Annotated in this window: 59 protein-coding genes and 2 tRNA genes; 33 read left to right on the top strand and 28 right to left on the bottom strand. The window is 64.2% G+C overall.

Going from position 1 to position 55,748, the window contains the following annotated elements; all coding sequences use genetic code 11:
• Positions 1-39 precede the first annotated feature (39 nt).
• The 5 genes from QGG57_03245 to QGG57_03225 form a co-directional block, all read right to left on the bottom strand.
• The gene (locus QGG57_03245; protein ID MDP7007187.1) at positions 40-843 is read right to left on the bottom strand and encodes an acyl-CoA dehydratase activase; all 804 of its coding nucleotides are present in this window, start codon (positions 841-843) and stop codon (positions 40-42) included.
• Entirely contained in the window at positions 840-1,646 is an 807-nt protein-coding gene (locus QGG57_03240) for an acyl-CoA dehydratase activase (GenBank protein ID MDP7007186.1), read from the bottom strand. The genes QGG57_03245 and QGG57_03240 overlap by 4 nt, the downstream gene beginning before the upstream one ends.
• Position 1,647: 1 nt before the next feature.
• Positions 1,648-2,955, bottom strand: a complete 1,308-nt coding sequence (locus QGG57_03235; GenBank protein ID MDP7007185.1) for a 2-hydroxyacyl-CoA dehydratase family protein — start codon at positions 2,953-2,955, stop codon at positions 1,648-1,650.
• 1 nt (position 2,956) lies between these two features.
• The gene (locus QGG57_03230; protein ID MDP7007184.1) at positions 2,957-4,126 is read right to left on the bottom strand and encodes a 2-hydroxyacyl-CoA dehydratase; all 1,170 of its coding nucleotides are present in this window, start codon (positions 4,124-4,126) and stop codon (positions 2,957-2,959) included.
• A 503-nt stretch (positions 4,127-4,629) separates the two neighbouring features.
• Positions 4,630-4,705: transfer RNA gene (locus tag QGG57_03225), tRNA-Gln, on the bottom strand.
• A gap of 66 nt (positions 4,706-4,771) precedes the next feature.
• Here QGG57_03225 and QGG57_03220 point away from each other — a divergent pair.
• Complete coding sequence (locus QGG57_03220) at positions 4,772-5,071, top strand: hypothetical protein (GenBank protein ID MDP7007183.1); 300 nt, start codon at positions 4,772-4,774, stop codon at positions 5,069-5,071.
• Between the two features lie 18 nt (positions 5,072-5,089).
• On the opposite strand, the gene QGG57_03215 is transcribed toward QGG57_03220, so the two are convergent.
• Genes QGG57_03215 through ileS form a run of 4 tightly spaced genes read right to left on the bottom strand, consistent with a single transcriptional unit; the run spans position 5,090 to position 10,403 of the window.
• Positions 5,090-5,716, bottom strand: coding sequence for a 2,3-diphosphoglycerate-dependent phosphoglycerate mutase (locus tag QGG57_03215; protein ID MDP7007182.1), 627 nt, complete (start codon positions 5,714-5,716; stop codon positions 5,090-5,092).
• Between the two features lie 20 nt (positions 5,717-5,736).
• Positions 5,737-6,729 (bottom strand): MBL fold metallo-hydrolase, encoded by a 993-nt coding sequence (locus tag QGG57_03210; protein ID MDP7007181.1) that lies wholly within the window; start codon positions 6,727-6,729, stop codon positions 5,737-5,739.
• Positions 6,729-7,250: a hypothetical protein gene (locus QGG57_03205; protein ID MDP7007180.1), complete on the bottom strand. Its 522-nt coding sequence runs from the start codon at positions 7,248-7,250 to the stop codon at positions 6,729-6,731. The genes QGG57_03210 and QGG57_03205 overlap by 1 nt, the downstream gene beginning before the upstream one ends.
• 24 nt (positions 7,251-7,274) lie before the next feature.
• On the bottom strand, positions 7,275-10,403 hold the full coding sequence (gene ileS, locus QGG57_03200; GenBank protein MDP7007179.1) for an isoleucine--tRNA ligase: 3,129 nt from the start codon (positions 10,401-10,403) through the stop codon (positions 7,275-7,277).
• An 81-nt stretch (positions 10,404-10,484) separates the two neighbouring features.
• Here ileS and QGG57_03195 point away from each other — a divergent pair.
• Positions 10,485-10,560: transfer RNA gene (locus QGG57_03195), tRNA-Met, on the top strand.
• Here the strand turns inward: QGG57_03195 and guaA are convergent.
• Positions 10,561-11,514, bottom strand: a complete 954-nt coding sequence (gene guaA / locus QGG57_03190; GenBank protein ID MDP7007178.1) for a glutamine-hydrolyzing GMP synthase — start codon at positions 11,512-11,514, stop codon at positions 10,561-10,563.
• Positions 11,515-11,638: 124 nt separating this feature from the next.
• Here guaA and QGG57_03185 point away from each other — a divergent pair, with 124 nt between their 5' ends.
• Genes QGG57_03185 through QGG57_03175 form a run of 3 tightly spaced genes read left to right on the top strand, consistent with a single transcriptional unit; the run spans position 11,639 to position 13,907 of the window.
• Positions 11,639-12,178 (top strand): hypothetical protein, encoded by a 540-nt coding sequence (locus QGG57_03185; GenBank protein ID MDP7007177.1) that lies wholly within the window; start codon positions 11,639-11,641, stop codon positions 12,176-12,178.
• Positions 12,179-12,180: 2 nt separating this feature from the next.
• Complete coding sequence (locus QGG57_03180; GenBank protein ID MDP7007176.1) at positions 12,181-13,776, top strand: hypothetical protein; 1,596 nt, start codon at positions 12,181-12,183, stop codon at positions 13,774-13,776.
• Entirely contained in the window at positions 13,773-13,907 is a 135-nt protein-coding gene (locus tag QGG57_03175; protein ID MDP7007175.1) for a hypothetical protein, read from the top strand. The genes QGG57_03180 and QGG57_03175 overlap by 4 nt, the downstream gene beginning before the upstream one ends.
• Positions 13,908-13,954: 47 nt before the next feature.
• Here QGG57_03175 and QGG57_03170 read toward each other — a convergent pair whose 3' ends face one another.
• The gene (locus QGG57_03170) at positions 13,955-14,587 is read right to left on the bottom strand and encodes a hypothetical protein (protein MDP7007174.1); all 633 of its coding nucleotides are present in this window, start codon (positions 14,585-14,587) and stop codon (positions 13,955-13,957) included.
• A 30-nt stretch (positions 14,588-14,617) separates the two neighbouring features.
• Complete coding sequence (locus tag QGG57_03165; protein MDP7007173.1) at positions 14,618-17,125, bottom strand: MMPL family transporter; 2,508 nt, start codon at positions 17,123-17,125, stop codon at positions 14,618-14,620.
• Positions 17,126-17,232: 107 nt separating this feature from the next.
• Here QGG57_03165 and QGG57_03160 point away from each other — a divergent pair, with 107 nt between their 5' ends.
• Genes QGG57_03160 through QGG57_03150 form a run of 3 tightly spaced genes read left to right on the top strand, consistent with a single transcriptional unit; the run spans position 17,233 to position 19,609 of the window.
• Positions 17,233-18,036 carry a ZIP family metal transporter gene (locus QGG57_03160; protein ID MDP7007172.1) on the top strand — a complete coding sequence of 268 codons (804 nt, stop codon included), beginning with the start codon at positions 17,233-17,235 and terminating at the stop codon, positions 18,034-18,036.
• 17 nt (positions 18,037-18,053) lie between these two features.
• On the top strand, positions 18,054-18,608 hold the full coding sequence (gene orn / locus QGG57_03155) for an oligoribonuclease (GenBank protein ID MDP7007171.1): 555 nt from the start codon (positions 18,054-18,056) through the stop codon (positions 18,606-18,608).
• Entirely contained in the window at positions 18,605-19,609 is a 1,005-nt protein-coding gene (locus QGG57_03150) for an NAD-dependent epimerase/dehydratase family protein (protein ID MDP7007170.1), read from the top strand. The genes orn and QGG57_03150 overlap by 4 nt, the downstream gene beginning before the upstream one ends.
• 168 nt (positions 19,610-19,777) lie before the next feature.
• On the opposite strand, the gene QGG57_03145 is transcribed toward QGG57_03150, so the two are convergent.
• Positions 19,778-19,978, bottom strand: a complete 201-nt coding sequence (locus QGG57_03145) for a hypothetical protein (protein MDP7007169.1) — start codon at positions 19,976-19,978, stop codon at positions 19,778-19,780.
• The gene (locus QGG57_03140) at positions 19,978-20,628 is read right to left on the bottom strand and encodes a metal-dependent transcriptional regulator (protein ID MDP7007168.1); all 651 of its coding nucleotides are present in this window, start codon (positions 20,626-20,628) and stop codon (positions 19,978-19,980) included. The genes QGG57_03145 and QGG57_03140 overlap by 1 nt, the downstream gene beginning before the upstream one ends.
• Before the next feature lie 64 nt (positions 20,629-20,692).
• Here QGG57_03140 and QGG57_03135 point away from each other — a divergent pair, with 64 nt between their 5' ends.
• Positions 20,693-22,162, top strand: a complete 1,470-nt coding sequence (locus tag QGG57_03135; GenBank protein MDP7007167.1) for a M28 family peptidase — start codon at positions 20,693-20,695, stop codon at positions 22,160-22,162.
• Here QGG57_03135 and QGG57_03130 read toward each other — a convergent pair.
• Both QGG57_03130 and QGG57_03125 read right to left on the bottom strand, forming a co-directional pair.
• The gene (locus tag QGG57_03130; GenBank protein ID MDP7007166.1) at positions 22,159-22,770 is read right to left on the bottom strand and encodes a methyltransferase domain-containing protein; all 612 of its coding nucleotides are present in this window, start codon (positions 22,768-22,770) and stop codon (positions 22,159-22,161) included. The genes QGG57_03135 and QGG57_03130 overlap by 4 nt on opposite strands.
• Positions 22,771-22,792: 22 nt before the next feature.
• The gene (locus QGG57_03125; GenBank protein MDP7007165.1) at positions 22,793-23,356 is read right to left on the bottom strand and encodes a YbaN family protein; all 564 of its coding nucleotides are present in this window, start codon (positions 23,354-23,356) and stop codon (positions 22,793-22,795) included.
• A gap of 77 nt (positions 23,357-23,433) precedes the next feature.
• Here QGG57_03125 and QGG57_03120 point away from each other — a divergent pair, with 77 nt between their 5' ends.
• The 3 genes from QGG57_03120 to pyrI are packed head-to-tail and all read left to right on the top strand — an operon-like array spanning position 23,434 to position 25,196.
• Positions 23,434-23,802 carry an aspartate 1-decarboxylase gene (locus QGG57_03120; protein MDP7007164.1) on the top strand — a complete coding sequence of 123 codons (369 nt, stop codon included), beginning with the start codon at positions 23,434-23,436 and terminating at the stop codon, positions 23,800-23,802.
• Between the two features lie 30 nt (positions 23,803-23,832).
• On the top strand, positions 23,833-24,738 hold the full coding sequence (pyrB, locus tag QGG57_03115; GenBank protein ID MDP7007163.1) for an aspartate carbamoyltransferase: 906 nt from the start codon (positions 23,833-23,835) through the stop codon (positions 24,736-24,738).
• Positions 24,738-25,196 carry an aspartate carbamoyltransferase regulatory subunit gene (pyrI, locus tag QGG57_03110; protein ID MDP7007162.1) on the top strand — a complete coding sequence of 153 codons (459 nt, stop codon included), beginning with the start codon at positions 24,738-24,740 and terminating at the stop codon, positions 25,194-25,196. The genes pyrB and pyrI overlap by 1 nt, the downstream gene beginning before the upstream one ends.
• Here the strand turns inward: pyrI and QGG57_03105 are convergent.
• Genes QGG57_03105 through ftsZ form a run of 5 tightly spaced genes read right to left on the bottom strand, consistent with a single transcriptional unit; the run spans position 25,193 to position 28,501 of the window.
• Positions 25,193-26,101: a carbamate kinase gene (locus QGG57_03105; protein ID MDP7007161.1), complete on the bottom strand. Its 909-nt coding sequence runs from the start codon at positions 26,099-26,101 to the stop codon at positions 25,193-25,195. The two genes, pyrI and QGG57_03105, sit on opposite strands and share 4 nt — an antisense overlap.
• The gene (locus tag QGG57_03100; GenBank protein MDP7007160.1) at positions 26,102-26,572 is read right to left on the bottom strand and encodes a 50S ribosomal protein L11; all 471 of its coding nucleotides are present in this window, start codon (positions 26,570-26,572) and stop codon (positions 26,102-26,104) included.
• The gene (locus tag QGG57_03095) at positions 26,572-27,111 is read right to left on the bottom strand and encodes a transcription elongation factor Spt5 (GenBank protein MDP7007159.1); all 540 of its coding nucleotides are present in this window, start codon (positions 27,109-27,111) and stop codon (positions 26,572-26,574) included. The genes QGG57_03100 and QGG57_03095 overlap by 1 nt, the downstream gene beginning before the upstream one ends.
• Positions 27,112-27,119: 8 nt before the next feature.
• Positions 27,120-27,359: a protein translocase SEC61 complex subunit gamma gene (locus tag QGG57_03090; protein MDP7007158.1), complete on the bottom strand. Its 240-nt coding sequence runs from the start codon at positions 27,357-27,359 to the stop codon at positions 27,120-27,122.
• Complete coding sequence (gene ftsZ / locus QGG57_03085) at positions 27,356-28,501, bottom strand: cell division protein FtsZ (GenBank protein MDP7007157.1); 1,146 nt, start codon at positions 28,499-28,501, stop codon at positions 27,356-27,358. The genes QGG57_03090 and ftsZ overlap by 4 nt, the downstream gene beginning before the upstream one ends.
• An 82-nt stretch (positions 28,502-28,583) precedes the next feature.
• On the opposite strand from ftsZ, the gene QGG57_03080 reads away from it, so the two are divergent.
• The 9 genes from QGG57_03080 (at position 28,584) to QGG57_03040 (ending at position 40,475) form a co-directional block, all read left to right on the top strand.
• A complete protein-coding gene (locus tag QGG57_03080; GenBank protein ID MDP7007156.1) occupies positions 28,584-33,917 on the top strand; it encodes a hypothetical protein in 5,334 nt (1,777 codons plus the stop codon).
• A 38-nt stretch (positions 33,918-33,955) separates the two neighbouring features.
• Entirely contained in the window at positions 33,956-34,357 is a 402-nt protein-coding gene (locus QGG57_03075) for a hypothetical protein (protein ID MDP7007155.1), read from the top strand.
• Positions 34,358-34,419: 62 nt separating this feature from the next.
• On the top strand, positions 34,420-35,262 hold the full coding sequence (locus tag QGG57_03070; GenBank protein MDP7007154.1) for a Dna2/Cas4 domain-containing protein: 843 nt from the start codon (positions 34,420-34,422) through the stop codon (positions 35,260-35,262).
• Between the two features lie 28 nt (positions 35,263-35,290).
• Positions 35,291-35,851, top strand: a complete 561-nt coding sequence (locus tag QGG57_03065) for a nucleoside-triphosphatase (GenBank protein ID MDP7007153.1) — start codon at positions 35,291-35,293, stop codon at positions 35,849-35,851.
• Complete coding sequence (locus QGG57_03060) at positions 35,848-36,900, top strand: hypothetical protein (protein MDP7007152.1); 1,053 nt, start codon at positions 35,848-35,850, stop codon at positions 36,898-36,900. Before QGG57_03065 ends, QGG57_03060 begins: the two co-directional genes overlap by 4 nt.
• 50 nt (positions 36,901-36,950) lie before the next feature.
• Positions 36,951-37,223, top strand: coding sequence for a DNA-directed RNA polymerase subunit L (locus QGG57_03055; protein MDP7007151.1), 273 nt, complete (start codon positions 36,951-36,953; stop codon positions 37,221-37,223).
• Positions 37,220-38,506 carry a tRNA pseudouridine(13) synthase TruD gene (gene truD, locus QGG57_03050; GenBank protein ID MDP7007150.1) on the top strand — a complete coding sequence of 429 codons (1,287 nt, stop codon included), beginning with the start codon at positions 37,220-37,222 and terminating at the stop codon, positions 38,504-38,506. Before QGG57_03055 ends, truD begins: the two co-directional genes overlap by 4 nt.
• Before the next feature lie 26 nt (positions 38,507-38,532).
• Positions 38,533-39,864: a pentapeptide repeat-containing protein gene (locus QGG57_03045; protein ID MDP7007149.1), complete on the top strand. Its 1,332-nt coding sequence runs from the start codon at positions 38,533-38,535 to the stop codon at positions 39,862-39,864.
• Positions 39,861-40,475: a hypothetical protein gene (locus QGG57_03040; protein MDP7007148.1), complete on the top strand. Its 615-nt coding sequence runs from the start codon at positions 39,861-39,863 to the stop codon at positions 40,473-40,475. Before QGG57_03045 ends, QGG57_03040 begins: the two co-directional genes overlap by 4 nt.
• A 20-nt stretch (positions 40,476-40,495) precedes the next feature.
• Here the strand turns inward: QGG57_03040 and trxA are convergent, their stop codons facing one another.
• Entirely contained in the window at positions 40,496-40,816 is a 321-nt protein-coding gene (gene trxA / locus QGG57_03035) for a thioredoxin (GenBank protein MDP7007147.1), read from the bottom strand.
• 100 nt (positions 40,817-40,916) lie between these two features.
• Positions 40,917-41,288: a DsrE family protein gene (locus QGG57_03030; GenBank protein MDP7007146.1), complete on the bottom strand. Its 372-nt coding sequence runs from the start codon at positions 41,286-41,288 to the stop codon at positions 40,917-40,919.
• Positions 41,289-41,391: 103 nt separating this feature from the next.
• On the opposite strand from QGG57_03030, the gene QGG57_03025 reads away from it, so the two are divergent.
• Positions 41,392-42,162 (top strand): FTR1 family protein, encoded by a 771-nt coding sequence (locus QGG57_03025; GenBank protein ID MDP7007145.1) that lies wholly within the window; start codon positions 41,392-41,394, stop codon positions 42,160-42,162.
• Between the two features lie 44 nt (positions 42,163-42,206).
• Complete coding sequence (gene mutL / locus QGG57_03020) at positions 42,207-43,934, top strand: DNA mismatch repair endonuclease MutL (GenBank protein ID MDP7007144.1); 1,728 nt, start codon at positions 42,207-42,209, stop codon at positions 43,932-43,934.
• 1 nt (position 43,935) lies between these two features.
• On the opposite strand, the gene QGG57_03015 is transcribed toward mutL, so the two are convergent.
• Complete coding sequence (locus tag QGG57_03015; GenBank protein MDP7007143.1) at positions 43,936-45,354, bottom strand: DUF531 family protein; 1,419 nt, start codon at positions 45,352-45,354, stop codon at positions 43,936-43,938.
• A 70-nt stretch (positions 45,355-45,424) separates the two neighbouring features.
• Here QGG57_03015 and QGG57_03010 point away from each other — a divergent pair, with 70 nt between their 5' ends.
• Positions 45,425-46,786, top strand: coding sequence for a TIGR01777 family oxidoreductase (locus QGG57_03010; protein MDP7007142.1), 1,362 nt, complete (start codon positions 45,425-45,427; stop codon positions 46,784-46,786).
• A complete protein-coding gene (locus QGG57_03005) occupies positions 46,783-47,454 on the top strand; it encodes a heparan-alpha-glucosaminide N-acetyltransferase (protein MDP7007141.1) in 672 nt (223 codons plus the stop codon). Before QGG57_03010 ends, QGG57_03005 begins: the two co-directional genes overlap by 4 nt.
• Positions 47,455-47,540: 86 nt before the next feature.
• Here the strand turns inward: QGG57_03005 and QGG57_03000 are convergent, their stop codons facing one another.
• A complete protein-coding gene (locus QGG57_03000; GenBank protein ID MDP7007140.1) occupies positions 47,541-48,131 on the bottom strand; it encodes a hypothetical protein in 591 nt (196 codons plus the stop codon).
• Between the two features lie 140 nt (positions 48,132-48,271).
• On the opposite strand from QGG57_03000, the gene QGG57_02995 reads away from it, so the two are divergent.
• The gene (locus QGG57_02995) at positions 48,272-48,463 is read left to right on the top strand and encodes a hypothetical protein (protein ID MDP7007139.1); all 192 of its coding nucleotides are present in this window, start codon (positions 48,272-48,274) and stop codon (positions 48,461-48,463) included.
• On the opposite strand, the gene QGG57_02990 is transcribed toward QGG57_02995, so the two are convergent.
• Positions 48,460-48,840 (bottom strand): cupin domain-containing protein, encoded by a 381-nt coding sequence (locus QGG57_02990; GenBank protein MDP7007138.1) that lies wholly within the window; start codon positions 48,838-48,840, stop codon positions 48,460-48,462. The two genes, QGG57_02995 and QGG57_02990, sit on opposite strands and share 4 nt — an antisense overlap.
• A gap of 50 nt (positions 48,841-48,890) precedes the next feature.
• Here QGG57_02990 and QGG57_02985 point away from each other — a divergent pair, with 50 nt between their 5' ends.
• From QGG57_02985 to QGG57_02965, 5 genes are read left to right on the top strand one after another with little or no spacing between them, the layout of a single operon-like run.
• Positions 48,891-49,529, top strand: a complete 639-nt coding sequence (locus tag QGG57_02985) for a phosphatase PAP2 family protein (protein MDP7007137.1) — start codon at positions 48,891-48,893, stop codon at positions 49,527-49,529.
• 19 nt (positions 49,530-49,548) lie between these two features.
• Positions 49,549-51,252, top strand: a complete 1,704-nt coding sequence (locus QGG57_02980; GenBank protein ID MDP7007136.1) for a M3 family oligoendopeptidase — start codon at positions 49,549-49,551, stop codon at positions 51,250-51,252.
• 29 nt (positions 51,253-51,281) lie between these two features.
• Positions 51,282-51,821, top strand: coding sequence for a hypothetical protein (locus tag QGG57_02975; GenBank protein MDP7007135.1), 540 nt, complete (start codon positions 51,282-51,284; stop codon positions 51,819-51,821).
• A gap of 2 nt (positions 51,822-51,823) precedes the next feature.
• On the top strand, positions 51,824-52,288 hold the full coding sequence (locus QGG57_02970) for a PaaI family thioesterase (GenBank protein ID MDP7007134.1): 465 nt from the start codon (positions 51,824-51,826) through the stop codon (positions 52,286-52,288).
• Positions 52,285-52,653 (top strand): DUF309 domain-containing protein, encoded by a 369-nt coding sequence (locus QGG57_02965; GenBank protein ID MDP7007133.1) that lies wholly within the window; start codon positions 52,285-52,287, stop codon positions 52,651-52,653. Before QGG57_02970 ends, QGG57_02965 begins: the two co-directional genes overlap by 4 nt.
• Here QGG57_02965 and QGG57_02960 read toward each other — a convergent pair.
• Positions 52,630-53,655, bottom strand: coding sequence for a tyrosine--tRNA ligase (locus tag QGG57_02960; GenBank protein ID MDP7007132.1), 1,026 nt, complete (start codon positions 53,653-53,655; stop codon positions 52,630-52,632). The two genes, QGG57_02965 and QGG57_02960, sit on opposite strands and share 24 nt — an antisense overlap.
• A gap of 228 nt (positions 53,656-53,883) precedes the next feature.
• On the opposite strand from QGG57_02960, the gene QGG57_02955 reads away from it, so the two are divergent.
• On the top strand, positions 53,884-54,240 hold the full coding sequence (locus QGG57_02955) for a hypothetical protein (GenBank protein ID MDP7007131.1): 357 nt from the start codon (positions 53,884-53,886) through the stop codon (positions 54,238-54,240).
• Entirely contained in the window at positions 54,237-54,992 is a 756-nt protein-coding gene (locus tag QGG57_02950; protein MDP7007130.1) for a PAC2 family protein, read from the top strand. The genes QGG57_02955 and QGG57_02950 overlap by 4 nt, the downstream gene beginning before the upstream one ends.
• A gap of 126 nt (positions 54,993-55,118) precedes the next feature.
• Here QGG57_02950 and QGG57_02945 read toward each other — a convergent pair.
• Positions 55,119-55,748 (bottom strand): PKD domain-containing protein (locus tag QGG57_02945; GenBank protein ID MDP7007129.1); only part of this gene is annotated, 630 nt, incomplete at its 5' end.

Raw genomic sequence — 55,748 nt, 5'->3', positions numbered from 1 at the left:
TCTCGTCTCGCGGAGAATCTGCCATGCCGCAAAGTTCGCTCATGCAGATGCCCCCACTTTCTCTAGGCGTTGTAGGGCCAGTGTTGCAGCACCGAGCGCGGTCGTGAACTGAACCATGTCTCCGTCAGGTACATTGATTTTTTCATCTACGTTTTCTGTTAGTACATTCACCATCGTCCCAAATCGCATAATACCACCAGTAAGTGTGACCTGTGATTCCATTTTGACTCGTTTCAATAACTGTATTGCACGTTTTACCAATGAGGTCATTGCTCCAAACATGATATCTGAGGGTGCTGAGCCCAAAGACAATTGATTAATTACTTCAGACTCCGCGAACACGGCACAAACTCCAGATATGGGAACTTGCTCCTTTGATGTATCAACGAGGGGGCCGATTTCCTCTGTTCCATATCCCATATATCGGGCTGTTTTTTCGAGAAACGCTCCCGTTCCGGCTGCACATTTGTCATTAAGGCGGAAAGACCTGACTTTTACTTTTTCATCTAGGCGACTGGCCTTCATAGTCTGCCCGCCGATATCTAGTACAGTCCGGGTTTCAGGGAAGAAAAAATTTGTGCCCCGCGCTGTAGCTGTTAAGTCAGTGACTGTAATGTCTCGATAAGGTACCATATGTCGGCCGTATCCCGTTGAAATGGCATATCCGATCTTTTCTTTGGCCAGACCCGATTCTTTCAGAACTTGATCGAATACCTTTTCGGCTGCCTTATCCAATTTGAAACCAGTTTGTACCATCGCTTTTCCAATCACCTTTTTTTCAGGGGAAAGAATCACAGCCTTGGTGTATGTAGAACCCACATCTACTCCAATGACATGTTTCATGTTTCACCTACAGGTATTCGGCTTTCCATAATGTGATCCATAGCGAATAGTGCAGCTCCCAGAGCTCCCATGTAATGTGATTCATCACTCACGTTCATTTTCATCCCAAGGCCTGCAGTCAAGACTTCAACCATACCAATATTTTTCGCCACGCCACCTGTAAAAGTAATTTCATCGTTAAATCCGACCCGTCTTAATAAAGCAAGTGAACGAGAGGATATCGATTGGTGGACACCTAACAGGATGTCCTCAATTTTCTTGCCTTTGCCAAGCCAGGACAACACTTCCGATTCCGCAAACACAGTACATGTAGTGCTAATCTTAACTGGTTTTTTTGATTTCAAGGCTGTGGGGCCTAGTTCATTCAGGGGAATATCTAGAGCCATGGAAGCTGCTCCCAAGAAACGGCCAGTACCAGCAGCACATTTGTCATTCATACAAAAATCTACAATTTCGCCGATTTCACTAACACTGATTGCTTTAGTATCCTGTCCACCCATATCTAGAACCGTCCTTGTTTCTGGGTACATATGCACGGCACCTCGGCCATGGCAACTGATTTCCGTAACCTGCGTATTCCCAAATGTTACTTTATACCGCCCATAACCAGTTCCAATGACATAGGCAACTTCTTCTTCCCGACGTTTGCTCTCATTCAGTGCTTTGAAGTATGCCTTCTCGGCAGCTTGTACCACGTTAGCACCCGTATCAATCAATGCCCTGCCGATGATTTTCAGGTCCTCATTGATAATAACAGCTTTTGTTTGTGTAGAACCCACATCCACTCCAGCAGCTAATGCCATATTATCCTCCTCCCTCTACTGTAGCCCTTGCCTTCCGTGACGCCAATCCCTCAAAAAAAGCATCAATACGGTTTTTCATCTGGGCTTCTCCGACAACTCTTGAATCCATCATGTCTGATTCAATAAATAGACTCGGCAAATTACTTTTTTCCATTAACATGCGACGATTGTCTGCCATACCTGTCGAAGTCGTTCTACAACTTTTTATGGGGTGGTACACCACGCCATCGACATTGAACTCATCAGATTGTGCAAGAACCGTAAGTTCGGGGTGAAACATAGAATCCATGGCGTCACGAACACTAATCAACACACCTTCCGCCAGCGAATCAAAAGGGTCGTCCAAATCATACTGTACGCCTATATTCGTCCCACCTGAAGCGAACCAGAGATAGGATGACATGACAAACGACCCACCCCATTTCGTGAACATTTCATTGAAACGTCTGAAGATTGGATAACAAGGAACACCAATGAAACTCAATCTATATTTCTCATCGGTAAGGGTTCCTATGCCATTTGCAGCCATATACTCCATTTCTTCTACCAGCCTTTCAAAAAACCGGGCTCCTTCGGGAGTCCCTCGAAACACATTGGACATCCCTAGATATACAGTTCCATCAGTAAGGGCATTGAACAAAGAAGGGCTGCTCTGATTCAGTTCTAGTACTCGTTTCCAACAGCGACTCATTGTGTTAGCGTGTCCTAGAACTTCCCTGAGACGATCGACATCGAATTTCTTTCCTGTTATCTCCTCACACGTTTCTATCAGTTCTTCAAGTTGAACTTTTACATATTTCTTTTCTCGCTCAAATTGTTCATCTCCCGGCCAGGTCCTCGTTCCCGCTTCACGCGTTGCTGGCACATCTATTGAAACCATGGGAATGTCATAAATCCGCTCCCAGATTTCAGCCCATTTGAAATATGTATTACAGGCATTGGTCAGTACGGCAATTCCTGGCTTGGGTATGCGTCCCATGGGGTGATTCCCATTCTGCATTTGCATTGCAAAATCCGCTTTAACGTATCCGCAAATATCTGGAGAATACCCATAATCCTCTGCTGTATTCAGAAAGTCGTCTGCTACATGGCGAACAGCAGTCTGTAGAGAATTAATTTCTGGAAACACCATAGGCATATCAAATACACGGAGTATTTCTGCAATGCTGCCCATGACAAAAACATAGGCTGCAGTCTCGTCATCTTCGGCCTTCTGCGTCAAATCCTGAAACCAGTCTCTAAAAAGAGCAGCCCCTTCCCGGGTACCACGACCTACTATATCTTTTTTAGTTACATTATTCATTTTCACCTCAATCAAACATCAGGTTCTCTACGAACGTTTCTAGCTGAATCTCCAAATGGTCAAAACTGGACATATTTTCCTCAAATTCGCTCACAAAATAGGGGGTGTCATCCTTTTCGAGCTCCTGAGTATAAGTGACCTGTTCCTCTAGACCAGGTTCGCACATTTTTGCTGCAGTTATAATCACAGCTTCTGCATCCGTATTTTCAAACCTTTCTCTCAACATCTTTTCTTTCGGTTTACGCAAATCATGTTGCACGGGGCTGTAGGATGAGTTATTGATATAGGCTTCAGCCATCGCCTCTAACGGATTATCACCAGCATCAATATCTTCGAGTATGTATCGCATTCCAATTAACAGGTCATCATCAACTACGTAACATGACCTGCCGATAGTCCTCAACATGTCCAGTGGTGGCTGTTCACAGAAACCACCTTCAAAAACAACCCGAATGCGATCCTGTTCACGGGCATCTCTCTTCTCAATTAGAGGAATTACTGCTTCGAGTAATTCATTATGTTCTTCCCGTGGAATCAAGCCACCTAAAGCCACTAAGACGTATGCTTCATTGATAGTAATGAGCCAAGGCCTTTCCCTTTTTATCGCATATAACTTTCGGAGTAAGGCTCGGTTTTTGTTAAAAACAGCAATAGAATTTCGCAAGTCATCCTTTGTTATTTTCCTGCCCGCAACTCCTTCGATTACACCCTGGATTCTTTCATACTCTTCTTTCAGATATTGAACGGAATGACTAGAGTTCGGGTTCTGGGGAAGATAAAGAATTTGGCAAGGGTAATCAAAATTCCGCCCCCAAATTGGGGCCAGATTTCGGGCGGCATCACAAATAGGATGTGTGACGAACATATCTATTTCCACCCTGCCGGAAAGGACCTGTTCCAGATTTGTTTTCAAAATCGAACATAAAAAGGATCCAAATCTGCTATCTGCTTCACGGGGTTCCACAGAAGCTCCAAACATCTTCATAGGCAGCATGCCAGCAGCATGGGCTATTTCTTCTGGGAAATATACCTGGAAGTGGCCCAGTACTTTTCCGCCCGCTTCCCGCCAGCGTTTAACCGTTGTTACTTCGATATCTTCTATGGTTTCCTGACAGAGCCACAGAATTTCTTCCAGTGGCTGATTTCCCCATCCTTCGAGCGTTTTTGGTCTATCCATACCTTTCCTGCAATGTATCGCAATATATATAATAGACCTACCGCCCTAAATCGGGTAGCGTTACCGCACCCAGCACCGCCTCTCCCCGTCACTCTATGACATAGTCAAAGTCCATTCGGGGCGATGCAAAATGTATCTACGATTGTCTATATATAAACTGCCAATATCCACAGTGCCCCAACCTATTTTAACCCTAGGTCGGCGCCCGTCAGGTCTGCACCCTCCATGTAGGCCCCCTCTCTTCGATAGAGTCTCCAAATAAAGAACCCATAATTGAATCATTCCATCACTGTCTTACCTGTTCAAGTGCATCATATTTCGGAACGATATCCTTGTACTTCGACCGGAATTCTCTCAATGATTTGGCATGAGCCCGCACTTCTTTCCTTGAAATGACCGTAGAGGGCGAAGGCGGTCCGGGAGCACCATCCTTCACGAAGGAGACGCTCCTAGATTTGGAATGTTTGCAACCATCTTAAGTTGTTTGTGGGTCAGACTTAAAGTGGTAGCCCCGCCCGGATTCGAACCTGGGTCACAGGCTCCAAAGGCCTGCATGCTGGACCGCTACACCACGGGGCTGCCTGCCGTCGAGCAGGCGCTGGTTATAGAAGTGCTCCCGCGCAAGCGTTAAAACTTGCACTCTGCGTGCGCACAGCAGTCAACATGGGCGAAGCAGCATCGAAGAGCTCGGTCAGGAAATTCATGGATGCGATTTCCAGCCATTACGAGGGGCTGGGCTATCCACTGGTCTGGAGCGAGGAGGAGGACGAGGGCGAGATGCTGGAAATCCAGTTCAAGTCCGAGTCGGGTTACTTTGTCTCGGCGCGCTTCGTTCCGCGCGAAGACTACATAATCCTGAAGGACGAATGGGGCCGTGAGTTGAAGCTGCGTCCGACGCGTGGTAACCTGAAGCAGGTCAAGGGCTGGTCCAAATCGCGCGAGTGAGTCGCGCCCGTACGTAGTCTATTGCGGCAGCCGGCTCATGCTTTCGATGCCGGGGCGCGGGATGACCTGCAGGTCCACCGCGGAGCCGTCGTCACCGAAGCTGAAGACCCACGGCTCGCACCAGCCGATTTCGGTCTGCAGGATTTGTGCCGGGCTGTAGTCGAGAAGATGCATCACGATGGCGCGAATCGAGTTGCCGTGCGCGCTCACCAGCACGTTGCGCCCCGCCATGATTTCGGGCAGGATGCGGTCGCGCAGGTAGGGAATCGCACGGTCGGCCGTCTCCTTCAGCGACTCGCCGCCCGGTGGCGCGATGTCGAAGCTGCGGCGCCACTGGTGCACCTGCTCCGTTCCGAAGCGTTCCGCGGCTTCGGCCTTGTTCTGCCCGATGAGGTCGCCGTAGTTGCGTTCGTTGAGCGCCAGGTCGCGCTCGACCGGAATGCCTTCCTGCCCGAGACCGGCGAGCAGGACGTCGAGCGTATGCTGCGCGCGCACCAGCACCGACGTGAAGGCGATGCCGAACTCCATCCCGCGCAGTAGCGGCGCCGCCTGCTCTGCCTCCGCAATGCCCTGCGCGTTGAGCGGCACGTCCTTCCAGCCGGTGAACCGGTTCTGGTCGTTGTAGGTTGAGAGCCCGTGACGCACCAGTACAAGTTTTCCTGGAGTCACGTAAATTCCTCCAGCGTCGTTTCCCCCCGGTCGGGGAGTGCTTGTGCAGGTATTCCCAGCCGTTTACGGATTTCGCGCGCCAGCTCGCTCTGCGCGCCATGGACTGTGTAGACCTGCTGCGGCGCGCACGCCTCGACGAAGTTGAGCAGCCCGGTGAAGTCGGCGTGGTCGCTCATCGGGAACCCCGCGTCGACACCGCGCAGCGCCCACGGCGCGAAGGCGCACCAGCCGGAGACGCGCGCGGTGTGCGCGCCGCGCTGCCGCAGCTCCAGCACCACCGCGTCGGGGCGGCGGCCGCTGGTCGCGGTCGTCGATGTCACGAGCATCCCCGGCGCGGCACGCTGCTCAGGCGAGAGCGCCGCGAAGCGGTCGTACTCCAGCGGTACGTCGTGCTGCACGTAGATGTCGCACACCTCGCCCACCTCGTCGGAAACCGCCGGCCGCAGCCCGACGGCGTTGGCGGCCGCGACGACCTCCTGCGCCTTGCCGAGCGTGTACGCCCCCACGATGCCGCCGCCGTTCGCGGCGACCGCCAGCATCCACCCCTGCAGGTCGCGCAGCACGCGGTGGCGCGGCGGGAGCACCTGCTCCGGCCGGCCGTAGGTCGCTTCGATGACCAGCGTTTCGCATCGCTGCGGCTCGGCGCGGCCGGCAGTGATGGTGCCGTAGGGGTTGAAGTCGCCGGTGTAGAGTACGCGTCCGCCGTCGACCGCGACCATCGCGCTGCCGATGACGTGGCCAGCGTCGTAGAATTCGACCTCGATGCCGCGCACCGCGAACGGCTCGCGGTAGCCGTGCAGTTGCGCCTTGCGGCTGCCGGTGCGCGCGTGCATCACCTCGGCCGTCGCGGGAGTCATGTGCGTCCGCGGCCGCAGGTGGTCGGAGTGCGCATGCGTCACCACTCCATCGGCGCGCCCGCGCGACGGGTCAAGGTAGACTGCCCCTTCCCCGTTGGAGACGCAGATGCCGTCATGCGCGAAGACCTGCATCACGCCTCCCGCAGCGAGAAGCCGTAGCGCGCCGGCTCGCGCCAGCGATGCCCCGTCGTGTAGCGGCAGAGCGGGCAGCGGAAGCCGATGGCGACGCGGCCGCCCGAGAGCGTCGCGTTGTGCACCTTCGCCAGCGGCTCGCGGCAGACCGGGCACGGGACTCCGGGCGCGGCGAATTCGCCGCGGTGGTGGTGGTGCCCCGACAGGTCATCCCTTTCGCGAATGCGGCGCCAGCGCTTCACGACCGGGTCGTAGCGCATGCCCATCCGCCGCAGGTCCGCTTCGTCGGGCTCGGGCGCCGCGCCGACCGAGCGGGTGCGGATGTCGAGCCTGACGCGGCCGGAGTGCACCAGCACGCGCCGCATCCGTTCGGCGCCGAGCCGGAATTCGCCGTCCTCTTCGTGGAGCCGCGCCAGCACCAGCCGCTGCATTTCGCCCTGCGTCCCGACGTGGCCCGAGGCCTCGAGCGTCGCGACCGCGGCGGCGACGATTTCGCTGTCGGTTGCCTTGCGGTACTCCATCGTGCCCGCAGGCTGCGCCGCTGCTTAAGCGTGGCGGGCGCTGAACCCGAAGCCAACCCCGTCGACCTCGAAGCGCTCCGCCCGCTTCGGCACCGCCCTGCGGTGCAGTTTCGCGTCAGTGGTGCGGGTCTCCGCCTGCACCCACTCCCAGTCGGCAGCCGCCAGTTCGGGCGTCCCGTCGGGCAGCCACACCTCGAGCGTGATGCGGTCCTCAATCGCCAAGTCGAGCGCCTTGCGCTGCGCCTGCACGCGGCGGGTGATTTCGCGCGCCAGCCCCTTCGAGAGCAGCGCGTCGTCGACCGCCATGTCGAGCACCAGCGAAACGCCTGAATCGAGCGTCGCGGCGGCGAAGCCCTCCTTCTGGACGCGCAGCAGCTCGATATCTTCGGGGGCGATGGCGTGGCCGGCCAGCTCGAGCTGGCCGGCCTCGAGCGCCGCGGCGCCCTCCTCGGGGTCGAGCGCTTCGAGCGCTGTCTTGACGGCGGGCAGGTCGCCCTTGACTTTCGCGCCCAGCGTGCCGAAATTGGGGCGCAGCTCGACCTGCTGGAACTTCCCCAGCTCCGGCGCGACCGCCAGTATTTCGACGTTCAGCTCCTCCGCCAGCAGTTCGTGGAATTGCGCGATGTCGGGGCCGCCGACAATCCAGCCGGCGCGGCACGGCAGCCGCTGGCGCCGCTGCGACTCGGCGCGCACGCGGCGCCCCGCTTCGGCCAGCGCGCGCGCCAGTGCCATCTGCTCCTCGAGCGCCGTGTCGCGCTCTGCGGACGCCGGCCAGTCGGTGAGATGCACGCTATCGCCCGTCAAGGTGTGATGGATGTGGTCGCTCATGTAGGGCGCAATCGGCGCCATCAGCCGGCAGACGGTCGCGAGCAATGTGTGCAGCGTGTGCTGGCAGGCCGCCTTGTCCTCCGATGCGGCGTCGTTCCAGAGCCGCCGGCGGGAGCGCCGCACGTACCAGTTGCTAACGTCGTCGATGACAAACTCCTCCAGCAGCCGCGCCGCGCGGTGGAAGCGCCACTGCTCGAAGAGCGCCGTATATTCCTCGACGACGGCGGCGAGCCGCGAGAGCGCCCAGCGGTCGAGCGGCGCCAGTGGGGGCGGCTCCGCGTCCGGGTCGAAATCGTCGAGCGCGGCGTAGTCGGCGTGGAAACGGTAGGTGTTCCACAAAGTCAGGAAGAAGCGCGCGAAGGTCTCGCGCAGCCCTTTGGCGTCAAACCGTAGCTCGGCCCACGGGGCGCCCGCCGTCACCATATACCAGCGCACGGCGTCGGCGCCCTCGCGGTCGAAGTGGTCGCCCGGGTTGACGATATTGCCGCGCGACTTGGACATCTTCTTGCCTTCGTGGTCCAGGATAAGGCCGAGTGACAGGCAGCTGCGGTAGCAGGGCGAGTCGAAGACCGCGGTCGCGACCGCCAGCAGCGAGTAGAACCAGCCGCGCGTCTGGTCAACCCCCTCGCAGATGTAGTCGACCGGGAAATTCGCCTCGAATTTCCCGTCCTCCGCGAAGGGGTAGTGCCACTGCGCGAAGGAAGCGCAGCCCGAGTCGAACCAGCAATCCATCACGAACGGCTCGCGCGCCATCTCGCCGCCGCACTCGGAGCAGCGCAGCTTTACCGCGTCGACGTAAGGCCGGTGCAACTCCTCGGGAACGGTGGCGGGGTCAAGCGCCAGCTCGCGCAGCTCGGCGCGACTGCCGACGCAGTGCTGGTGGCCGCAGCCGCAGCACCAGACCGGGAGCGGCGTGCCCCAGAACCGCTCGCGGCTGATGGCCCAGTCCTTGACGTTCTCGAGCCACTCGCCGAACCGCTTCTCGCCGACCCACGCCGGCGCCCACTCCACCTGCGCATTGTGCGCCAGCAGCTGCTCGCGCACCGCGGTCATGCGCACGAACCACGAATCCATGGCGTAGTAGAGTAGCGGGTGGTCGGTGCGCCAGCAGTGGGGGTAGTCGTGGGTGTAATCCTCGGTGCGGTAGAGCCGCCCCGCCTCGTCGAGCAGCGCGATGATGTCGCCGTCGCACTCCTTGACGTAGCGGCTGTCAAGGTCGGGATGCACCCCGGCGACGAAACGGCCGTCGGTGCCGACGGTGTGTACTTCGGGCAGGCCGACGGTGCGCCCCAGATTGAAATCGTCCTCGCCATACATGACGGCGGTGTGGACGACGCCAGTGCCGTCCTCGGTGGTGACGAAGTCGGCCGCGAGGACGGTCCACGCCGTTTCCGAGCCGCCCGCGTCAATCGCGCCGGGGAAGAGCGGCTCGTAGCGCCGGCCGACAAGTTCGGAGCCGGGGAATTCCTCCAGCACCTCGGCCTGGTGGCGCAGCGTCGCCTTCAGCAATTCCTTCGCCAGAATAAGTTCGTCGCCCACCGCGGCACCGCCCGGGCCGGTCCAGCCCTCGGGCGGCGCGGTGACGCGCACGCGGCAGTAGGTGATATCCGGCCCAACGGCCAGGCCAACGTTGCCCGGCAGCGTCCACGGCGTCGTGGTCCACGCCAGGATTGAAGCGTCGTCGTCGACCAGCCTGAAGCGGGCGTAGAGCGAAGCCTCGCTGACTTCCTTGTAGCCCAGCGCGACTTCGTGGCTGCTGTAACTGGTGCCGGTCTGCGGGCAGTAGGGCAGCACCTTGTAGTCGCGGTAGAGCAACCCCTTGTCGAACATCTGTTTCAGCGACCACCACGCCGACTCGATGTAGTCGTCGTGGAGCGTGACGTAGGGATCGTCCATGTCGACCCAGAACCCCATGCGCTCGGTCATCTCGCGCCACGCCGACTCGTAGGTCCAGACGCTTTCGCGACACGCCTTGTTGAACGCCTCGATGCCGTAATCCTCGATTTCGCTGCTCGTCCCCAGCCCGAGCGCTTTCTGCACCTCGATTTCGACCGGTAGCCCATGAGTGTCCCAGCCGCCCTTGCGCTCGACGTAGCGCCCTTGCATCGCGCGCCAGCGGCAGACCAAATCCTTGTAGGTCCGCGAGACGACGTGGTGGATACCCGGACGGCCATTGGCAGTCGGTGGCCCCTCCAGGAATACGAACGGCTGCGCCCCCTCGCGCTGCGCCACCTGCTGCGCGAACGTGCCCTCCGCCGCCCAGCGCGCGGCGACCGCCTGCTCGAGCGCTACCGGGTCGTAATCCCCGACGGAGTCGGCTGCCATCGCGTGCGGCAGTTGGCGCCCGCTAAAAAGCCCGCCCGAGTCTTAATCCTTTTATGGCGCCTGCCGTCCGCCGCACCGCGTGCCGGGGTGGCGTAGTTGGTAGCGCGCCGGACTCATAATCCGGAGGTCGCGGGTTCAAACCCCGCCCCCGGCACCATTACTCCCACTCGATGGTCCCGGGCGGCTTGTCGGTGACGTCGTAAACCACCCGGTTGATGTCTTCCTTGAGTTCGTTGGTGATGCGGCGCGAGATGCGCTGCTGCACTCCCCACGGCATCGCTGACGCTTGCGCAGTCATCGCATCGTAGCTCTGGACCGCCCGCACGGCAATCGTGTGGCCGTAGGCGCGGACGTCGCCCTGCACGCCGACGGTGCGCACCGGCAGGAGGACGGCGAAGTACTGCCACGGCAGCTCCATCTCGCCCGCTTCCGCGGCAGCCTCGATTTCCTGCTCGACGATGTGGCACGCCTGCCGCACCAGCGCGGTGCGCTTGCGCGTCGCCTCGCCCATCACCCGCACCGCCAGGCCGGGGCCGGGGAACGGTTGCCGCTGCGCGACCGCGACGCCGAGATGCTCCGCCAGCGCGCGTACCTCGTCCTTGTAGAGCTCGCGCAGCGGCTCGCAGAGCTGCATCTCCATATCTTCCGGCAGGCCGCCGACGTTGTGGTGCGACTTGATGGTGTCGCGCAGCCCGCCGCCCGACTCAATCCAGTCCGGCGCGATGGTCCCCTGCACTAGCCATTTCGCGTCGAAGCTGCGCGCCTCTTCCTCGAAGACGCGGATGAACTGCTCGCCAATCAGCGTGCGCTTTTGCTCGGGGTCGGTCACCCCTTCCAGCGCTGCAAAGAAGCGGTCGCTGGCGTCAACCACATAGTGGTTGACGCCCATCTCGACGAGCATGTGCCCGACCGCCTCCGGCTCGTCCAGCCGCATGTAGCCGGTATCAACGTGCACCGCCAGCAGCCGCTCGCCCAGCGCCTGCGACGCGAGCACCGCCGCCGCCATGGAATCGACGCCGCCTGAGGCGGCGATGATGGCCCGGCCGCCAACCTGCTTCTCGATGGCGGCGACCGCCTGCTTTGCGAAGCCGGGCGGGTCAAAGAATCCCATGCGCGCGCATACGGGCGTCCGCTATAAGGCTGGCTTGCGGCGGCGTCCGTGTCAACTTTTATTTATCCCTAGCCTAACTAGGTACCTAGCGTAACTACGCTGGAGAACAAAAATGTCAAAAATCATGGCCCTGTTCGCCGCCCTGCTCTTTGTCGGCACCCTTGCCGGCGCAGTCATGGCGGAAGAAGAGACCGAACGCGACCAGCCGGACCGGCTGGCGAAACTGCAGGCACACATCGAGAAGCGGCTGGCGCGACTGGCCGACTTCCGCGAGAACCTGCCGGATGACGCCGACACATCGCGGCTCGATGCGCTCAAGGAGCGACTCGAGACGCGTCAGGCGAAGCTGGCTGAATGCGCCGCTGACCGCGAGGCGTGCAAGGCAGAGCACGACGCGAAGCGCGAGGAGCACCGCGAGGCAACGCTCGAGAGGATGACTGCGCGCACGCAGGCGGCGCTGGACCGCATCGCCGAGTGCCGCGCCTCCGAGGAGTGCCCGGCGGACGAGGAGAAGCTGGCTGCCCTGGAAGAGCGCCTCGAAAACCGGCTCGACAAGCTGGAGGCGTGCAGCTCCGGCGAGGGGGAGTGCGACATGCCCAAGAAGCCGCACGGCCGCCACAAGCACCTGAAGGAGAAGCTCCGCGACCGGCTCCAGAAGGTCTGAACATGTTCCGTGCATTCCTGGTTGCCCTGACGGTGGTGCTCAGCTCGCTGGGCACCGCCGCACTCGCGAGCGGCGAGGAAATCTTCGCGCGCGACGAGTTCGAGGTGCATGTCGGCACCGTCGCCGAGCATGATGAGGCACGCGACAAGCTGGGCGAGCAGGGCGATTTCATCGCCATCCAGCTCGGCGCCGACACATGGTTCGCTGTCGTTTACGGCACCGAGGAATATCCCAACGCAATCCACATGCGTTCGTGGCAGATGCGCTACCTAGGCGGTGCGACCGTCGTCGGCCCCGAAGGCGGCGTAATCACTCCCGAGACTCCGCTGCCTGTCGTCCGCGCGAGCGGGCAGGCACTGCCGCTGCTGCTTGAATTCCAGGACAGCGGCTACGAGGCCAGCAAGTCCGGGATGCACCGTGAGAATGTGGGCGGCGGCAACGGACTCTTCGACTTCCAGCCGAAGCCCGGTTTCCACGGCGTCGGCATTCTGGATGGAGGGCTGGGCCAGCATGAACCGGTGATGAAGATGGTCAACCTGAACACCGTCTGGACCCCGGTATTCGACCCCGAGAGCGACGTCAGCATCGATGAGGAAAACCGCACGGCGCAGGTCAGCTTCGCGCTCACGGCGCGTGACCTGCCTTATATATACGTCGACGAGGACCAGCCCGAAACCCCGGAGGTGCTGGAAGAGGTCACGATTACCTTCCGGCTCACCGTCAGCCTGGTTGAGAAGAGCATTGACGTGCCGTGGTACCGCGTCACCGTTTCGCGCGATGGCGTTGAGGCGAGCGAGCGCGATGGCGAACGCACTTTCAGCGGTCGTGCGGTCGAGTCGCACCTGAAGTACGACCACTACCTCGAGGGCTGGGATTACCGCGAGCGGAGCGAGGATAGCCGGCTGATGCTGCTCACCTTTACCTTCTTCGCGACCTTCGTCCCCAACCAGGTCGCGCAGTGGATGAACCAGCAGTTCATCGACCAGCACCTGACCGACGGCGCGGGCCGCGCCGAGTTCGAGACGGACTACGAGATTGACCAGCAGACCGGCGAGGAGCGGCATTTCGCCCCCGGGCAGGATGACGAGGCTGGCGAGGACGGCCACCCCGACAAGCACGGCAAGATGAAGTATCGCGCCCGCGAGGCGTTTGAGAATCGGGTCCAGCGGCTGCGCACCAACTCCATCGAGTTCCACGACAGCTGGGACCGCGCCGGGAAACTGACCTGGGTCAGCAACGTCAGCGCTACGGTCGGCAACTCGACTACCGAACAGCCACTCTACCACCAGCTCCACGCCATGGAGGGCCTCCAGTCGTTCATGGCCAAGGAGAATCCGGACAAGCTGCAGGACATCCGCGCCGACGCCCACGTCAGTGGCATGGTGCTGCTGGGCGGTTACGTCTACCCGGCTGGCGACGCGCTGCTCCACGACCCGACCTTCGAAGTCTCGGCGCTGCTGGCCGAAATCGGCACCGGCCTGCAGACGCTGCTCGCCAAGCTTGGCCTGCTACAGCTGGCCGAGCTGGCCGCCGTGGGCGTGCTGGCGATTGCGCTCACCATCCGCGGCCGCCGCCGCACGGCGCTGCTGAAGGAATGAACAAGCGCCACTTTCCCGGCAGCGAGCGGACGACGCTCTGCGGCCATTCCGCCACCGAGCAGGAGTGGCAATGGATGCAGCGTTTCCGTCGCCGGCAGGTGACCTGCCGCAGCTGCCTGACGCGCGCCTAGCGCCGGCGCAGCCGCAGCACGAACAGTGCCGCCGCGACCGCCGCCAGTTAGACCCAGGAGGCGAACTTCTCGATGACGAGGTTCCTGATGGTCACGTCATTGGCGGAATCGACGAAGGCAAAGGATGTTACGCTGGTCTCGACCGAGTGGCCTTGCGGGTCATCGGCGAACCAGATGGTGTTGTTGTCGTAATCGAAGAACCAGCTGCCGGATGCGACTTCTTCGATGCTTCCCACGTGCAGCAGGGGTTCGTCGTTGAAGTAGAGGTCTTCAGGGCGGTCGCAGCGCGGATACTGGTCGTCGCAGACCCAGCCCTTCTCGGGGTCCAACTGGTCGCCATGGCGCGGTCCTTCCTGGGTCTGGTTCGTGCTGTACCAGAGGTCGTCGGAGCGAGAGAACTCCGTGAGCACCCGGGCTCCGCTGAGAATGGTCCCGTTCTCACCTTCGTAAGTGTCGCCAGCTCTCGGCCACAACTCCTGCATGCGATGGATGCCGGCCTTGAGCAGGAAGGTCGAGTTCGCAGGGCTGTTGTCGACGATGTACTGGATGTCCTCGCCGGGCAGGATTTCGATGGCTGCGGCGGCTTCAATGTCGGTTCCGTCATCGCCGTCGATACAGCCGGCAAATCCGGAGAGCATCAGCAGCAGCGCGACAAACGCCGTGCGGGATACGCTGTGCAAGTGGCGCGGCCACAAAAGGCTGCCGCGCCGTCAGTGCCGGCGCACTTTCTTCACGCGTCGCACAATCCGGCGCCGCGGCTCGGGCTCTCGCGGGGGCGCTTCGCTCTCGCCCCAGACGTTGTCGGGCGCGCCGGTGGCGCCGGCGTCGTCGCGCGGTGGGAAGGCGGTCGGGGCACGGTAGGCGGCGACCGTCAGCACGACCGCCGGCAACACCAGCAGCGTCGCCGCGAGCGCATAGAGTATCATCGCCGCGGTCAGGATTCCGAACTGGCTGAAGACGGTCATCGACGAGAATGAGAGCATGCCGAAGCCGGCCGCGGTCGTCAGCGCTGCGCCGGTGATGGGCGTGCCGGCGTGCTGTACCGCCGTGACCATCGCCTCCTCGGGCAGGTCGCCCTCCGTCAGCGCCTCACGGTAGCGATGGAGCAGGTGCACAGCGAAGTCGACGCCGACACCGATGGTGATGGCGGCGATGGAAACAGTAACAAGGTTCAGGCTCCAGCCGAGCGCCCAGATAGTGCCGTAGACCCACGCGGTCACCAGCAGCACCGGCACAATCGCCTCGGCGCCCTCGACCCAGGAGCGGCGCAGTGCTATGAGCAGGCCAAGGCAGATGACGATGGAGAGCGCCAGCGACTTCAGCATCCCGTCAGTCATGGTGCTCATCATCTGGTAGCGTTCAATCGGCTGGCCGTACGGGGTTGCCCCGAGTCCAAGCGCCTCCAGCGGCACCGCGTCCTCCTCCAGCTCCGCCAGCAGCACCTCGCCGCCCATGGTCCCGATGTCGGCGCTGGAGACGCGGATGAGCAGCCCGTCGGCGCCGCCGCTGGTGTCGGGCCGCACCAGCGCCCTGATTTCGGTCGGCGTCAGGTCGCCGGTGCCGTTCGCCAGCAGGATTCCGAGCAGCTGTCGCGTCCCGGCCGCGGTATCGGGCAGCCCGTCGCCGTCGCTGTCGGCCAGGCCGAGTTGCGGTGCCTCCAACGGAAACGCCTGTTGTATCACGGTTGCGATAGAGTAAACGCGCGGCTGGCCGCCCAGTTGCGCCACCTTGGAGTCGTTGGCCATCGCCGCCTGCGTCTCGAGCAGCGCGCGCATAACCTCAGGCCGCATCAGGTCATCGCCCTCGATCAGGATTCCGGCCGCCTCACCCGACGTGGTCGCGAAGTCGCGCTCGTAGATAACCCATGCGCGATACATCTCGGAAGTAGGGTCAATCAGGTCCTGCATCTCCAGCTCCTGGTCGAGCTGCACTGCCGCCCAGAGCGAACCGGCCGTCACCAGCAGCGCGACCGCAATCACCGTTAGCGGTCGCGCCTGCGAAGCGGTCGCCAGCGCGCCGAGCACTGGCGCCAGCATCGAGTTCTCCTCGAGCGACTCGAGCTCCGGGTCGAGCCAGCGGTCGAGCAGCAGCCGCGCCGCCGGCAGGAAGGTGGTGGTCAGGACGAACGCGGCGCCGATGCCGAGCGCAACGTGCACGCCGAAATCGCGAATCGCCGGCACCTCGGAAACGCGGTTGGCGCCGAAGGCGGCCATGGTCGTCAGCGTCGTCAACAGCAGCGCCGTCCCGACCAGCCGCACCGAGATGCGCAGCGCCCGCTCCGGTCCCTGATAGTGGTCGGCGCGGTAGCGATGCAGGATGTGGATGGCGTCGTCGACGCCCAGCGCCAGCACCAGTATCGGTGCGATGAAGGTATATTGCGAAAAGCGCAGGCCAAGCATCTCGCCGGCAGAGAACATCCAGAGCAGCGCCAGCATCACCGTGCCCAGGCTCAGGATGACGTCGGTGGGGCGGCGTAGCGAGAACCAGAGCAGCACCGCCATTGCGCCCAGCGTCAGCGGCAGCAGCGTCGCAAGCGTCGCCTGCGAAGCTTCCTGCATCGCCTGGTTGGGGGCGGCCATCGAGTTCAGCACCAGCGACTCGCTCTCGAAGCGGTGGAACGCGTCGCGCACCGCCAGCTCCGACTCTTCGTCGTTGTAGGCCCCCTTCTTGTCGACCGTCACGGTGACGAAAACCGACCGCGCCTGCCACACTCCGTCCACCCGCGATGGCGCGCCGAACATGCCGCCCGCCTGCGGGTCCTCGATGAGCGCGCCCAGTACCAGCTGTAGCGCCGGGTCGGGGGCGCTGTCAAGCGCCAGCCCCTGCAACGCCAGTGAGGTCGCCACGGCCGAGCCGGGCGACCGCACGACTGCGTTGGTGTCATACGCCCATGTTTGCACTTCGGGTGACGCGAGCATGTGCGTTTCGAGCCGCAGCAATTCCTGCAGCGACTCGCGCGAGAGCAGGTTCTCGCCCGGCGCCTCGACCACGGCCGAGACGTAGAACGGCAACGGGAAGTCGCCGTAGGCGACCTGCCCCGCGCTGACCTCGTCCGACGGCGGCAGGTAGTCCTCGAGCGACGTCTCGGTATCCATCGCCTGCAGCGGTTGCAGCGCCAGTCCGCTTACCAGCAGCGCCAGCAGCACGGTCGCCCACGGTCGTGCGGCGACGAGCCGCGAAAGCTCCTCCATGCGCGGCGATGCGATACTGGCAGCCATCGGGCGGCGACCGGCAGGTGAATAAAAACTGCTGGGCAGGCTGGTTTACCGTAGTTCTTGTGGAGTATGAGGCAACGCTAAATACGCCTCTAAAATGGTCTGCGTCAGTGTTCGAATTTCTGGACGGATGGCATCCGGTTCAACAAGCATTGGCTGCCGGACTTTTCACCTGGGGTATGACTGCTGCTGGTGCCGGGCTGGTCTTTTTTTTCAAGGAGGTAGACAGGAAGATTCTGGATGCGATGCTGGGTTTTGCAGCAGGCGTAATGATTGCGGCCAGTTTCTGGTCATTGCTGGCGCCGGCGATTGAACACTCGGACAGTACAGTCCTGAATGGTATCCTTCCCGTACTGGTTGGTTTCCTGCTTGGAGGCGTTTGCATGCGAATAATCGACAGGTTTCTCCCCCACCTTCATCCCGGGGCGCCTCCTGAAGAAACTGAGGGAATTAAGACCACATGGCACAGGAGCATGCTTCTTGTTTCAGCAATTACGCTTCACAATATACCGGAGGGACTGGCAGTTGGCGTTGCATTCGGTGCAGCAGCCACAGGAGACAGTTTTGGTGCCGCTATTGCCTTGGCAATAGGCATAGGCTTACAGAACTTTCCAGAGGGAGCTGCAGTTTCCCTACCCCTAAGGAGAGAGGGTCTTTCAAGGAAAAAGAGCTTCTGGTGGGGTCAGCTATCTGCTCTGGTAGAACCAATTGCCGCAGTTCTGGGCGCTGCCGTGGTAGTGTACATGGATCCGCTCCTTCCATATGCACTTGCATTTGCTGCTGGCGCGATGATTTTCGTGGTGGTCGAAGAACTGGTACCCGAAGCGCATAGAGGCGGTCATGGAGACATAGCTACAATGGGTGTAATGCTCGGTTTCTCTGTTATGATGGTGCTTGATGTCGCGTTTAGTTGATAAAATTTAGGTTAGATATGGCCGGAGAACTTTTGTGGCTGGATTTGGAGATGACGGGGCTCGATTCAAATCATCACGACATCGTCGAGATTGCGACCGTCATCACCGACGCGCAGCTCGAGGTAATCGCCGAGGGGCCGGACCTGGTGGTGCATACCCACGAGGGGCGGCTGGAGCGGATGGGCGACTACGTCCACGATATGCACCACCGCTCGGGGCTGCTCGACGAAATCCGCGCTTCGGAGCTGACGCTGGCCGAGGCGGAGCAGCAGACGCTTGAGTTCATCGACTCACACCTTCCCGCAGACTACCGGCCGCCGCTCTGCGGCAACTCCATCGGCACCGACCGGCGGTTCATGGAGGCGCAGATGCCGACGCTCGAGAACCGCGCCCACTACCGCGTCGTCGACGTCTCGAGCATCAAGGAACTGGCGTGGCGCTGGTATCCCAAGGCGATGCGGCAAGCGCCGCCCAAGCTCGAGGCGCACCGCGCGCTGGGCGACATCCTGGAGTCAATCGCCGAGCTCAAGTTCTACCGCGCGCAGTTCATGCAGCCGCCGGAGAGCGCGTGAAGCGCGTAGTAGTCACCGGTGCCAACGGCCACGTCGGCTATTCCATCACGAAGCTGCTGGTCGCACGCGGCTACGACGTGCGCGCGACGGTGCGCGACGCCAGCGACCCCGCCCGCACGGCGCATCTCGAGGCGCTGGGCGTCGAAATCGCCGAGGCCGATTTGATGCGGCCGGAGACGCTCGCGCCGGTTATGGAGGGGCGCGACGGCCTGTTTCAGGTCGCCGCGGTCTACCGTAGCTGGGCGCGCGACCCGCAGCGCGAAATCATCGAGCCGTCGATAACCGGCGGCATCAACGCGCTGCGCGCGGCGCACGCGGCGGGCGTCGGGCGCGTGGTCTTCACGTCGTCGACCGCTGCCGTCGGCCGGGCGGGGCCGGACGGCGCGCCGCTGACCGAGGCGAACTGGAATGACGCGTCACGCCATCCCTACTCCTACGCGAAAACGGAGGCGGAACACCGCGCCTGGACCTTTGCCGAGGAGAGCGGGCTCGACCTGCTGGTCATCAACCCTACCGCAGTCATCGGCCCCGACTTTCACCGCCACACGCCTTCGACCGCGCCGTATCGCATGCTGCTGCGCGGCGAGCTGCGCCGCATTCCGCCCATCACCTACGGGCTGGTTGATGCGCGCGACGTCGCGCTGGGGCACGTGCTCGCCTACGAGACGCGGCAGGCGCGCGGCCGTCACATTCTCTGCACCGAGTGCCTGCCGGCGGCGGAGCTGGTGGCGCTGGTGCGCGACATCGACCCCACCATCACGGTGCCAACCCGCCAGGCGGCGCTCTGGCAGGTGCGCGCGCTGGCGCGGCTCGAGCAGTTCCGCAGCTGGTTTGGGCGCGAGCCGCGGCTGACGCCGGAAACCGTGCGCGAATATCTCGGCAAGCCGACGGCTTACGATACGAGCAAGGCGCGCCGCGCGCTGGGCTGGCATCCGCGCCCCATTCGGCAGACCGTTCGCGACACGCTGGAATGGGTGCGCGACCACCCCGAACTTCTCTGACGACCGATATTTAAGGCAGGCGCGAGCTCATGACCCGCTTCCAGACCGGTGGTAGTAGCGCCAGCCAGAAGCAGCCGAAGTAGCCGGTCGGCAGCTACGGCGCGTCGGGCAGCGACCGTAGCTGGTGGTACGGCCGCGAAGCGGTGAGGTGATGCTCGGGGTGCCGCGTCAGCTCGACCAGCACCAGCGGCTGAGCCGCGCGTCCGACTGCCACGAGTGGTGCACCGCGACGCGCTCGCCCAGCAGCAGGTCGAGCAACGGATAGGCGAAGAGCGCCAGCCCGATTCCGGCGCCCGGCCACGCGTAGCCGAGGTTGCCGGCGATGACCACGGCTGGCAGCAGCAGGCTCAGGAGATACTGTGGCCGCATCAGCGGTCCAGGATAATACGCTGCGCGAGCTGCTCGTCGACCGCCAGCTCGCCTTGCGGGGTCGCCAGCGACCAGCCGCCGCCGTCGGCGGCAACCACCCTGACGCGAGCGCCGGGCTTCAGTCCGGCGCTCGCGAGCGAGAGCGTCATGTCGGCCGAGTCGAGGATGGCGCGCACGCGCGCCTCGTCGCCCGTAGCGAGCCGCGACAGCGGTACCACGCTGGGATGCGCGCACGCCTCGCAGTCGCGGTTCAGTTCCTGACAGACCGCCGCTTCCGAGTCGTCGGGCGAGATGCCGAGCAGGTTGCAGAGCCGCGTCTCGATGTCGCGCGTCAGGATGTGTTCCATGCGGCACGCGACCGTGTCGGCTTCGCCCTGCTCGACCCCCAGCACTTCGACCAGGAAGCGTTGCAACAGGTCGAAGCGATGTTCCATCTCCGCGGCTACGTGCAAGCCTTCGTTGGTCAGCAGCACACCGTGGTAGGGCTGGTAGTCGAGGAATCCTTCGCTGCCGAGCCGCTGCACCATCTCGGTCACGGTCGCCGGCGTCAGCCCGGTCTGCTGCGCCAGGTCGGTGGTGCGCACGCGGTCGCCCGCGGCGGACAGCGAGTAGATGTGCTTGAGCATCATCTCGGCGCTCTCGGATACCATCGCCATCCCCTTGCGTGCTGCGTATAAGCGGATTGCGCTTATTAGCGCGCCACGCTGGCGCCCCGTGCAATTTCCCTCCAGCCTCGAGACGACGCGCGGCCGCATTATCGCGGTGGCGCTGGTGCTGCTGCTGCTTGTCAGCGGCGCGGCCGCCTGGGTCTGGTGGCCGTTCGGGGAGCCGGAGGTGGAGTTCATCGCCTTCGACTACCAGCGCGCCTACGAGGACATCGAGGCGCTGACTGCCAACGGCCCGCGCTTTGCCGGCAGCGAGGGCGAGCGGCTGGGCGCCGAATATGTCGCCGCCCAGTTCACGGCGGCGGGGCTGTCGCGCGTTACGGTACACCCCGTGCCGTGGACGCTCTACGAGCCGGATGGGGCGCAGGAGCTGACCATCGCTCGCGAGGAGCGGGACCCGTTTCTGGGAGCAACGATTGACCGCGACGAACAGCAACTGTCGCATCTCGAGGACTTCACCGTGCTCGCCTTCTCGGGGTCGCTCGATGACTCCGACATCGAGGCGGTCTTCGTCGGCAACGGCGACGACGCTAACTACTCCGCTACCGGCTCGGTCTCCGGCCGTGCGGTGCTGGTCGCCAACGACTACTCATCCAGCTACAGCGAACTCTACCTGCGGGCACTCGATAATGGCGCGGCAGTTTCGCTGATTTACGACGCGGGGCGCGACTGGCCAATTGGCAAGGCGTCCTACGGGGTCGACGCGCGCGGCCACTCGGTCCCGTTCCCCGAAGCATATCCCGAATATGCTGACAGCCTGATTCCGCACCTGATGCTTTCCCAGACCGCGGGCCAGCAATTGCAGGACTGGATTGACGCTGCCGAAGGGGATGATGACGAGTCGGCGCTCGTCGATCTGGATATAAATGTCATAATCGAGCCGCGCGAAACCTATGTCACCACTGGCGACATAATCGGCAAGTCGTCGCAAATCGTGATGCTCGGCGCGCACATGGACACGCATTACGTCGGCGACGGCGCGGTCGACAATACCGTCGGCACCGCCGAAGTCATCGAGATGGCGCGCCAGTTCGCGCAGGCGGGCGAGCTGGAATACACGGTGCGCTTCGCGACGTGGGGCGCCGAGGAGCTAGGATTGCTCGGCTCGTACGGCTACTTTTTGCAGAACGAAGCGGCCCTGCAGAGCGACTTACGGCTCTACCTGAATTTTGACATGACCCACGCTGACCTTGGGGAGAGCGGCGACCGCATCCCGTTCGAGGTCAACGACCCCGACCTGAAAGCAGAAATCGAGGCGGTCATGCAATTGTGGCGCGAACGGTTCCCCGCGCTGGCAACTGATTACCAGACGCCAGTCAGCTACTCAGCCGCGGCGGGGCCGTCCGATCACCGCACCTTCGCGATGGAGGGCTTCACGACCGCCACTGGCTACGGCTCCGGGTCGGCTGAGTACCATACCAAGTATGACACTATCGAGCAAATTAACGCCGAGTCGCTGCAAATCGCGCCGCAAATCCTCGGGAGCTACGGCCTGCACGTCGCGCGCCACGGCCTCTAGGTGGGCAGCCGCGTCACAATCAGCCGCGACTTGATGCGGTTGACGATATCGTCGCTCACGATTTCCAGCCCGCACGCCTCCAAAAGCTCCGGAAGGTCGAAGTGCTCGCCCAGCCCCAGCTTCCGTCGCACCGGGTTCCACGCGCGCCAGAGTTTCCCCGGTTCGTCCTTGTAGTGGTTGACCACCACCAGCTTGCCACCGGGTCGGGTGACGCGCATCATCTCGCGCAGTACCACTTCCGGCTCCGCCACGACGGCAATCGCGTGCGCTACCACTGCGTGGTCGAACGTACCGTCGTCGAATTCCAGCTTGTGCGCGTCCATCTGGTGCAGCGTCACCTCCGCAGCTACCTCGCCCTTGTCAATCCGCTTGCGTGCCTTCTTCAGCATCGCCGCGCTGAAGTCGAGCGCGTCGACCCTGACGCCGGCTACGTAGTGGCGCAGCGAAATGCCGGTGCCGACTCCCACTTCCAGCACCCGCTCGCCCTGCTGTGCGTCGAGCGCCTCGACCATCCGTGTATGCCCTTCGGCGAAGCTGGGCGCGAAAACGCGGTCGTAGACCGGCGCATAAATCTTGTAGGCGGTGTTAGTATCCTTACGCGCTGCCACGCCGCGCGAACGCTCGAGCAACTTAAGCCCTTGCTGTCAGTCCAGCGGCAATCACGGCCCCCGCCAGCGCCAGCAGTTGCAGCGGCCCGGCCGCCAGCCATGCTATCGCCGCGAACAGCGCCGCGCAAGCGGCGCCAAGGATGCGCAGCAGCCAGCGCATATTCGCTTCGCGGTCGGTGTGCTGCGTCGGGATGTGCAGGCCGACAAACCAGGCGCCGATGACGCCAGCCAGCAGCACCGTCGCCTGCCCGTAGCCCGGGTCGCCCAGCCGCGTCAGCGCGTAGACCGCGTATGTAACGGCGACCCACATCATCGCAATCGTGTAGACCTTCGAGCGGAACGGCATCCCCAGCCCGGCGCGGTAGTCGCGGACGTAGTGGCCGAAGACCGGGTGGTGCAGCAGCCAGTTGTAGAACATCTCCGAGCCGCGCGCGTAGAACGCCGCCGCCAGCACGTAGAACGAGACGGTCGGCAGTCCCGGCACATACGCGCCGATGGTGCCGATGGCGACGCAAGCGTGGCCCAGCAGCATCCAGACGCTGCGCGCCAGTGGATTGCGCGCCAGCCTCAGGCCGGTATCTTCCATGGGCGCCGCCCCCTGTTGCGCAGGTATAAACCGTTGCGCATGCAAACGCTTTAAGCGCGCGAGAGCGGGGGCCGCGCATGCGGCTTACGCTGCTCAAATCGAAGCTGCACAACCTGTGCGTCACCGCGGCCGACCTCGAATACGAAGGCTCCATCGGCCTCAGCGCCGACCTGCTCAAGGCGACCGATATCGGGGAGCACGAGCAGGTGCACATCTGGAACATCACCCGCGGCACGCGGTTGGTGACCTACGCCATGCTCCACCCCGGCCAGGGCGAGGCGTGCGTCAACGGCGCCGCGGCGCACATGGCCGAGCCGGGCGACCGTGTCATCGTCGCCACTTTCGCCGGGATGACTCCTGCCGAAGCCGGGGAATGGCAGCCACGCATCGTCATCCTCGGCGAAGGCAATCGCGTCCTCGAAACCCGGCGTGGCGCGCCAAGTTAACCCTAAAAGACCCCCCTCCCTGCGCCCGCCGTGGACCACGTCGTCACCATACAGGACCTCGCCGATGACGAAATCGCGTCCATTATCGACCGCGCACGCGAGCTACTGCCGGTAGCGCGCGGCGAAAAGCGCAGCGACACACTCGCCGGGAAAATCCTCGCCACCTGCTTCTTCGAACCCTCGACGCGCACGCGGCTCTCCTTCGAGACCGCCATGCACCGGCTGGGCGGCAACATCATCGGCTTCGCCGACCCGAAGGCGACTTCGCACCTGAAAGGCGAGACGCTGGCTGACGCGGTGCGAATGGTCGCCGGCTACGCTGACGCGATTGTGCTGCGCCACCCGCAGGAAGGCTCGGCGCGACTGGCGGCTGAAATCTCCGACGTCCCGGTAATCAACGGCGGCGACGGCGCGGGACAGCACCCGACGCAGACGCTGCTCGACCTCTTCACGATTCGCGAGGAACTGGGCAAGCTGGAGGGGCTGACGGTCGGCCTTCTCGGGGATTTGCGCTACGGCCGCACGGTCCACTCGCTCGCTGCGGCGCTGGCGCGCTACGATGCTACGCTGCACTTCATCGCGCCCCGGAGTCTGGCGATGCCGCGCCGCGTGACCACGGGCTTGCCCGACGGCTGGAGCGCGCACACTGCGCTCGACGAGGTGCTGCCGGAGCTGGACCTGCTCTACGTCACCCGCATACAGAAGGAGCGCTTCCCCGACCCGGAGGACTACGTACGGATTGCTGGCGCCTACACCATTTCGGCCGAGACGCTGCGCGACGCGAAGCCAGAACTGCGAGTACTGCACCCGCTCCCGCGCGTCGGCGAGATTGCGACCGACGTTGACGAGACCGACCACGCCGCCTACTTCCGACAGGCGTTCAACGGCGTCCCGGTGCGAATGGCACTGCTGGAAATGCTGCTCGGGGGCGACTGATGGCGGACAACCTGCTCAAGGTGCAGCCGATTCGTAACGGCACCGTGATTGACCACCTGCACGCTGGTGCCGGGCTAAAGATTCTCGATATCCTCGACGTGGCGGGCACCGGTAATACGGTCAGCCTGCTGATTAACGTTCCCAGCTCCAAGCAGGGGCGCAAGGACATCATCAAGATTGAGGACCGCGAACTGACCGATAGCGAAACCGAGCGCATCGCGCTGCTCTCGCCCGGCGCGCACGTCAACATCATTCGCAACTATTCGGTCGCCGAGAAGACGGCGGTCGAAATTCCCGAGGAAGTTTCCGGGGTCGCGCGCTGCCCCAACACCAACTGCATTTCCAACAACGAACGTGGCGCCGCCAGCCGGTTGCTGCTGCGCAGCCGCGAGCCGCTCCAGCTGGCGTGCGCTTACTGCGCGCGGTTGGTAGCTGAGGAAGAACTGCAGTTCCTCTAGGCGACGACTCGCGTTCCCGCTTCGCCCGCGAGCGCTGCCATCACTTTCCCGGTCGCGGTGATGATGGCCGCTTCGCCGCCGCGCTCGACAAAGTCGAGCGCGGCGCGTACTTTGGGTCCCATCGAGCCGGCCGGGAATTCGCCCGCGCCGTAGTGGCTGCGCAGCTCGGCGACACCCACTTCGCCCAGCGGCCGCCGGTCGGGGCCGACCCAGACGTGCTCGACGTCGGTGGCGATAATCAGGTGCGTCGCGTTCAGCTGCTGCGCCAGCATTCCTGCCACCGAGTCCTTGTCGATGACCCCTTCGACGCCGCGCCAGCGGTTGCCGTCGCGAACTACCGGCGTCCCGCCGCCACCGGCGGTGATACAGAGCATGCGGTTCTCGAACAGTGAGCGGATGATATCCAGCTCGAGCACTCGCAACGGCGTGGGCGAGACGACCAGCCGCCGCACCCCCTGCTCGCCTTCGGCCAGGGCCCAGCCGCGCGCTTCCAGCTCGGCGCGCCGTTCCGCCGGATACCAGGGGCCGACCGGCTTGCGCGGTTCGCCCAAATCGGGAGCGACTTCGACCTGCGCCAGCATGGTCATGACATCGCGACTGCCACCCGCGCCAGCGATGATTTCGCGCACGGTGCGCTCGAGCAGGTAACCGAGGCCGCCCTGCGTGTCGGAAACAAGGTGGTCGAGCGGACGCTCGGGGGTTTCAGGGCGCCCCGCTTCGGCGCGCAGCAGCGCGTGCCCTACCTGCGGGCCGTTGCCGTGCGTCAGCAGCAGCCGGTCGCGGCCCGTCAGCAATTCCGCCAGCGGTGCCAGCGAAGCGTACGCACGCCGCAGCTCGCCTTCGACGCTGCCGTCGTCGCCGGACTGCTGGAGGGCGTTACCACCCAGCGCCAGCACGGCGCGCATTCAGAACCGGTCGTCGTAGTCGCCGGCGCGTAGCTTGGCCTGGAACGCCTTGGGGTCCTGCCCCTCGCAGGTCAGCCCCATCGACTTGGCGACACCCAGGATTTCGGAGGTCATCGCCTTCAGGTCGCCGCCCGTCAGTGCGGGTGCCTTCTGCTTGGCAACGGTCATTGCCTGCTCGAGGGTCATGTCGGCTGCGATGACGGTTCCCGCTTCGCCCGACCCCTTGGCGAGGCCGAGAACCTGCTTGACCAGCGACGCCGCGGGGGGCGTGCCGACCGAGATGCTGAAGGATTTGTCATCGGCAACCTTCACCTTGACTGGCACTTTCATGCCTGCCATTTCCTTCGTTTTAGCGTTAATTTCGTCGATGACGGCCTTGACGTTGACGCCGCTCGGGCCGAGTGCCGGCCCGAGCGGCGGTCCCGCGTTGGCCTTGCCTGCTTCGACTAGGGCTTCGACGGTCTCGCCCATCAGTTCGGCTCCTTCTCGAGCACGCGGACGTGGTCGCCGCGGACGGTAATCGGAATGGGAACCATCGCCTCGAACAGCTCGACAGTCACCTCTTCCTTGCCTTCGTCGATGCGCTGGACGCGCGCCTTCTCGCCCTTGAACGGCCCGGCGATGACTTCGACGATGTTGCCCTCGGCGATGCCGGTTACGGCCGGCGGCGGGGTCAGGTGCGGCTTCAGCTCCTCGAGGGTGCTGGTGCCGAAGGAGTCGGGCTGCTTGGAACGGCCGTAGCCGATTCCCTTGACCATCACCATGCCGCGGGCGTGCGTCAGCCCTTTCAGGTTGTCGCGCAGCAGCTCGGGGCTGTTGGTCTCGACAAACACGAAGCCGCGCAGTTTGGAGGGCGCCAGGATTGACCAGACCGGCGCGCCGCTGCGGCGAACGCGGTCGGCGAGCCGCTCGCCGGCGGTCTGCTCGCGCCCGATGGCGGTCTTCATGATGTAGATGCTCGCCTCCGCGGAAGGCGTTTCAGGCTCTGTTTCGTCTTCGAAGGTTGCCATGGTTAATCCTAGATTCCCAGTACGTCGCTGATTATGGGGGGGACTTTCAGCCAGATGTAGTAGACTATGAAGCCAATCAGGCCGACAATACCGATGCCGATTCCGACAATCCACGAGGACTTGATGAACTCGTCGTAGGTCGGCTTGCGCGCCAGCCTCAGCACGCGCCCGAACCGGCCGCGGCCAATGCGCCGGAAGCGGTCCTCGAGACCCTGTTGCGTATTCCAGATTCGCTTGATGTAGCTCATTGCACGAAGTCTATCCCGTAGCGCGCCACCAGTTCATCTTCGACTCCTTCTGGAGGACCAAGTATCTGGGATGATTTCACACCAGTTACTACAAGCATCACACGAATGGAATGCTCGAGAGAAGAATCGATGGAAGCTCCCCAGATGATTCGGGCCTCCTTATTAATCTTGGCATTCACTTCGCGCACCACTTCGTGCGCTTCCTGCAGAGTCATGTCGTCACCGCCGGTGACGTTGATGAGCGCGCCCGAAGCCTGGCTGATATCGACCTCCAGCAGTGGCGACGAGAAAGCATACTGCACCGCCTCGGCCGCACGGTCCGCACCCTGCGCCTCGCCGGTGCCAATCATCGCTACCCCACCCTCACCCATGATTGAACGCAGGTCGGCGAAGTCGATGTTGACCAGTCCACTGCGGGTGGTGATTTCAGACATGCAGCGAATCGCCCCACCGAGGATGGCGTCGGCCTTGCGGAACGCTTCGTTGAGCGGTAGCTGCGCGATTTCCTCCTGCAGCAGTTTGTCGTTGGGAATCACGATAACTGTGTCGGCCACCTTGCGCAGCCGCTCCAGCCCCTGTTTCGCATTCTTGGCGCGCCGGGCTCCTTCGTTACTGAACGGCAGCGTGACGATTGCGATGGTGAGCGCCTCCTTTTCCTTGGCAAATCGCGCCATTACCGGCAGCGCGCCGGTACCGGTGCCGCCGCCGAGCCCGCCAGTCAGGAATACGATGTCCGCTCCGTGGCAGGCGTTGAGCAGGTCATCCCGTGCTTCCTCTGCGGCCCCCTCGCCGAGGCGGGGCTCGGCGCCAGCGCCGAGCCCCTTCGTGAGCTGCTTGCCGATGAGCATGCGGTGAGGTACCCGCGCCGCGAGCAAGTGCTGCGCGTCGGTGTTCAGCGCCAGCATCTCGACACCGTCAATTCCTTCACGGTAGAGCCGCTCGAGGGTGTTGTTGCCAGCGCCGCCGGCGCCGATAATCAGGATATTGGTGCTGAGGTTCGCGACCAGCTCCTGCAGCTCGCGCTCGTTAGCTTCACCACGGAAGCCATTGTCCGCCTCAAGCCGCTCCTGTTTCACCTCGGTTGCGGGCTCCTGCGGTTCCTCTTCCGCCGGCACCTCTGCCGGGCTTTCATCCTCAGGCATATTCGGCTGGACTTTCCTCCTTTATTTAAAGCTCAGGCTTTCCGGCCACCTATAAATACCGCAGGTTTCTCCAAGTAGCGTCATGACCCCCCGTCGTCGAGTGCTGGTGCTGGGAATCGCCCTGCTGATAATCCTGCAGCCGCTCCTCGCGGGCGCGACAACCCATTCGCCGGGCGGTGGCGACGGGAGCGACTACGGCTCCGCCGCGGTGATGGAGGAACTCTTCGGGTCGCTGGAACTGCATCGGCAGGAACAGGCGAGTCTGGTTGGCGAGGAGCTGGCACTGCTGCGGCAGCTGCACGACGGCAGGATTGCCAATTTTTCGCTGCTCGAGGACCAGCGGCAGACGCTGGCAGAACTCAACGCGACCGAGGAGGTGAATGCGTCGGTCGACATGGCCGAGATGAGCTGGGAATACGGCGACCGCGGCTTCATGCCGGTGGTGGTGGACGACCCGCAGCCGCAACAAGCTCGCATTATGGGGGAAATGATTGAAAACGAGGAGATGTGGCAGGATACCATGCTTGGCACGGCCGCGTCGCTGTTCCTCCAGACATACCTGATCTACTGGGCCTATGACGCTAACGGGGATGGTAATATCTCCGTAGAAGAGGAGGGCATCGAGGAGAAGGACCTGATTACCACACTCTTTGGCTCCTCGACCTCGCTCTTGACAGCCTGGGTTAACGCTACCCTCCCCCCCGGGAACCCTTTCGTGGACATTTTCATATTACTCATCAGCTCCCTTGACGAAAGCGACATCTCCTGGGTCAACATTGATGTTACCGGTGACGGCAACGACGACGTCCGCTGCCGGTTGGTGCCGATTATCGGGAACCTGATAGAGCAGTCGGATGCCAACCCCTTCGACGGCGATGTTCAGGTGGGGGCCGAAGGCGGCCTTTCATTCGAGTTTGAAGAGTTGCCTGGCGTGGAACTGGACCAGCTACTGGAAATAGCGGTGATTCGCGGCGCAACCTATACCGGCGATCAGGGCGAGGACCTGACCTACATCTGGACCGTGGATACGCAGTTCCAGGACGTACCTGACACCTATGACTGGGAGGGTACAACCGATGATTTTGCAATTTATCTTAATGCGAGTGGAATCAACCCTGGTGACCTGACCAGCCTGAACGCACCCTATAACCTGCGCTACCACATCAACGCCGACCAGTCCAACTCGTCCGATAATGGTGTCGAGGGGCTGACGATTACCCCTGGCTACATCAAGTACAACTGGTCACGCGGCGGTACCCCGGAAGAACCCTTGCCAGCGATAGAGGAGATGTCTTTCGTCAAGCTCAACATCTCCAATCCACGTGGCAAGATTCCGGCCGAGCTGGAACTGCGCATTATCTCCGATGACGAGGATGGCGTCGATCGCGATGCACTCGAGTTGTATGCCAGACTTGTCGATCGCGACGACCCGCTTGAGCAGGACGCCAGTTTCAATCTGGACTTCCACTATTACGAGTACAACGTCGCCCCGCGCGATGGGAGCGACCCGTTTCTGTCGCATATAGTCGCCGAACTGGAGGGAATTCCGAGCTGCGACCGTGGCTTGCTTCCGGGGGAACCGTTCGCCTGCCTCAGCGACCGTCCCGGCACCTCGCTCTGGCTGGAGGTGCGTAACGAATCGACCGATGAGCAGAACCGCACCGTGGTCGAGTTCAGCTCTACGCAGCGTCTCAAGTCACTCGTTTACGGCGACTATGAGTATCTTTCCTCCACTGAGGTGGGAGCGGCGTGGGGCGAGCATGACTACCGCATCTTCACCGGCGTGGTGATGCAGGACCTGCCGCAGCATGTCCTGCTCGAAGGGTCATTCACGCTCTTCGACGACGACTCCCTGCCACCGGTACAGGACCTTGGTAACTTGGTGGGAGACTTCCTGAACAACATGATGTTCGCGTTGGCTAGCAAGCTGGTGACCATCGGTCGCATCCTGCGCTCCATCCCGCAGGCAGTACTCGGCGTCACTGTGGGTGAGGGCGCCGGCGAGGTACGGCTCACGATGCGTACCCGCTCCGGCGAGAAGGCCTGGCTCGGGAAGCTCGAGTTCTGGATTACCAGCCACGCCTGGCTGACGCTGCCGGCAGGCGACGACTACTTCGCGATTTACAACGAGACCGCATGGCTGGCGGCCAACTCGCCCGCACCGGGCCGCGCCGCCGTTTCGGGCGAAAACCTGGATTACAGCTTCAGCGGCCGCCTGACGGGAGTCGGCGACGCCTACTATTCCTCGGAGGGGAGCGACCGCACGGTCGAGCTCTCGGTGCAGCCGGGCCGCGACCATCCGTTGCGAGTCTACTTCGAAGGGGTTGACGCGGCGGGCGCGACGACCCACTGGGCCAACGTCACCTTCAGCGACATCCCGACCGAGATTGCGCTGGAGATGCAGGGCGGCTCGGTGCAGTACAGCGGTGGACCGGTGGGAGACCCGCACGGCGACCGAGTGATGGAGTCCATCACCTTCACCAGCTTGGCGGACGACATCTATACCCGCTTCGCGCTCGAGCACCTGCCGGGCGACGCCGAAATCGCGGTTGACGGCAGCGACATGCGGCTGCTGACCGACAGCTGGTTCAACTTCAGCTTCGCCATCACCAACCAGACTGCGGACGGCGTCGCGACCGCGCAGATATGGGACGAGTCGGTCTTCGACGGTAATTGGGTGCTGCTCTACCGCGACCGCGTCGGCGCCCCCGACGAGTCGGCGTCGCTGGCGGGACAACTCAACTGGCTCCAGTCGCTGCGACTCGATAGCGCCGGCGACATGGCCGACTTCCAGATTCAGCACCGGCAGCCGGTGCAGTTCAAGGTGGGGGCGGTCGACCTGACCGACTACGGGTCACCCACTGCCGGGCTCAACGCCTACGTGCTGGTCGACCCGCTGCCGGTCAACCTGACCGTGCGGGTGCCACTGCTCGATGCAGATGACCTGCCGGCCGGTGTCGGCAATGTAAGTTCACTGGGCGACGTGGCGCGGCTGATTGAGGCGCTATCCGATTTGGGGGAGGCGATGGTGCAACTGGTCTCCGACCTGTCTCTGAACCTGATTTCCAACGTCGAGTCGTTCGAGACTGTCGCACGCTTCATCTATTCGGTCGAGGAGGAAGTGGCGATTACGGCCTGGATTGACAAGGGCAATGTCTCGCTGCTGGAGGAGCCACCGCGCTGGGTGCAGGGGCTCTGGTCAGACCAGCTGGATGTGGGTGACGAAGAGGTTCTCGCGGCGCGCCTGCTGTTGCCGGGGCTGCCGCGACTGGTCGACGCCGACTACCTTTCGCGCGGCGACGACCTGCGGCTGCTGCTCGACCTGAAGCAGTATAACCACGAGGCGACCGCCGACTACCTCTTCTTCCGCGAGCACGGCATTTTCGGCCCGAAGTTCACCGCCTACATCGCCGACATACCGCAATCACTCGACCTGGCGATTGATGCCAACCTGACCATCAACGCCACTGTCGAGAACTTCACCCTCGCCGGCTCAATCGATTTCGAGAGCACCCAGCCGGTCGGCCCCATTTATATACGCGTCGAGGAGGACGGTGAGCGTCCTTACTCGCTCGAAATCCTGCTGCCGCAACTGCCGCGCGACCTCTCGCTGGAGCTGGATATCAAGGCCGACCGTATGGTCCTCAACCTGAGTGCCAGCGAGGCAGTGGACCACGTCGTCTTTGCGGCCGAGCTGGGCGATACGGCGCGGCTCGAGAGCGAATGGGTCAACGGGCTCTCGCTGGTACGCTCCGGAGAGGGCGATATGAGCGTCAAGGCGTATTTGCGCGGCATCTCGCCGCAGCTCTCAATCGAGTACCGCGACCGGCCCGACGGGACTTCGCTGGGGCTCGCAGCGACCGATTTCAATGCCGGGGGTGATATGGAGGAGCTGGTGGCGCAAGTTTCCGGTGTCGACAACAAGTCGCTCGACCTGCGGCTGGGCGACCTCCCCGCCAACCTGGATGCGACCGCGCTACTGCTGGTGGAAACCGACGTCGGGGGCGACCCGGTCAGCGCCAACCTGACGATTACTACCGACCAGCCGCTCGGCACGGTCTACGGCCGCGTGACCGACGCGGTGCGCGAGATGGACGTCGAAATCGCGTTGCCGGAGCTCCCGGAGTCGGCGTCGCTGGGCGCCACGCTGGGCGACACCGTCGGGCTCGAATTCTCGTCGCTGGTAGCGATTCCACGCGCGACGCTGGCGGCCGACGTCGGCAGCGTCCCGGAACCGGCGTACTGGACCCACGGCGCGGTGTTGCGGCAAGCGGGCGACAACGTTTCGCTGCGCTTCCACCTGACCGGCCTGCCGCAGGCGGCATCGCTACAGCTGGCGACCGGCGAGCCCGACGTAATCAGCCTCGACTTGCAGGGCTGGTCGCCCGAGCGCGACTGGGTCTGGCTTGATATTGACCGCGGGACCGCCGGCACCGGGCTGCGCCTGTTCCTCGACGACATCCCGTCCGGGAGTGATCTGGTCGGGACCTTCAGCTTCGGCAAGGACTCGGCCGCCGGCATCGACAGCGATTCGGTCTTCGACATCTCGGCCTCGAAGGGGCTGGGACGCGCCTACTTCCGTTCGCATAACCAGACCGGCCGCTCCATCAACGAAATCATCCTCTCCGAGGTGCCGCACGAATTGCGGGCGAAGGTGCTGGTGGGACGCGAGGTGCGCTTCAACTTCCATTCGTCCTCCGGGCAGGAGCTGCTGATGGCGCGTTCGACCAGCGACCGCTACGGTGGCTGGCGCACGGCGACCGCGCTGGTGCACGACGTCCCTGCTTTCTTCGACATGCAGATAGAACCCAACTACGATTTCGACATGGACCTGCCGTTCATGTTCCAGGGCTTCCCCAACGTCGTTGTGCAGGTCTCCGAGCCGGGGATGGACGTGGTGCTACAGCTCGACCCGGGCTATACCGGCGGCCACAGCGGCACCTGGCTGGATGCGACCGACCTGGGCAATGACACCCGGCTCTACATCGACGGCTACGCGTACGTAATTGACGCGCCGAACGGTATTGGCGAGGCGTTCCTGCGCAGCACCAATTCGCCGGCGACGCCGCAGTTTACACTGCACTACCTCGAACTCCACGCCGTGGGGGTCGAGCACGTACGTATCACGCCGCACGAGCTGTTCGGTGTCTACCCGGTCTTCGAGCTGAGCGAGGCGCGTGGTGGCGAGCTGGGCATTGCGATTGCAGGCGAATTGCGGCTGGGGCCGCTGACGCTCGACACCGCCGCGATGCTGCTCGACATACGGCTGCGCGAGGTGGGTGGGCTGCCGCTCATTCCGGGCTGGCTCGAGTATCAGCGCGGCGGCCTCGACACCGAGCTCGGCGCAGGCGAGCGGCACTACATCCTGCCCGAGCCCGGCACCAGCTTCTTCGCATCACTGGGGGCGAGCCTCTGAATCGCGAACAGCAGCGACTGCTGCTGCGCATCAGCGCGGTGGGCGCCATCCTGCTGCTGCTCTGGGCCGGCTGGGCGTACGCCATCCCGCGCACTGAGTTGCGGGTCGAAACGGTCTACCACCACTCCTACTCGGGCAATTTTATCCAGTGTCGCGTTACCAACGAAGGGACCCTCGCCTTCTCGGGGCTGGAGATTGAGATGTCGGTCTGGAACGACACCCTGCTCGTCGAGCAGCAATCGTGGCGCCCCGGCACACTGGCGGCGCACCAGTCGGTCAAGCTCCCGTCGCTGGTTTACCACGAACCATCAGCCTTCGACTACCAGCTGCTGCTGACTATCCGCTTCAGTGACGGGAACGGTCCGCACGAGCTGCGCTGGGCGTACGAAATCTCCGAATACGGTAACCTCGCCTGGAGCGAAACTTACCGTCAGGTCTGAAAAGGCTTTTTTGCTGCCCCCGGCTGGGGATTTTCCCGGACCCAACCCCGGACTTAACACCGATGAGCAAGGAAGTCATCTCGGCCTCCGAGATGGAGCGGTATGGATACTGCCCCCTCTCGTGGTGGCTGGGCCGCACTGGCGTCGACGCCGAAGGCAGCGAAGTCGCGAGTGGCCTTGAGAAACATCAGGAAATCGGCGACTCGCTCAAGACGCTGCTCCATGAGGAGCACAAGTCGCGCGAGACCTCAAGCACGCTGCTGGCGGTCGTACTCTACATCGGGATACTGGTGCTGGTGGCGCTCTTCATCCTGTGGCGCATTGGCTCCAACGAGGGCGAAATCATGTTAATCGTGAGCCTGTTTTTCATGTTGGGCGCATCGTTCCTGCTCTACCGGCTGCTGCAGTCGACCGAGCGTGTCGACAAACTGCGCGACGATTACAAGCTGGGCGAGGGCGAAATCGAGGCGCCGGACGATATGACTGCGAAAGCACCGGTCCTCAAGTCGGAGAAACACAACCTCGCGGGGAGACCTGACTACATCCTGCACGAGGACGGCGTGCGCATCCCGGTCGAGGTCAAGACCGGCCGCCGTCCGCGGGCGCCTTTCTTCAGCCACGTGCTGCAGGCGGGCGCCTACTGCCTGCTGGTCGAGGAAATGTACGGCAAGTCCCCGCCCGGCGGGCAGCTGCGCTATGGCCTCGAGACCGAGCCGCACACGGTCGAGTGGGAGCCGAAGCTGAAGGCCATTGTGCTCGAGAAGCTGGAAGAGATGAACGACGCGCTGGCGGGACAGAGTGAGGTTCACCGCAACCACAACCGCCCTGGCAAGTGCCAGAACTGCTCGCGCCGCAGGGGCTGCCCGGAGCGGCTCGACAAGCCGCCGGCGGGCACCAACACTTAAACCACTGCGCCGCTTTGGGAGGCTCCACATGATTCCAGTCAAACTTGCTATTTCAGGACAGCCGGGCACCGGCAAGACCGGGATGGTACTGAAAATCGCCGGGATGGTGAGCGATCGCTTCAGCATTGGCGGCTTCACTACCCACGCTGTCGAGGAAGATGGCGTGATGATTGGCATCATGCTGCGCGACTACATTACCGGCGAAGAGGAGCTGGCTGCCTCGGTGCGCTGGGACGTCAAGCCGCGCGTGCCGGGACGCACCCCGGAGGCGACGCCGCTCGGCATCCGGCTCGACACGGTCAAGCGCATCGCCGCCGGCTCGGTGCTGCGCGCTATCGAGGAGAACGACCTGATTCTCATCGACGAAGTCGGCAAGCTGGTTTCGGAGTCGAAGGAATTTGCCGAGGCGCTGGACGACGCGCTCGAGTGCGGCAAGCCGATGCTGATTACGATGCACAAGCGGTCGCGCAACCCGCTGCTACAGTCCATCCGCAAGCGGGACGACCTGCGCACGCTTGAGGTGACGCGCATCAACTCCGGCCTGCTGCCGTCGAAAGCGGTGCGCATCCTCAAGACCGGAATGGTGTGAAGCTCCACCGCGAAGGGGCGGTTGAGTTCGAGGCCGAAGTCTCAGGCCCCGGTTCCGGACCGGGAAAGGCGGGCGGCGTATTCTACAATCCCGCCATGGCGTTCGCACGCGACCTGCACGTAGCGCTCTGGCGTAAGCTGGCGCCGGCCGGGGTAACGCTCGACGGCCTGGCGGCATCGGGCGTGCGCGGGCTGCGGTTGATGGCCGAGGTTGGCGCCAGCGTTGAGTTCTGCGACTGCTCGCCGCTTGCCGCGGAGGCGATTCGCGCCAATCTGGCGCGCAATTCGCTCGCGGCGCAGGTGTACGAGGGCGACCTGCTCGAAGTGCTGGAGGGGCGCGAATTCGGCGCGCTCGACATCGACCCCTTCGGGACGCCGGCACGCTTCCTCCCCGTCGCCGTGCGGGCGGTCGCCGACGGCGGCATCCTCGGTGTGGCGGCGACTGACACTGCGGTCCTGTGCGGCGCGCAGCCGACGGCGTGCGAGCGGCGCTACGGGGCGCTACCGCTGGCGGGGGTCGCCGCCAAGGAAGTCGGCCTGCGCATCCTGCTCGGCGCCATCGCGCGCGAAGCGGCCGCGGCGGGGTGCGCCATCACGCCGCTGCTCTGCTACGCCGAAGGCCACCACCTGCGGGCGTGGGTGCGGCTGGCGCCGGGCGAATCGTCGCCGCTGCGCTGGCTCTCGCGCGAGATGGTGCTGCACGACGAGCCGGCGCGTGGCCGTGCGGGGCCGCTCTGGGCCGGCGCGCTGGGCGACCCGGAAGCGTTCCCCGACGAGGCAGAGTTGCCGGGCCAGCCGGCGGCGGCTCGTCGCCGCCGGCTGGAACGCATGCTGGCGACACTGCGCGCGGAGCTGCCGGGGCCGCCGGGGCTGTGGGACATGAACGAGATGGCGCGCGCGGCCGGCGAGGGGGAGACGCCCGCCCGCGAACGCATCGTGGTCGCCTTGCGGGAACGCGGCTGGTTTGCATCGTCGAGCATCTTCCACCCGCTCGGCATTCGCACCGACGCACCGCTCGACGAGCAGGTCGCTGCGGTGCAATCCTTATAAACGGCAGGCAGGTCCGCGCCACCCCGGCGATTGTGCCGGTAAGAGGCACGATGGAAGTCACGCAGGTCAGCAAGTCGAAAAACGAGCTGGAAATCAAGGTCCACGGCGCCAACGAGACGCTGCTGGGGCCACTGCTCAATCGCACGCTGGCAGACCCGCAGGTGGACTACGCTTCCTACTACATGGGGCACATCCTGCTGGACGACCCCCGTTTCTACGTCCGGACCAAGAAAGGCGCCCCGAAGGCAGCCATCGACCGTGCGATGGAATCCGTCCTCGCCGACATCGCCGCTATCCAGGACCAGCTCGCCAAAGAGGCATGAGCCTCCCGGAGCCGGGACGCGAGCCATACTTCTCCAGCGCTGACGGGATAGCCGGCCGGCTGCGCGCGACCCCCGAGGATTTTGCGGTCATTGAGCGCGAGCTGCTGCCACCCGAGGCATCCGATGGTCGCCATACGGTCGTGCGCGTTACGGCGCGCAACTGCGAGACCAACCTGCTGCTGCGCGACCTCGCCCGTGCGCTCGGCATCCGGCCCCACGCCCTGGGCTTTGCCGGCACCAAGGACAAGCGCGCCGTCACGACGCAGCTGATGAGCGTGCGCGCCAGCCCCGGGGCGCTCGCCGCGGTCACGCTGCCGGGCGTCACGCTCGAGCCGCTGCACCGCACGCCGAAACCGCTGCGGCTGGGGCAGCTGCGCGGCAACCGCTTCTGCATCCGCGTCGCCGATGCGGTCGAGCCGGAGAAACGCGTTCCCGCGATTCTGGCGGAGCTGGCGGGGCGCTTCCCCAACTACTTCGGCGTCCAGCGCTTCGGCGCGTCGCGCCCCGTCACGCACCGGGTCGGCGAGGCGCTGTTGCAGGGCAACTGGCAGCGCGCGGTCGAGACCTACATCGGTGCGCCAGCGACGGAAGCGGCCGACGCGAGCGAAGCGCGCGCCGCGGCCGAGGCGGCGCGCGCTCACTACCGCGAAACCGGTGACCCGGCGGGGACGCTCGAGGCGCTGCCGGGGTCGCTGCTCTTCGAGCGGCAGCTAGTCGGCCACCTGCTGCGCCAGCCCGACGACTGGCAGGGGGCGCTACAGCGGCTGCCGCCGAACCTGCAGCAGATGTTCATCCACGCCGCGCAGGCCGCCCTGTTCAACGAGATGGTTGCGCAGCGGCTTGCGCAGCGGTTGCCGCTCGACGTGCCGCAGGCGGGCGACATCGTACTGCCGGCCGACCGGCACGGCGGCCCCGACCAGCGCGCGCCGATTGCGGTCACCGCGCGCAACCAGCCCAAGCTCACGAAGCGCTGCGCCGAAGGCAAGGCGTGGGTCACCGCGCTGCTCCCCGGCCTCGCGGCGCCGTTCGCCGACGGCCCGCAAGGCGATATCGAGCGGCAAGTGGTTGCGGAGAGCGGCATCGCTCGCGAGCGCTACGCGCTGCCGGAGGCGCCGCGGCTCGCCTCCGACGGACTGCGGCGCCCCATCCACGCTACGGCCCAAGCCCTGGAGTGGCGCATGGATGGCGCCGTGCCGGAGTTCCGTTTCGCGCTCGACAAGGGCACCTACGCCACCAGCTTCATGCGCGAAATCATGAAAGCGGCGGACCTGCGCGCATACTGATATAGCCCGGGAAAAGTGCGTGCGGCATGGACGCAGGCAATCCCACCCAGACGGCGCTCGTCGCCGGAGGACTGGCAGTCGTGCTGCTGCTGAACGTGTTCTTCAGCAGCTCGCTGCAATCCGACATCAATAACGTCGAGTCGACCGTCGCGAGCAACGACGCCGACATCGCCACGCTGAACGCCGAACTCGGGGCAATCTCCGACATCCTCGACGCCGACTTGGCGCTCATCGAAGCGCTCGACGCGCGCGTCGATGCGCTCGAGAACGAGAGCGCTGACAACACCACCGACACGCAAATCGCCGAATTGCAGGCTGAAATCGATGCCATCATCGACATCCTCGATGCCGACCTGCTGCTGATGGAGGCGGTCGAGGCGAACATCAGCGCGGTCGCCGCCAACCTCGCTGCGGTCGAGCTCCGGCTCGCCGCCGCTGAGGCAGCAGTTACGACACTCGAGATTGCGGTCACGAATATCAACCAGATACTCGACCAGCACGCCGCCGACATCGCCGCGCTCGAAGCGGAACTCGAGAACGCGACGAGTTGCCAGCTGGTGCCGTTCGGCAACTGCGCCGACGCAGACCTGAGCGGCGCGGACCTGAGCGGGATGGACCTCACCGGTATCGTCCTGCGCAGCGCCAATCTGGAGGGTGCTAACCTTTCCGGGGCGAGACTGAACGAGAGCCTGCTGATGAACATCGAGGGTAATAGTTCCACGAACTTCTCCAACGCCTACCTGCAGTATGCGGACCTGACGGATGCCGACCTGCGGTATGCGGACCTGACGGGTGCCTACCTGGGGTCTGCGGACCTGACGGATGCCGACCTGTACGATGCGGACCTGACGGGTGCCGACCTGCGATTTGCGGACCTGACGGGTGCCAACCTGGAGGATGCGGACCTGACGGATGCCCACCTGTGGTATGCGGACCTGACGGATGCCAACCTGGTGTATGCGGACCTGACGGATGCCAACCTGTACAGTGCGGACCTGACGGATGCCTACCTGGTGTCTGCGGACCTGACGGATGCCAACCTGTGGTGGGCGGACCTGACGGATGCCAACCTGTACAGTGCGGACCTGACGGATGCCGACCTGGGGTCTGCGGACCTGACGGATGCCAGCCTGTCCAGTGCGGACCTGACGGATGCCGACCTGTCTTATGCGGACCTGACGGGTGCCCACCTAATGCATGCAAACCTGACGGGTGCCGACCTGTACGGTGCGGACCTGAAATTCGCCGACTTCACGTCAGCGACTGTTACTAACACTAACTTCGACGACACATACTGGCACCAGACCATCTGGACCGACGGCGACCGCTACGATAGTAACCCACCAGCACCGGCGTGAGCGAGCTCGAATACCCCGTGCGGGTCGGCGACGCGACCTTCGGGCCGATGCCGGTGTCGCGGCTGCGCGCCGACCTGGAGAGCGGCGCGCTGTCGCACGCGGCGCACTTCTGGGACGGCAACCGCTGGGCGCCCGCGGTCGCGCTGCTGGCGATTCCGCCCGGCAGCGCGCCGGGGGAGGGCGGTGCGGCGGGCGCTGCCGGCGTTGCGGCCGCCGAGGCTGACGACTGGAGCGAGGAGACCGGCCGCTGGGCGGGGGTGCCGCAGGCGGAGCGGCCGCCGCTGCCGGCTTCGCGCGCGTGGCCGGTGGTCGGCCATCGCGGGCGCTGGCTGATGCTCTACGGCGACGTACTGGTGCTCGACGGCGGGACGCCGACTGCGCGCGAGCTGCTCGACCAGTTCGCGGGGCGGGCACCTACCGGCGGCATCCCGCTCGACGGGCTGGTCAACGTCACGCTCATACCGGCGGGCGGCGGTGCGGTGGCGGTCGAGGCGTGCGGTATCGAAGGCATGTACGAAGTGTTCGCGTTGCGCTGCCGGCTCTCGGCTGCCGACGCGACGGAGCTGCGGGCCGAACTGGAGCGCGACGAAGTACGGGTCGTTGCCGGCTGAACGTGCGCGACGTTTTGAGCCTAGAAATGCGGCTCGAGCTTCGCCATAATCTGCGGCTTGGGCAGCGCGCCGACCATCTGGTCGATTTTCTCCCCGTTCTTGAAGAGCATCATGGTCGGGATGGACATGATGCCGTGCTTTGACGCGACCGCCTGGTTCTCGTCGGTGTTCACCTTGGCGATGGTCACCTTGTCGCCGTGCTCGCCGGAGATTTCGTCCAGCACCGGCGCCACCATGCGGCAGGGGCCGCACCAGGGTGCCCAGAAGTCGACCAGCACCAGCTTGTTGTCGGCGATAGTTGACTCGAACGTGTCGTCTGTTACTTCGATTGCGTTGCCCATATAATTCACTCCATTAGCGGCCTTCGGGACCGCGGTAAGCGCGCCACTTCAGGGGGCTGTTAAACGCTTTTGCGCCGTGCCAGCGCGCTGGCGCGGCGCGTCACCCGGAGATGACCTGCCAGCCGCGCGCGATGGCTTGCGAGACGCGCTGCGGCGCGAGCGCTTCGCGCACCTTCAGCGCCGGCACGATGCCGCGCTCGGCGAGCGAATGCGAGCAGGCGAAGACCGCGCCGCCCAGCTCGCCGATGACCTGCAACGCCGCCTGCGCTTCCGTGAGCGATTCGTCTGCCAGCACCGCGCCGGCCGCTTCGTCATCATCGCTCCCGGCCAGCCACGCAACCGCGTCGCCCTGTAGCAGCACGGCGACGCCGTGGTCGCCGCTGCCGGCCTGCGATTCCGCCAGCCGCAGCAGCTCCAGCGCGCGGACCGCGTCGGCGGGACCGCTCAGCAGCAGGTAGAGGGCGCCGGGCATGGTGCGGCAGCCGCGCGCGGGCCATAAGTCCATCGCTCGCAACGCGATTTTTTAGGTCGCCCTAAATATTAAATAGGGCCGTTTTTTAGGTCGCCCGAAATCCATGTTATCCAACCTTGATGAACTGGCTGCGGGGGGCGTAATCGGCTTCCGCGAGGCGCTCGAAGCCGCGCTGATTATCGGCATTCTGGTCGCGCTGTTGCAGCGCACCGACCGCGGCGCGATGGTGCGCTGGGTCTGGGCGGGCGTCGCGGCGGCGCTCGTCGCGTCCATCGTGACCTGGCAGGCGTTTTTCCTGCTCGCGGGCGAGTTCTCGAAGTATAACGAGGAGCTCTTCGAGGGTATTCTATACCTGTTCGCGGCGGCGCTGATTACGACGGTGGTGCTGCACATCTTCGGCCACGACACGCGCCGCATGCTCGAGCGCAAGGCGGAGGCGGCCATCGAGCGCCGCGAAGCCTTCGGGATGGGGCTGCTCGCCTTCGTTTCGGTCTGGCGCGAGGGGGTCGAGACAGTAATCTTTCTCGGTGCCGGGACGCAGACCGTCGACGCCCGCGTTGGCGCGCTGGTCGGCATCGTGCTGGCGTGCGGGCTTGGCTGGCTGATTTTCTCGTCGACGCGCAAGATTGACCTGCGGCTGCTGTTCGACGGCTCGACCGTGCTGCTGCTGCTTTTCGCCGCCTTCCTGGTCTCGAAGGCGATGTACGAGTTCGGCGAAATCGGGCTGATTCCCGAGAGCGCGCTGCTGTCGGGCGCGGCGGTGCTGGCCTATTTCGGCATAGCGCATGTCGTCTCGAGCCGCTACGGCATCTCGCTGGTGCAGGCGTTCAGCAACCTGCTGCGCGACCTGACGCCCGGGAAAAACGGCACCTGAATCCAAGGTCAGGCTGATTAACCGCTCGCGGCTGCGCGTCTCCGATGGGGCGCATCCGGCTGCTGGACGAGCATACTGTAAACCGCATCGCCGCCGGCGAGGTCATCGAGCGGCCGGCGTCAGTTGTCAAGGAACTGGTCGAGAACGCGCTCGATGCCGGCGCGACCCGCATCGCGGTGCGCGTCGAGGAGGGCGGCGTTGCGCTGGTGAGCGTCCGCGACGACGGCTGCGGGATGGAGCGCGGCGACGCGCTGCTGGCGTTCCAGAAGCACGCGACGTCCAAAATCCGCGATTTCGACGACCTGCTCGAAGCGGCGACCGCCGGCTTCCGCGGCGAGGCACTGGCGTCCATCGCTGCCGTCGCCCGTGTGCGGCTGACAACCTGCGAGCCCGATGCGGATAACGGGACGCGGGTACTGGTCGAAGACAACCGCGTCGAGGCGGTCGAGGATATCGCCGCGCCGACCGGGACGACGGTCGAGGTAGCGGAGCTGTTCCATGCGCTGCCGGCGCGTGCCAAGCACCTGAAGCGGCCGGCGACCGAGCTGCGGCACATCATGCGCGCCGTGACGGTGCTCGCCATCGCCCGCGCCGAAGTCGGTTTCGAACTGGTCCATGGCGACCGGACGCTCATCGACGCCCCGCAAGGCGACCTGCGCGAGCGCATCGGGATGCTGCTGGGGCGCGAGACGGCGCGCGAGCTGGTCGAAGTGGATTTCGAATCGCCAGCACTCTCGATTGCAGGGATGCTCGCCAAGCCTGCCATTACACTGCGGTCGCCGCAGAAGCTGTTCCTGCACGTCAACGGCCGGCCGGTGCAGGCGCGCTCGCTGGCGTATGCGACCCGCGCCGCCTACGGCAACCTGCTGCACGAAGGCCATTTTCCCGTCGGGGCGCTGTTCCTGACGCTGCCGCCCGACGAGGTGGACGCCAACGTCCACCCTGCCAAGCGGGTGGTGCGGCTGGCGCGCGAGGATGCGGTCTGCTCGACGCTGCGCGAAGTGGTCGAACGGGTGCTACAGGAGCAGGCGCTGGTACCGCATCTGGAGCTGGGCGAGCCCACTCCCGCGCTGCCGCATGGCGCGGCTGCGACCGCAGCCGCACCGGCTGGCGCAGCGCCGACTTCCGCGAGCGGAGTGCAGGCGCAGCTGGCGGTCGCGCAGCCTGACCAGCCACTACCGGCGAGCAGTTTGCCGGGGATGCGACCGCTCGAACTTCTCGACGACCGATATATAATAGCTAAAGGCCCGGACGGCGTCTACATAATCGACTTCCACGCCGCGCACGAACGGGTGATGTACGAGCGACTGCGGCTCCAGTCGCAATATCAGCGCGTTGGCACGCAGGAGCTGCTCGAGCCGCTCAGCCTGGAGCTCTCGCGCGCTGAGGGTTCGGCGCTGGAGCAGCTGCTGCCCGAGCTCGGAGAACTGGGCTTCGCCATCGAGCGCTTCGGCGCTAGCAGCTTCGTCGTCCGCTCGGTCCCGGCGCTGCTCGCCGGTGGCGGCCCGCAGCGCGTGCGCGAAGCGCTGCAGGAAATCGTCGAGTCGGGCGGCATGAAGTCGGCGCAGGAGCGGCACGAGCGGCTGCTTTACTCCATCGCGTGCCATTCGGCGCTGCGCGCTGGCGACCGGCTGACGCTGGCGCAGATGGAGTTCGTGATTCGCGAGATGGCGTCCATCCCCAATCCCTACGCGTGCGTCCACGGCCGCCCGACGGTGATGACTATCACTCCCGCCGAGCTCGATCGCAAATTCAAGAGAACCGGATTTTAGTTCAGTATTGCGCCAGCCGCTCCGCAATCACACCCATCGCGGTCGCGGTTTCCAGCTCGACGCCGTAGCCTGTCAACTCAAGGTGGAACTTGGCCGCTTTGAGCAGCTTGCCCGGCAATCCCTGCGGGCCGACTCCCAGCATCAGGCAGAGGCGGCCTTCGAACGGCACGGGCGGTTCCGGCTTGCCCGGCTGGGGAGTCGTCGCGACCAGCGTTCCGGCCCACTTTCCCGGGACGCCGTCGAACAGCTTCACGCGGTCGGCACCGACGAGCGCCGCGAACCATTCGCCGCCGTCGGCGCGCGACTCGCGCGCGACCCGCTGCGCCAGCCGCGGCAGCTCGGTTTGGGGGAAATCGACCAGCGCCAGGTCGAGTCCGAAACCGGCGCAGAGCGCCCCTGCCCGCGCGAGCGCTCGCAAGTGCGGTGGCTTGAGGCCGCCGCGGTAGCCGTTCCAGAGGCCGAGCACATGCTCCCCCTTCAGGGTCGGCAGCTTGACGGCCGCCGCAGGCCTGGCTTTCGCGACCTTGCCGCCCAGCCGCTCCTTCCCGCGCGCGAGCGTCTCAAGCACTCGCTGCCGGGTCGTGGCATCGTCGATGCTGGCAGCCAGTTCGCCCCCTTCAGCCAGCCACGCCTTCGCGGTGTCGCGGTCGCCCAGCCGATGCGCTGCGCCAGCGAGCGTTCCGAGCAGCCGCGCCGCTTCGTCGGATGGTCGCTGCCGCGCGGCAGCGACCAGCGACTCAAGCTCGTCCTTCGCAGTGACCGACACGAGGTAGCGCAACCCGCTCGCGTTCGGCTCCAGCGCCAGCGCCTGCTCGAGCGCGGTCGGCGAAATGGCGCGTTCGCTGCGGCGCAGTTGCAAATGGAGGTAGCCCAGCAGCCGCACCGCCTGATTGCGGGGCAGGCGCGAGAGATGCGCCATCACCGGTGCCGGCTGCAAGTCGCCCGCCCACGCCCGCAGCACCGGCTTGGCGGACGCGACTTCCTGCTCGGCGTTGGCGAGCGCCAGCTCGAGCAGGTCGTGCTGAAACTGGGGGGGCAGCCGCGGCGCGGCGGCCTTGAGTACGGTCACCAGCGTCTCGCCATGCAGCGTTCGCAAATGCCCCACCAGCGCGCGCAGCACCGGCGGGCGGTCCCCCGCAGAGCGCCAGTCGGCGAGCTGCTTCGCCAGTTCGCCGACCAGTTCGGCGTGGCGCCATTCCTGCTCGACACGCTCGGCGCAAGCCAGCGCTTCTCTCGCGAACTCCTGCGCCCGCACTTGCGCGATATCGTCGCGACCCGAGAGCTCGACCAGCGCCAGTGCGCAGTAGTATGGCTCGAGAGCGTGTGCCTGCTCGACCAGCGCTTCCAGCGGAGCCCCCTGTCGCGAACGCCGTATCAACGTGCGGCAGGCGGATGGCATATGTTCGCGACGACGCGCCACGCAGTCCGAAGCCTTGCACGGCTTAAGGTCGCCGGCCGCGCCACTTATGGCGTGCTGTCCTTCGGCAGGCGTGGAGCTCTTCGAGCGCGAGACCGAAATCGCAGCGCCGGTTGAGCAGCTTTTCGGCTGGCAAGAACGGCCCGGTGCTTTTGAGCGGCTGGTGCCGCCGTTCGACCCCGTGACGGTGCTACGCCGCGAAGGCGACCTGCAATCCGGGACAGTCGAGCTGCGCGTTCGCGCTCCTTTCCGCCGCAAGTGGGTCGCGCGGCACCACGGCTACGTCCGCCAGCGGCAGTTCGTCGACACGATGGAGCGCGGGCCGTTTCGCCACTGGGAGCACACCCACCTGTTCGAGCCGCTGCGCGAAGGGCGGTCGCTGCTGCGCGACCGCGTCGAATACGAGGCGCCCTTCGGCGCGCTCGGCCGCGCTGTCGGCGGCGTCGAGCAGCGCGTCGCGCAACTCTTCGGCTACCGCCACCACGTCACGCGCCACGACGTCGAGGCGCACTCCCGGTTTCCGGGGCGACTGCGCGTCGCGATTACCGGCGCCAGCGGGCTGATTGGCTCGGCGCTGGCGCCGTTCCTGACTGCGGGTGGCCATGCGGTGAGCCGCATGGTGCGACGCGCCCCGCACGCGGGCGAAATCGAGTGGTCCCCGACACGCCACTACATCGGCCCCTTGGAGGGCCATGACGCGGTCGTCCACCTTGCGGGCGAAAACGTCGGTGCGCTGCTGCGCTGGTCGCCCGCCAAGCGCAGGGCAATCCGCGAGAGCCGCATCGCCGGGACACGCTTGCTGGCGGAGCACCTTGCGGCGATGGTCGTCCCGCCGCGCACGCTCATCTGCGCGTCGGCCATCGGCTGGTACGGCGACCGCGGCGACGAGCCGCTCACCGAGGACGAGCCGCCGGGCGACGACTTCTTCGCCGAAGTGGTGCGCGACTGGGAGGCGGCGTGCGAACCGGCGCTGGCGGCCGGCATCCGCGTCGTCAACCTGCGCTTCGGCATCGTGCTCTCCCCGCAAGGCGGTGCGCTGCCGCGGATGCTCCCGCTCCCCTTCGCGCCGCTCGCGGGCGGCTCCATCGGCGGCGGCCAGCAGTGGTGGTCGTGGGTCGCGCTCGACGACGCGATTGGTGCAATCCACCACGCGCTCTGCGACCAGCGGCTGCGCGGGCCGCACAACGTCGTCGCCGGGGCGGTCCGGCAGCGCGACTTCGCCGCGACCGTTGGCCGGGTGCTGCGGCGGCCCGCGGTGATTCCGCTGCCGCGCTTCGTCGTCGGCGGCGCGATGGGCGAGATGGGGCGCTCGCTGCTGCTCGCCAGCGTACGCGCCTCGTCGGAGCGACTTGCCGCGCGCGGCTACCGCTGGCGCCTGCCGGAACTCGAGCAGGCGCTGCGGCACCTGCTGGGACGGCGCGAGTTCGACGCATGAGCCGTCGTCTCGACGAGCTCGACGCGCTGCGTGGAGTCGCGCTGGGGATGATGCTGCTCTCCAATTTCGTCAGCGACCTGGATTTCTTCGACGCTATGGAAGTGGCCGCAGGCAGCGGCTGGTGGTGGTTTTCGCGCCTGACGGGGGGGCTGTTCGTTGCCGTGGCGGGCGTCGCGGCGTTTCTGGCCAGCCGCACGGGCGACCCCCGCCAGGCGCTGCGCCGCTCCCTGAAGCTGGCCGGCATCGCCTATGGCATCACACTCGTCACCTGGCTGGCGCTGCCGCACGCCTTCGTGCGTTTCGGCGTGCTGCATCTGCTGGCGCTGGCCGGCCTTGTGGCGCTGTCGCTGCGCGGGCGCGAGCGGCTGGCGCTGCCGCTCGGCGCAGCCTGTTTGCTGCTGCCGTGGCTGGCGCTGCCGGGCGGCGAATGGCTCGGGCTGCGCGCTTACGATTTCATGACGGTGGACTACTTTCCGCTCAAGCCGTGGCTCGGGGTTTTCCTGCTCGCCTTCTGGGCGAGCAGCCGCGCCTACGCCGAAGGGCAGCCGCTGCTGGCGCGCGAGTGGCCCGCGCCGCTATTGTGGGCGGGGCGACGCACGCTGCCGATTTACCTGCTGCACCAGCCGTTGCTGGTGGGAGCGCTGCTGCTGGCAGGATTTCAGTTATAGGACTGCCGAGAGCTTGCGCTCTGGAAAAAAGGGGTGGGGCGGGGGAGCTGTGAGCCCCCGCCCTCCGTTGGACCAGTTAGACGAATCTAACCTAGTCGCTTGCTGCCGATTACGTCGCCGGTGTTATCGAATTTGACTTCGAGTGACCATTCGTCTTCAGCGGGGCCGTTGGAAGAGTGGCCATTGCCGCGTGCGGTGAACTTGTCACCAGCTGACAGCTTGCCGTCCCGGTCGTTGTCGTTGAAGGTGACGGCGTAGAGTGCTCCGTCATCCGCATCGACCGCGTCCGAGCGCGTCTGCAGGTCTGCGTCGCAGCTGTCGCCACATGTGGCGTCGTAGCTGACGTCGACCCCGACCACGTTGCCGGAGAGATTCTGCATTGCAATCTCACCAAATTCACTGGTCGTGCCCGTACTGTCCAATAGATAATACGCATAATCTTCAATGTCATATTCAGCAGTTGTATTGGTGACCGTGCAGTAATAGTCTCCAGAACTGTCTTCCGTGTATGTGAAATTTACCCAGCCGGACTCCTCATTCGGAGACAACCCGCCGTAAAATCCAAGCGGCAGGAAGGCCTCGCCTGGCCCATCAGCTTCTGCATTTGAGGCCAGAAAAATAACCGCTGCAAACAACAACGTCGCCAGAAGGCTGGAAGTCCGGATATTCAAAACCATTTTTGTCTGAATGTCTCGGGATATATATACGATTTGGTTCTATCTTCTGCATCCCCGCGCCGTCGCTGGCCGCCGCCGTGGCCGTCATCGCGCTGCGCCGCCCGAGAAACACCTAAACCCCACCCGGCGGTGGTGCCTGCATGACCAACTATCACTGCCACGATTGCGGCATGTCGGTCAGCGGCCTGACCTGCGGCGGCTGCGGTGCCGATCTGGTGCCCGGCAGCGTGACCAAGGACGACGGCACCGTCGTCGCCACGTCGGAATGCCCGGCCGGCTGCGGTCGCATCAAGTCGCCAATGTGCTGCGGCAACGATATGCACGCGCACTAGCGTCTGACCGCGTCCAGCGACACGACCGTCGCGTCGCCGACGACCTCGGCCGAGTGCTCGGCGCCGGCCGGGACTTCGAGCCAGTCGCCCGGCCCCAAATCGACGAAGCGGCCGTGCATTCCCATGCGGAAAACCCCCTCAAGCACCGCGTCAATCTTCGCCACGCCGTGCGTGTGCGGCGGGAAGCGGGTGCCCGGCGGGTAGGCGTAGCGCGCGACCGCGTAGCCGCGCGCCTCGAGCAGCGCGCGCAACTTCGCCTCGGTGGGCGGGCCGTCGCGCTCGGCGTCCCAGCGGCGCAGCGCGTCGCCGACCCCGGCGGTGAACTCTGGCGTGCCGGCGTCGCGCAGGTTGACGACAGGGATTGATGTGCGGCCCATGTGCGTAGGAGTCGCCGCCAGCGCTTAAACCCGCGGTCCCTGCCGGTCGCATGAACCCTGTCGAGCGCTTACTGGCGTCGCGCAGCGGGATGCAACTGCGGCTGCAGGTGCTCGGGGCGCTGCTCATTTTCGAGTATACCGGCTACGCTCTCATCAACCACCTGACGGTGTGGCGTGCTGACACGCTCGGGCACAACTACCTGGAGCCGTGGTCAGCACTCGACGAGAGCATTCCGTTCGTCCCGGCCGCCATCCTGCTCTACCTGCCGCTGCTGCCGATGGTCGCGGTGCCAGCGTTCGTGCTCTCCGAGGCGAAAATCCGCACCGGCTTCTGGACCTACATAGGGGTCATCGTTTCGTCGTTCGCCGTCTTCCTCATCGCGCCGATGAAGATGTCGCGCGCCGGGCTTGTGCCCGGCGCGCTAACGCCGCTGTTCGAGCTGCTCTGGACGATTGACCCGCCCTTCAACACCTTCCCCAGCCTGCACGTCTCGCTCGCGACCCTCGCCGCGCTGGTGGTGTGGCAGCACGACCCGCGGCTCGGCCGCTGGATGGCGCTTGGCGCGAGCGTGCTGACAGTCTCGACCTTCCTGGTCAAGCAACACTTCCTCATCGACGCGGTCGGCGGGGTGGCGGTCGCCGCGCTCTGGTATCGCTACCACTACTTGCCCCGCGCACGGCTCAAATAGCCGCGGCAGCTGGCCCGCCATGTCGCTGCCAGCCACTAGCGCCGAGCTGCTTGACTGGGGCTGGGACGACTACGCGCCGCACTACGAAGCGCTCGCGAGCGCCGAACTGGACGCGGCGTCCGTCGGCGACTGGCTACAGCAGTGGTCGGACCTGGTCGAACTGCTCTCGGAAGTCGGCACGCGGATGCACATCGCGACGACGGTCGACACCACAGATACGGAGGCTCGCGACGCCTACCACACCTTCCTGAAAGAGGTGGGCGAGCCGGCGCAGGCGGCCGAGCAGCGGCTGAAGCAGCACCTGCTCGCGTCGAGACTCGAGCCGGACGGCTTTGCCATCCCGCTGCGCGCGATGCGCAGCGAGGCGGAGCTCTACCGCGAGGCGAATTTGCCGCTCTTCACCGCGTCGAAGAAGCTCGCCAACCGCTACGACGAAATCATCGGCGCGCAGTCGGTCGAGTGGGACGGCGAGGAAAAAACGCTGGCGCAGCTACAGCCGGTGATGCTCGAACAGGACCGCGACCGCCGCGAGGCTGTCTGGCGGCTGGTGACGGAACGTCGCCTGCGGGACCGCGACGCCATCAGCACCATCTGGCAGGAGCTGCTCGAGCTGCGCTGCCAGATTGCCGCCAACGCCGACTGTGAAGATTTCCGCGAATTCTGCTGGAAGGCGCTGCAGCGCTTCGACTATTCGCCCGAGGACTGCCTTGAATTCCACGAGGCGATTGCCGCGGTGGCGCTGCCGGCCGCCGGGAAGCGGCTCGCGCTGCGGCGCGAGGCGCTGGGCGTGGGCGATTTGCGGCCGTGGGACCTGGCGGTCGACCCGCACGGCCGCGGGCCATTAGCGCCCTTTGGCGACGTTGACGAGCTTGAGGCGGGCTGCGAGCGCATCTTCGAGGCGGTCGCGCCCGAACTCGGCGCGCGGTTCCGCACCATGTGCGACGGCGGTCTTCTGGACCTTGACAACCGCAAGGGGAAGGCGCCGGGCGGCTACTGTACCGAATACCACCGACAGCGGCTGCCGTTCATCTTCATGAACGCCGTCGGGGTCCACGGCGACGTGCAGACGCTGCTCCACGAAGGGGGACACGCGTTCCACGTCTTCGAGTCCGCCGCGCTGCCGTATGCGATGCAGCGCGAAGTCGGAATGGAGTTCGCCGAGGTGGCGTCGATGGCGATGGAGCTGCTGGCGGCGCCCTACCTTGCGGAGCGCGACGGCGGCTTCTATTCCGAAGAAGAGGCGGCGCGCGCTCGCGGCGAGCATCTGGAGCGGTCGCTGCTCTTCTGGCCCTACATGGCGGTCGTCGACGGCTTCCAGCACTGGGCCTACACCCACCCGCAGGCGGCGGCGCAGCCGGCGGAGTGCGACGCTGCGTGGCTCGATTTGTGGCTGCGGTTCCATCCACACCTTGATTGGAGCGGCTTCGAGGATTACGTCGCGACCGGCTGGCACAACAAACTGCACCTTTACCACGTGCCATTCTACTACGTCGAATACGGCATGGCGCAGCTCGGCGCGGTGCAAGTCTGGTCTAACGCGCTGCGTGACCAGCAACAGGCGGTCGCCGACTACCGCCGCGCGCTCGCGCTAGGCGCGACGGTGACTCTGCCGGAGCTCTACGCCGCAGCGGGCGGCCGCTTCGCCTTTGATGCGACGACGCTGGGTGACGCAGTGTCGCTCATCGAGCGCACACTGGGGGAGCTGACGGCAGAGGAAACTTAATTACACAGATGACCAAAATCAGTTCGATGGTGATAGATGACTGGGGGAAAATCGGCGTTGCAGTTCTGACTGCGGTCATGATGCTTGGGGCATTTTCGGGATGCATTGACTCCATGGACCAGATAGATTTTGATTGCCCGCCAACTTATTACTATGAAGGAGTGACTGCTAATCTTTTTTTTGAAAATATGGAATATAATGATACGAAAATGCGTGATTATTTTTTTGGTGATGGAAATTCGTCAGAAGAATTCAATGCAACAATCTATGACTCTTCTTTAGAATTTGATATGATTGACAGCAATAATACAACTCATATTGTTGCATATGGAATGATAAGGGGTGAGTCAGCACACATGAGAGTCTTATTGTTCAGTTATGATAGTACGGACGACACTTTCGTGGCTGATTCCTTAGAAGAACTGGAAAATATGACGAAAGAAACTTTTGCCAATGAGACCATCAAATTCGAACCAGCGGTCGAACATTTTACCTCGTTATTCAAGGATGAGTTTGCCGACCCTTCAAACATAAAATACGAGATGAATTATAATATGAGGGTATGTTGACCATGACCGAAGCCGTGCAGGACAGCTACGCGCCGGACAGCATTTGCTTCGGCTGCGGCCCTGCCAACGAGGATGGGCTCCGCATCAAGTCGTTCCGCGAGGGGGAGGGGCTCCGCATGGCGTTCCAGCCGCAGGCGCAGCACCAGGCGTTTCCCGGCGTCATCAATGGCGGCATCATCGGCGCGCTGCTCGACTGCCACGGCAACTGGACCGCCGCCATCGCCATCATGGACCGGCTCGGGCTGGAGCAGCCGCTCTGCACTGTCACCGCGCAGTACGAGGTGAAGCTGCGGCGGCCGACACCGTTCGGCCCCGCGCTGGAGGTGCGCAGCCGCGTGCTGGCGCTCGAGGACGACCGCGCCGAGGTGATGCTCGAACTCAAGGCCGACGGGGAAACGTGCGCCACTGGACGTGGGCTGTTCGTCGCCGTGCGGGAAGGTCATCCGGCGTGGCACCGCTGGGGATGAGCGACGACGAATTGTGGCGCGCCGCGCTGCGCCACCACAACGCCCGCGACTACCACGAGGCGCACGAACTCTTCGAGGATTTATGGCTCGAGCTGGGCAATCGCGCCGACAAGGACATCGCGCAGGCGCTCGCGCAGGCCGATGCGCTGGCGGTGCACCTGGAAACCGGCAACCTGCGCGCCGCGCAACGGCTGATGCGCCAGCTCCCGCAACTCGCGGCGGCGCTGCCCGACGCGTGGCGCGGTGCCGAGCTGCGGCCGCTGCGCGAGTGGGTCGCCGCGGTCACCGCGGCGATTCCCCCGCAAGGCGACCTGCCGTCGGCGGAGCGGCGTCCGCCGCCTTCAATCGGCGAGTGCAGCGGTTAGCGCCTTGAACGGGCCGGGCTCGGCCGCGACTGCGGCGCGCATTGGTTCGAAAAGCCGGTCAAGCGCGGCGGCGGTGCCGTTCTTCAGGTCGAGCGGGTGCAGCTCGCCGCCGGCGCACGCCGCTTCGAGCGCGCTGTAGTCGGCGAACTCCACGGGACCGCCGAACTTCTCGGGGCGGTCAATCGTGACGCCGTCCAGCGCGGGGGCGAGCAGGTGCTCCCAGATATCCAGCACGGGGTTGCCCTTGCGCTCGGGCGGGCAGAACGCCTTCGAGAGCTTCTTCTGCAACTGCTTCGCGCTGTCGTGCACCAGCAGCGCGCCGCTCGGGTCGGACTTCGACATCTTGCTGTCGGCGTCCATGCGGCCCGGCCCCGAGAGCGAGCCGAGCAACGGCGTGTGCAGCGCAACAATCTTCGGCAGCCGCAGCTTCTCGGCGGCGTCGCGCGCCAGCATGTGCGCGTGCCGCTGGTCCATCCCGCCCAGCGCGAGGTCGGCTTTGAGCGCGTAGATATCGGTCGCCTGCATGGCAGGATAGAAGAACATGCTCGTGTCAGAGTCGGCTTCGTCTTCGCTGCGCCCCATAATCGAGACCGCACGCCGCATGCGCTTCAGCGAAGTCGCCTTGGCAACGCGTAGCACCCGCTCCCAGTAGCCGTCGCTGCGCACCAGCTCGCTCGCGGTCTGGAACTCGGCGCCGGGGGCGAACGCGCCAAACATCTGCCGCTGGTACTCGACCCCGGCGCGCAGCGCGTCCCAGTCGCTGCCGAGCTTGTTGTTGATGTAGCCGTGCCAGTCGGCGAGCAGGACGGTAACGCGAAAGCCGGCAGCAATCAGGTCGCGCACCTTGAGCATCGGCACCAGCGACCCCGCGTGCAGCAACCCCGACGGCTCGAAGCCGACGTAGGCCTTCGGCTGCGCCTTCGCTTCCAGCAGCGCCTCCAGCTCAGGCAGGGTAACGCACTCGGCCACGCCGCGCAATACCGTTGCAAGTCGTTCCGCCATCGCCGCTTCAACCGCATGCACCCTTTTAGCGGCTGCGGCGAGCCTGCCACGGGCAGGGTTGCCGCCAAGCCGCGCCGCGAAGCCCGCGACCAGAGGGAGCGGGCAAAGCAGCGGCTGCGGCCGTTCTGGCGGCTGCTGGCAGCGGGGGGCACGGCAGGCAGTTAAACCGCTACAAAACGCGTGGATAAGTATTTATAACGACGACCGGGTCGACGGCCGGAGCGAAATATGTCCGAAGCTGTAGACAATCCGGAAGTACTCGAGGCAGTCCGCCTGCTGATGGGCGACATCGTAAGCAAGAAGCGTTACGTCATGCTTCCCGGTGGAGCGGACGACGGTGACGCAGTCATTGGCCGCTTCCGCACTGTCAGCGACGCACATCGCTACGCGAAGCGCAACGACATTGACGGCTTCACACTCTGGACCGAGCTGCATCTTGGCGAGGGCGGTGAGGACGACGAGGAGTTCGACCTTGAGGAAGAGTTCGAGGAGAGCGACCTTGACGACGAGCTGGGTGACCTGCTCAGCGACGACGAGGAGCTACCCGACCTCGAAGATGATGAGGACCTGGACGACCTTCTATGAGTCCCCAGGTTGAAATCCACGAACTTGTAGAAAAGGACTTGAAAGGCGCGACCGTTATCGACGGCTTTCCCGGTGTAGGACTGGTCGGCACGATTGCTGCCAACCACCTCATCAACTCCCAGGGCCTTGAGCAGATTGGCGTCATCGAGAGCTCCCATTTTCCCGCAGTTTCCGTAGTCAAGGATGGCGTTCCGCACAACCCCGTACGGCTCTACGCCGGAGAGCAGAGCTGCCGCGACGGCACCTGCAACCAGCTGGTGGTCTGCGTCAGCGAATTCTCGCCGCCGGCGCAGCTGACCAAGCCGCTGGTCACCGCGCTTTTTGACTGGATGCTCGACAAGGGCTGCACCCGGCTGGTTTCAGCCGAGGGATTCCACGCTGCCGATGGTGACGCTGTCCCCGACGAAGTCTACGGCGTCGGCTCGACCGAGGCCGCACGTGGCTGGATTGGCGATGCGGGCGTCAACCCGTTCAAGTTCGGCACCATCGGCGGCGTTTCGGGAGTGATGCTCAACGAGGGCAAACGGCGCGGAATCGACGTACTGAGCCTGCTGGCCGAGGTCAAGGAAGACTTGCCCGACGCCCGTGCGGCAGCCCGCGTTATCGCGGCACTGGACGAGCTACTGCTCGCCATCAAGCTTGACCCGGAGCCGCTGCTGAAAGAAGCGGAGGAACTCGAGGCGCAGCTGCGCCTGATGCGCGACCAGGCGCCCTCCGAGGCGCGGTCGGAATCACCACGGTACATCGGCTAACACAATATTTTTTAATATTATTTGGGGACCTTACCCCCTATTGCCCTGTATTTTGCCAGAACCGCACGAAAACACCCCTCCCCCCTTGGAATTCTTGCAGGTGCTACAATGGACGAGATAGCGCCTTCAGCGCCGGCGGCGCAGCGCGATGACGGCCATGGCGGCGACGGAGGCGGCCCGCGACGGCGCGGGGATGCCTTCCTCATCCTCTCCGGCGTCCGTGACAGTAACATTGCCTTCGTCATCAATCTGAATTATCTTCTCCGTCACCGTGATGACTACCGTATCTGTATCGGTGAAGCCGTCGTTGTCGGTGACCCGCAGCATCGCTGTGTAAACGCCCACGTTGTTGTAGATGTTGAGTTCCCGGCCGTTCTCGGTTGATGACCAGTCGTAAACCCCGTTGCCATCGAAGTCCCACTCGTACTTTGCTATGGTGCCGTCCTCGTCGGTCCCCTGGCCGTTGAACTGGACTGGGACGGTGGGCGTGGTCGATACATCATCTCCGGCAATTGCTACCGGCACTGCGTAAATCCACAGCCCCCATTCAGAATCACTGCTCCAATCCCCATCATTGTCCTGCACCCGGAAGGTGATTGTGTGGTGTCCAAGAGACAAATTGTTGCTGCTGAAGTTCGCTTCCGTGCTTAAATCCCCATCAAACGATGATTCCCAATGGTAGGCCACAACCGTACCGTCACTATCAGAGCCAGAGCCGCTGAAGACTACGGTCGTTCCCTTTTCGGAAGGTGAGGG

The organism is Candidatus Poseidoniia archaeon (genome assembly GCA_030748895.1).
Lineage (GTDB): Archaea > Thermoplasmatota > Poseidoniia > MGIII > CG-Epi1 > UBA8886.
This window is presented reverse-complemented; position numbering and strand designations above follow the sequence as displayed.

Excerpts from the sequence above, each read along its gene's own strand:
- QGG57_03205 (MDP7007180.1), bottom strand. The coding sequence starts at position 7,250 with ATGGAGTACCGCAAGGCAACCGACAGCGAAATCGTCGCCGCCGCGGTC.
- QGG57_02990 (MDP7007138.1), bottom strand. The coding sequence starts at position 48,840 with ATGGGCCGCACATCAATCCCTGTCGTCAACCTGCGCGACGCCGGCACG.
- QGG57_03180 (MDP7007176.1), top strand. The coding sequence starts at position 12,181 with ATGTTCCGTGCATTCCTGGTTGCCCTGACGGTGGTGCTCAGCTCGCTG.
- ftsZ (MDP7007157.1), bottom strand. The coding sequence starts at position 28,501 with ATGCCTGAGGATGAAAGCCCGGCAGAGGTGCCGGCGGAAGAGGAACCG.
- QGG57_03175 (MDP7007175.1), top strand. The coding sequence starts at position 13,773 with ATGAACAAGCGCCACTTTCCCGGCAGCGAGCGGACGACGCTCTGCGGC.
- guaA (MDP7007178.1), bottom strand. The coding sequence starts at position 11,514 with ATGGGATTCTTTGACCCGCCCGGCTTCGCAAAGCAGGCGGTCGCCGCC.
- QGG57_03120 (MDP7007164.1), top strand. The coding sequence starts at position 23,434 with ATGCGGCTTACGCTGCTCAAATCGAAGCTGCACAACCTGTGCGTCACC.
- QGG57_03005 (MDP7007141.1), top strand. The coding sequence starts at position 46,783 with ATGAGCCGTCGTCTCGACGAGCTCGACGCGCTGCGTGGAGTCGCGCTG.
- QGG57_02985 (MDP7007137.1), top strand. The coding sequence starts at position 48,891 with ATGAACCCTGTCGAGCGCTTACTGGCGTCGCGCAGCGGGATGCAACTG.
- QGG57_03070 (MDP7007154.1), top strand. The coding sequence starts at position 34,420 with ATGAGCAAGGAAGTCATCTCGGCCTCCGAGATGGAGCGGTATGGATAC.
- QGG57_03240 (MDP7007186.1), bottom strand. The coding sequence starts at position 1,646 with ATGGCATTAGCTGCTGGAGTGGATGTGGGTTCTACACAAACAAAAGCT.
- QGG57_03100 (MDP7007160.1), bottom strand. The coding sequence starts at position 26,572 with ATGGGCGAGACCGTCGAAGCCCTAGTCGAAGCAGGCAAGGCCAACGCG.
- QGG57_03045 (MDP7007149.1), top strand. The coding sequence starts at position 38,533 with ATGGACGCAGGCAATCCCACCCAGACGGCGCTCGTCGCCGGAGGACTG.
- QGG57_03090 (MDP7007158.1), bottom strand. The coding sequence starts at position 27,359 with ATGAGCTACATCAAGCGAATCTGGAATACGCAACAGGGTCTCGAGGAC.
- QGG57_03095 (MDP7007159.1), bottom strand. The coding sequence starts at position 27,111 with ATGGCAACCTTCGAAGACGAAACAGAGCCTGAAACGCCTTCCGCGGAG.
- QGG57_03000 (MDP7007140.1), bottom strand. The coding sequence starts at position 48,131 with ATGGTTTTGAATATCCGGACTTCCAGCCTTCTGGCGACGTTGTTGTTT.
- QGG57_02980 (MDP7007136.1), top strand. The coding sequence starts at position 49,549 with ATGTCGCTGCCAGCCACTAGCGCCGAGCTGCTTGACTGGGGCTGGGAC.
- QGG57_03140 (MDP7007168.1), bottom strand. The coding sequence starts at position 20,628 with ATGGTATCCGAGAGCGCCGAGATGATGCTCAAGCACATCTACTCGCTG.
- trxA (MDP7007147.1), bottom strand. The coding sequence starts at position 40,816 with ATGGGCAACGCAATCGAAGTAACAGACGACACGTTCGAGTCAACTATC.
- QGG57_03125 (MDP7007165.1), bottom strand. The coding sequence starts at position 23,356 with ATGGAAGATACCGGCCTGAGGCTGGCGCGCAATCCACTGGCGCGCAGC.
- QGG57_03030 (MDP7007146.1), bottom strand. The coding sequence starts at position 41,288 with ATGCCCGGCGCCCTCTACCTGCTGCTGAGCGGTCCCGCCGACGCGGTC.
- QGG57_03230 (MDP7007184.1), bottom strand. The coding sequence starts at position 4,126 with ATGGATAGACCAAAAACGCTCGAAGGATGGGGAAATCAGCCACTGGAA.
- QGG57_03065 (MDP7007153.1), top strand. The coding sequence starts at position 35,291 with ATGATTCCAGTCAAACTTGCTATTTCAGGACAGCCGGGCACCGGCAAG.
- orn (MDP7007171.1), top strand. The coding sequence starts at position 18,054 with ATGGCCGGAGAACTTTTGTGGCTGGATTTGGAGATGACGGGGCTCGAT.
- QGG57_03245 (MDP7007187.1), bottom strand. The coding sequence starts at position 843 with ATGAAACATGTCATTGGAGTAGATGTGGGTTCTACATACACCAAGGCT.
- QGG57_02955 (MDP7007131.1), top strand. The coding sequence starts at position 53,884 with ATGTCCGAAGCTGTAGACAATCCGGAAGTACTCGAGGCAGTCCGCCTG.
- QGG57_03185 (MDP7007177.1), top strand. The coding sequence starts at position 11,639 with ATGGCCCTGTTCGCCGCCCTGCTCTTTGTCGGCACCCTTGCCGGCGCA.
- QGG57_03210 (MDP7007181.1), bottom strand. The coding sequence starts at position 6,729 with ATGCAGGTCTTCGCGCATGACGGCATCTGCGTCTCCAACGGGGAAGGG.
- QGG57_02965 (MDP7007133.1), top strand. The coding sequence starts at position 52,285 with ATGAGCGACGACGAATTGTGGCGCGCCGCGCTGCGCCACCACAACGCC.
- truD (MDP7007150.1), top strand. The coding sequence starts at position 37,220 with ATGAGCCTCCCGGAGCCGGGACGCGAGCCATACTTCTCCAGCGCTGAC.
- pyrI (MDP7007162.1), top strand. The coding sequence starts at position 24,738 with ATGGCGGACAACCTGCTCAAGGTGCAGCCGATTCGTAACGGCACCGTG.
- QGG57_02960 (MDP7007132.1), bottom strand. The coding sequence starts at position 53,655 with ATGGCGGAACGACTTGCAACGGTATTGCGCGGCGTGGCCGAGTGCGTT.
- QGG57_02970 (MDP7007134.1), top strand. The coding sequence starts at position 51,824 with ATGACCGAAGCCGTGCAGGACAGCTACGCGCCGGACAGCATTTGCTTC.
- QGG57_03025 (MDP7007145.1), top strand. The coding sequence starts at position 41,392 with ATGTTATCCAACCTTGATGAACTGGCTGCGGGGGGCGTAATCGGCTTC.
- mutL (MDP7007144.1), top strand. The coding sequence starts at position 42,207 with ATGGGGCGCATCCGGCTGCTGGACGAGCATACTGTAAACCGCATCGCC.
- QGG57_03145 (MDP7007169.1), bottom strand. The coding sequence starts at position 19,978 with ATGCGGCCACAGTATCTCCTGAGCCTGCTGCTGCCAGCCGTGGTCATC.
- QGG57_03105 (MDP7007161.1), bottom strand. The coding sequence starts at position 26,101 with ATGCGCGCCGTGCTGGCGCTGGGTGGTAACGCCCTCCAGCAGTCCGGC.
- QGG57_02950 (MDP7007130.1), top strand. The coding sequence starts at position 54,237 with ATGAGTCCCCAGGTTGAAATCCACGAACTTGTAGAAAAGGACTTGAAA.
- QGG57_03055 (MDP7007151.1), top strand. The coding sequence starts at position 36,951 with ATGGAAGTCACGCAGGTCAGCAAGTCGAAAAACGAGCTGGAAATCAAG.
- QGG57_02995 (MDP7007139.1), top strand. The coding sequence starts at position 48,272 with ATGACCAACTATCACTGCCACGATTGCGGCATGTCGGTCAGCGGCCTG.
- QGG57_03080 (MDP7007156.1), top strand. The coding sequence starts at position 28,584 with ATGACCCCCCGTCGTCGAGTGCTGGTGCTGGGAATCGCCCTGCTGATA.
- QGG57_03165 (MDP7007173.1), bottom strand. The coding sequence starts at position 17,125 with ATGGCTGCCAGTATCGCATCGCCGCGCATGGAGGAGCTTTCGCGGCTC.
- ileS (MDP7007179.1), bottom strand. The coding sequence starts at position 10,403 with ATGGCAGCCGACTCCGTCGGGGATTACGACCCGGTAGCGCTCGAGCAG.